General features: G+C 64.5%; 59 protein-coding genes and 6 tRNA genes (2 of these 65 running past the window's edge). 45 read left to right on the top strand and 20 right to left on the bottom strand.

Annotated features, from left to right (window positions below):
- Nucleotides 1-92, bottom strand: partial view of a hypothetical protein gene (locus tag ACZK5G_RS04560; protein WP_032961816.1) — the start only. 217 nt of this gene lie to the left of the window's left edge; 92 of the gene's 309 nt are visible here — the first part of the coding sequence; the start codon lies at nt 90-92; its stop codon lies beyond the left edge, outside the window.
- A 68-nt stretch (nt 93-160) separates the two neighbouring features.
- On the opposite strand from ACZK5G_RS04560, the gene ACZK5G_RS04555 reads away from it, so the two are divergent.
- The 23 genes from ACZK5G_RS04555 (at nt 161) to ACZK5G_RS04445 (ending at nt 23224) form a co-directional block, all read left to right on the top strand.
- Entirely contained in the window at nt 161-697 is a 537-nt protein-coding gene (locus ACZK5G_RS04555) for a deoxynucleotide monophosphate kinase family protein (RefSeq protein ID WP_004154581.1), read from the top strand.
- Between the two features lie 64 nt (nt 698-761).
- Entirely contained in the window at nt 762-941 is a 180-nt protein-coding gene (locus tag ACZK5G_RS04550; protein ID WP_005412407.1) for a hypothetical protein, read from the top strand.
- 20 nt (nt 942-961) lie between these two features.
- The gene (locus ACZK5G_RS04545; protein WP_005412406.1) at nt 962-1114 is read left to right on the top strand and encodes a hypothetical protein; all 153 of its coding nucleotides are present in this window, start codon (nt 962-964) and stop codon (nt 1112-1114) included.
- Nucleotides 1107-2663, top strand: coding sequence for a portal protein (locus ACZK5G_RS04540; RefSeq protein ID WP_005412405.1), 1557 nt, complete (start codon nt 1107-1109; stop codon nt 2661-2663). The genes ACZK5G_RS04545 and ACZK5G_RS04540 overlap by 8 nt, the downstream gene beginning before the upstream one ends.
- A gap of 16 nt (nt 2664-2679) precedes the next feature.
- On the top strand, nt 2680-2823 hold the full coding sequence (locus ACZK5G_RS04535; protein ID WP_004154577.1) for a hypothetical protein: 144 nt from the start codon (nt 2680-2682) through the stop codon (nt 2821-2823).
- A complete protein-coding gene (locus ACZK5G_RS04530) occupies nt 2823-3608 on the top strand; it encodes a capsid assembly protein (RefSeq protein WP_005412404.1) in 786 nt (261 codons plus the stop codon). Before ACZK5G_RS04535 ends, ACZK5G_RS04530 begins: the two co-directional genes overlap by 1 nt.
- 26 nt (nt 3609-3634) lie before the next feature.
- On the top strand, nt 3635-4588 hold the full coding sequence (locus tag ACZK5G_RS04525; protein ID WP_005412403.1) for a major capsid protein: 954 nt from the start codon (nt 3635-3637) through the stop codon (nt 4586-4588).
- Nucleotides 4589-4687: 99 nt separating this feature from the next.
- Entirely contained in the window at nt 4688-5278 is a 591-nt protein-coding gene (locus ACZK5G_RS04520; protein WP_005412402.1) for a hypothetical protein, read from the top strand.
- A complete protein-coding gene (locus tag ACZK5G_RS04515; protein WP_143565846.1) occupies nt 5266-7410 on the top strand; it encodes a phage nozzle protein in 2145 nt (714 codons plus the stop codon). Before ACZK5G_RS04520 ends, ACZK5G_RS04515 begins: the two co-directional genes overlap by 13 nt.
- Complete coding sequence (locus ACZK5G_RS04510) at nt 7407-7880, top strand: hypothetical protein (RefSeq protein WP_005412400.1); 474 nt, start codon at nt 7407-7409, stop codon at nt 7878-7880. The genes ACZK5G_RS04515 and ACZK5G_RS04510 overlap by 4 nt, the downstream gene beginning before the upstream one ends.
- 32 nt (nt 7881-7912) lie before the next feature.
- The gene (locus ACZK5G_RS04505; RefSeq protein WP_032961812.1) at nt 7913-8311 is read left to right on the top strand and encodes a virion core protein, T7 gp14 family; all 399 of its coding nucleotides are present in this window, start codon (nt 7913-7915) and stop codon (nt 8309-8311) included.
- 3 nt (nt 8312-8314) lie between these two features.
- Nucleotides 8315-10489, top strand: coding sequence for a hypothetical protein (locus ACZK5G_RS04500; RefSeq protein ID WP_032961810.1), 2175 nt, complete (start codon nt 8315-8317; stop codon nt 10487-10489).
- Nucleotides 10490-10558: 69 nt separating this feature from the next.
- On the top strand, nt 10559-13660 hold the full coding sequence (locus tag ACZK5G_RS04495; RefSeq protein WP_234500153.1) for a hypothetical protein: 3102 nt from the start codon (nt 10559-10561) through the stop codon (nt 13658-13660).
- Nucleotides 13661-13699: 39 nt separating this feature from the next.
- A complete protein-coding gene (locus ACZK5G_RS04490) occupies nt 13700-16237 on the top strand; it encodes a phage tail fiber domain-containing protein (protein WP_005412396.1) in 2538 nt (845 codons plus the stop codon).
- A 25-nt stretch (nt 16238-16262) separates the two neighbouring features.
- Nucleotides 16263-19067 (top strand): tail fiber domain-containing protein, encoded by a 2805-nt coding sequence (locus ACZK5G_RS04485; protein ID WP_049427184.1) that lies wholly within the window; start codon nt 16263-16265, stop codon nt 19065-19067.
- Nucleotides 19067-19552, top strand: coding sequence for a hypothetical protein (locus ACZK5G_RS04480; protein ID WP_126411773.1), 486 nt, complete (start codon nt 19067-19069; stop codon nt 19550-19552). The genes ACZK5G_RS04485 and ACZK5G_RS04480 overlap by 1 nt, the downstream gene beginning before the upstream one ends.
- A 26-nt stretch (nt 19553-19578) precedes the next feature.
- On the top strand, nt 19579-19848 hold the full coding sequence (locus ACZK5G_RS04475; RefSeq protein ID WP_005412393.1) for a phage holin family protein: 270 nt from the start codon (nt 19579-19581) through the stop codon (nt 19846-19848).
- Nucleotides 19849-19865: 17 nt separating this feature from the next.
- Nucleotides 19866-20090 carry a hypothetical protein gene (locus ACZK5G_RS04470; protein WP_005412392.1) on the top strand — a complete coding sequence of 75 codons (225 nt, stop codon included), beginning with the start codon at nt 19866-19868 and terminating at the stop codon, nt 20088-20090.
- 8 nt (nt 20091-20098) lie between these two features.
- On the top strand, nt 20099-21763 hold the full coding sequence (gene terL / locus ACZK5G_RS04465) for a phage terminase large subunit (protein WP_032961836.1): 1665 nt from the start codon (nt 20099-20101) through the stop codon (nt 21761-21763).
- 8 nt (nt 21764-21771) lie between these two features.
- Nucleotides 21772-21963: an LPXTG cell wall anchor domain-containing protein gene (locus tag ACZK5G_RS04460; RefSeq protein ID WP_005412390.1), complete on the top strand. Its 192-nt coding sequence runs from the start codon at nt 21772-21774 to the stop codon at nt 21961-21963.
- A complete protein-coding gene (locus tag ACZK5G_RS04455) occupies nt 21960-22457 on the top strand; it encodes a hypothetical protein (protein ID WP_065426719.1) in 498 nt (165 codons plus the stop codon). Before ACZK5G_RS04460 ends, ACZK5G_RS04455 begins: the two co-directional genes overlap by 4 nt.
- 9 nt (nt 22458-22466) lie before the next feature.
- Entirely contained in the window at nt 22467-22775 is a 309-nt protein-coding gene (locus ACZK5G_RS04450) for a hypothetical protein (RefSeq protein ID WP_005412388.1), read from the top strand.
- The gene (locus tag ACZK5G_RS04445) at nt 22772-23224 is read left to right on the top strand and encodes a hypothetical protein (RefSeq protein ID WP_005412387.1); all 453 of its coding nucleotides are present in this window, start codon (nt 22772-22774) and stop codon (nt 23222-23224) included. Before ACZK5G_RS04450 ends, ACZK5G_RS04445 begins: the two co-directional genes overlap by 4 nt.
- A 21-nt stretch (nt 23225-23245) precedes the next feature.
- Here the strand turns inward: ACZK5G_RS04445 and ACZK5G_RS04440 are convergent, their stop codons facing one another.
- From ACZK5G_RS04440 to ACZK5G_RS04430, 3 genes are all read right to left on the bottom strand, one after another.
- Nucleotides 23246-23584 carry a DNA-binding transcriptional response regulator gene (locus ACZK5G_RS04440; protein WP_157173538.1) on the bottom strand — a complete coding sequence of 113 codons (339 nt, stop codon included), beginning with the start codon at nt 23582-23584 and terminating at the stop codon, nt 23246-23248.
- Between the two features lie 151 nt (nt 23585-23735).
- Nucleotides 23736-24068, bottom strand: coding sequence for a hypothetical protein (locus tag ACZK5G_RS04435; RefSeq protein WP_043033726.1), 333 nt, complete (start codon nt 24066-24068; stop codon nt 23736-23738).
- A 215-nt stretch (nt 24069-24283) separates the two neighbouring features.
- Nucleotides 24284-24613, bottom strand: coding sequence for a hypothetical protein (locus tag ACZK5G_RS04430; RefSeq protein ID WP_032961796.1), 330 nt, complete (start codon nt 24611-24613; stop codon nt 24284-24286).
- A 1075-nt stretch (nt 24614-25688) separates the two neighbouring features.
- On the opposite strand from ACZK5G_RS04430, the gene ACZK5G_RS04425 reads away from it, so the two are divergent.
- The 10 genes from ACZK5G_RS04425 (at nt 25689) to ACZK5G_RS04380 (ending at nt 30844) form a co-directional block, all read left to right on the top strand.
- Entirely contained in the window at nt 25689-25850 is a 162-nt protein-coding gene (locus ACZK5G_RS04425; RefSeq protein WP_154267699.1) for a hypothetical protein, read from the top strand.
- Between the two features lie 68 nt (nt 25851-25918).
- The gene (locus ACZK5G_RS04420) at nt 25919-26089 is read left to right on the top strand and encodes a hypothetical protein (protein WP_004154558.1); all 171 of its coding nucleotides are present in this window, start codon (nt 25919-25921) and stop codon (nt 26087-26089) included.
- A gap of 64 nt (nt 26090-26153) precedes the next feature.
- On the top strand, nt 26154-26477 hold the full coding sequence (locus ACZK5G_RS04415) for a hypothetical protein (RefSeq protein ID WP_005412384.1): 324 nt from the start codon (nt 26154-26156) through the stop codon (nt 26475-26477).
- Nucleotides 26477-26917: a hypothetical protein gene (locus tag ACZK5G_RS04410; RefSeq protein ID WP_005412383.1), complete on the top strand. Its 441-nt coding sequence runs from the start codon at nt 26477-26479 to the stop codon at nt 26915-26917. The genes ACZK5G_RS04415 and ACZK5G_RS04410 overlap by 1 nt, the downstream gene beginning before the upstream one ends.
- On the top strand, nt 26914-27096 hold the full coding sequence (locus ACZK5G_RS04405) for a hypothetical protein (protein ID WP_032961794.1): 183 nt from the start codon (nt 26914-26916) through the stop codon (nt 27094-27096). The genes ACZK5G_RS04410 and ACZK5G_RS04405 overlap by 4 nt, the downstream gene beginning before the upstream one ends.
- Entirely contained in the window at nt 27093-27353 is a 261-nt protein-coding gene (locus ACZK5G_RS04400; RefSeq protein ID WP_032961791.1) for a hypothetical protein, read from the top strand. Before ACZK5G_RS04405 ends, ACZK5G_RS04400 begins: the two co-directional genes overlap by 4 nt.
- Before the next feature lie 63 nt (nt 27354-27416).
- Nucleotides 27417-28037, top strand: a complete 621-nt coding sequence (locus ACZK5G_RS04395; protein WP_032961789.1) for an antirestriction protein ArdA — start codon at nt 27417-27419, stop codon at nt 28035-28037.
- Between the two features lie 241 nt (nt 28038-28278).
- Nucleotides 28279-28419 (top strand): hypothetical protein, encoded by a 141-nt coding sequence (locus tag ACZK5G_RS04390; RefSeq protein ID WP_005412379.1) that lies wholly within the window; start codon nt 28279-28281, stop codon nt 28417-28419.
- Between the two features lie 739 nt (nt 28420-29158).
- Nucleotides 29159-29533 (top strand): helix-turn-helix domain-containing protein, encoded by a 375-nt coding sequence (locus ACZK5G_RS04385; protein ID WP_005412378.1) that lies wholly within the window; start codon nt 29159-29161, stop codon nt 29531-29533.
- A gap of 66 nt (nt 29534-29599) precedes the next feature.
- The gene (locus ACZK5G_RS04380; protein WP_049417433.1) at nt 29600-30844 is read left to right on the top strand and encodes a tyrosine-type recombinase/integrase; all 1245 of its coding nucleotides are present in this window, start codon (nt 29600-29602) and stop codon (nt 30842-30844) included.
- 59 nt (nt 30845-30903) lie between these two features.
- Here ACZK5G_RS04380 and ACZK5G_RS04375 read toward each other — a convergent pair.
- The 6 genes from ACZK5G_RS04375 to ACZK5G_RS04350 all read right to left on the bottom strand — a co-directional run bounded on the left by ACZK5G_RS04375 (nt 30904) and on the right by ACZK5G_RS04350 (nt 32640).
- A tRNA-Leu gene (locus ACZK5G_RS04375) sits at nt 30904-30990 on the bottom strand.
- A gap of 139 nt (nt 30991-31129) precedes the next feature.
- Nucleotides 31130-31495, bottom strand: a complete 366-nt coding sequence (locus ACZK5G_RS04370) for a hypothetical protein (RefSeq protein ID WP_423173640.1) — start codon at nt 31493-31495, stop codon at nt 31130-31132.
- Between the two features lie 246 nt (nt 31496-31741).
- Nucleotides 31742-31817 (bottom strand) — tRNA-Lys (locus ACZK5G_RS04365).
- Nucleotides 31818-32015: 198 nt separating this feature from the next.
- Nucleotides 32016-32091 (bottom strand) — tRNA-Lys (locus ACZK5G_RS04360).
- A gap of 79 nt (nt 32092-32170) precedes the next feature.
- Nucleotides 32171-32247: transfer RNA gene (locus ACZK5G_RS04355), tRNA-His, on the bottom strand.
- Between the two features lie 168 nt (nt 32248-32415).
- Complete coding sequence (locus tag ACZK5G_RS04350) at nt 32416-32640, bottom strand: hypothetical protein (RefSeq protein WP_049422622.1); 225 nt, start codon at nt 32638-32640, stop codon at nt 32416-32418.
- Nucleotides 32641-33075: 435 nt separating this feature from the next.
- Here ACZK5G_RS04350 and ACZK5G_RS04345 point away from each other — a divergent pair, with 435 nt between their 5' ends.
- From ACZK5G_RS04345 to ACZK5G_RS04325, 5 genes are all read left to right on the top strand, one after another.
- Nucleotides 33076-33996 carry a hypothetical protein gene (locus ACZK5G_RS04345; protein WP_478465437.1) on the top strand — a complete coding sequence of 307 codons (921 nt, stop codon included), beginning with the start codon at nt 33076-33078 and terminating at the stop codon, nt 33994-33996.
- A 75-nt stretch (nt 33997-34071) separates the two neighbouring features.
- Nucleotides 34072-34503, top strand: coding sequence for a hypothetical protein (locus ACZK5G_RS04340; RefSeq protein ID WP_478465435.1), 432 nt, complete (start codon nt 34072-34074; stop codon nt 34501-34503).
- 227 nt (nt 34504-34730) lie between these two features.
- On the top strand, nt 34731-35639 hold the full coding sequence (locus ACZK5G_RS04335) for an SEL1-like repeat protein (RefSeq protein ID WP_478465433.1): 909 nt from the start codon (nt 34731-34733) through the stop codon (nt 35637-35639).
- Nucleotides 35640-37096: 1457 nt separating this feature from the next.
- Nucleotides 37097-37324 carry a site-specific integrase gene (locus tag ACZK5G_RS04330; RefSeq protein WP_478465431.1) on the top strand — a complete coding sequence of 76 codons (228 nt, stop codon included), beginning with the start codon at nt 37097-37099 and terminating at the stop codon, nt 37322-37324.
- Nucleotides 37325-37662: 338 nt separating this feature from the next.
- Complete coding sequence (locus tag ACZK5G_RS04325) at nt 37663-38742, top strand: AAA family ATPase (protein ID WP_478465429.1); 1080 nt, start codon at nt 37663-37665, stop codon at nt 38740-38742.
- Nucleotides 38743-38777: 35 nt separating this feature from the next.
- On the opposite strand, the gene ACZK5G_RS04320 is transcribed toward ACZK5G_RS04325, so the two are convergent.
- The 3 genes from ACZK5G_RS04320 to ACZK5G_RS04310 all read right to left on the bottom strand — a co-directional run bounded on the left by ACZK5G_RS04320 (nt 38778) and on the right by ACZK5G_RS04310 (nt 40219).
- A complete protein-coding gene (locus ACZK5G_RS04320) occupies nt 38778-39728 on the bottom strand; it encodes a DUF4760 domain-containing protein (protein ID WP_478465427.1) in 951 nt (316 codons plus the stop codon).
- A gap of 298 nt (nt 39729-40026) precedes the next feature.
- Nucleotides 40027-40103 (bottom strand) — tRNA-Arg (locus ACZK5G_RS04315).
- Nucleotides 40104-40142: 39 nt separating this feature from the next.
- Nucleotides 40143-40219 (bottom strand) — tRNA-Pro (locus ACZK5G_RS04310).
- Between the two features lie 180 nt (nt 40220-40399).
- Here ACZK5G_RS04310 and ACZK5G_RS04305 point away from each other — a divergent pair.
- On the top strand, nt 40400-41158 hold the full coding sequence (locus ACZK5G_RS04305; protein ID WP_010483901.1) for a Bax inhibitor-1/YccA family protein: 759 nt from the start codon (nt 40400-40402) through the stop codon (nt 41156-41158).
- Nucleotides 41159-41218: 60 nt separating this feature from the next.
- On the opposite strand, the gene ACZK5G_RS04300 is transcribed toward ACZK5G_RS04305, so the two are convergent.
- From ACZK5G_RS04300 to grxC, 7 genes are all read right to left on the bottom strand, one after another.
- The gene (locus ACZK5G_RS04300; RefSeq protein WP_032129085.1) at nt 41219-41968 is read right to left on the bottom strand and encodes a sulfite exporter TauE/SafE family protein; all 750 of its coding nucleotides are present in this window, start codon (nt 41966-41968) and stop codon (nt 41219-41221) included.
- A 25-nt stretch (nt 41969-41993) separates the two neighbouring features.
- Nucleotides 41994-42902 carry a LysR family transcriptional regulator gene (locus tag ACZK5G_RS04295; RefSeq protein ID WP_478465425.1) on the bottom strand — a complete coding sequence of 303 codons (909 nt, stop codon included), beginning with the start codon at nt 42900-42902 and terminating at the stop codon, nt 41994-41996.
- Nucleotides 42903-42955: 53 nt separating this feature from the next.
- The gene (locus tag ACZK5G_RS04290; RefSeq protein ID WP_049400917.1) at nt 42956-43699 is read right to left on the bottom strand and encodes a cysteine hydrolase family protein; all 744 of its coding nucleotides are present in this window, start codon (nt 43697-43699) and stop codon (nt 42956-42958) included.
- A 161-nt stretch (nt 43700-43860) separates the two neighbouring features.
- Nucleotides 43861-44271, bottom strand: a complete 411-nt coding sequence (locus ACZK5G_RS04285; protein WP_121504053.1) for a hypothetical protein — start codon at nt 44269-44271, stop codon at nt 43861-43863.
- A 131-nt stretch (nt 44272-44402) separates the two neighbouring features.
- Nucleotides 44403-45407 (bottom strand): isocitrate dehydrogenase, encoded by a 1005-nt coding sequence (locus ACZK5G_RS04280; protein WP_014036138.1) that lies wholly within the window; start codon nt 45405-45407, stop codon nt 44403-44405.
- Nucleotides 45408-45835: 428 nt separating this feature from the next.
- Nucleotides 45836-46228 (bottom strand): carboxymuconolactone decarboxylase family protein, encoded by a 393-nt coding sequence (locus tag ACZK5G_RS04275; RefSeq protein WP_004146041.1) that lies wholly within the window; start codon nt 46226-46228, stop codon nt 45836-45838.
- Nucleotides 46225-46515, bottom strand: a complete 291-nt coding sequence (gene grxC, locus ACZK5G_RS04270) for a glutaredoxin 3 (protein WP_004154541.1) — start codon at nt 46513-46515, stop codon at nt 46225-46227. The genes ACZK5G_RS04275 and grxC overlap by 4 nt, the downstream gene beginning before the upstream one ends.
- A 142-nt stretch (nt 46516-46657) precedes the next feature.
- Between grxC and ACZK5G_RS04265 the strand changes: the two genes are divergently transcribed.
- The 6 genes from ACZK5G_RS04265 to ACZK5G_RS04240 all read left to right on the top strand — a co-directional run.
- Nucleotides 46658-48304: a M48 family metalloprotease gene (locus tag ACZK5G_RS04265; protein ID WP_032129079.1), complete on the top strand. Its 1647-nt coding sequence runs from the start codon at nt 46658-46660 to the stop codon at nt 48302-48304.
- A 116-nt stretch (nt 48305-48420) separates the two neighbouring features.
- On the top strand, nt 48421-49110 hold the full coding sequence (gene phoB / locus ACZK5G_RS04260) for a phosphate regulon transcriptional regulator PhoB (protein WP_005408258.1): 690 nt from the start codon (nt 48421-48423) through the stop codon (nt 49108-49110).
- A gap of 106 nt (nt 49111-49216) precedes the next feature.
- Nucleotides 49217-50548, top strand: a complete 1332-nt coding sequence (gene phoR / locus ACZK5G_RS04255; RefSeq protein ID WP_032129078.1) for a phosphate regulon sensor histidine kinase PhoR — start codon at nt 49217-49219, stop codon at nt 50546-50548.
- A 4-nt stretch (nt 50549-50552) separates the two neighbouring features.
- Nucleotides 50553-52640, top strand: a complete 2088-nt coding sequence (gene ppk1 / locus ACZK5G_RS04250) for a polyphosphate kinase 1 (RefSeq protein WP_049400920.1) — start codon at nt 50553-50555, stop codon at nt 52638-52640.
- 356 nt (nt 52641-52996) lie between these two features.
- Nucleotides 52997-54523 (top strand): exopolyphosphatase, encoded by a 1527-nt coding sequence (gene ppx, locus ACZK5G_RS04245; RefSeq protein ID WP_010483920.1) that lies wholly within the window; start codon nt 52997-52999, stop codon nt 54521-54523.
- A 306-nt stretch (nt 54524-54829) separates the two neighbouring features.
- On the top strand, nt 54830-56497 hold the 5' portion of the coding sequence (locus ACZK5G_RS04240) for a TonB-dependent receptor domain-containing protein (protein ID WP_285303135.1). It continues 1302 nt past the right edge of the window; the window shows 1668 of its 2970 coding nt (coding positions 1-1668); it begins with the start codon at nt 54830-54832; the stop codon falls past the right edge of the window.

Below are 56497 nucleotides of genomic sequence, written 5' to 3'. Positions count from 1 at the left end.
AGCGCATCCATCGCCTCCTGTAGGCCATAGAGCTTCTGTGCAAGCTCAGAGATTTCCGCTCCGTTTGTGTTACTCGGCGTAGAACTCGCCATACCTGTCTCCTTCCATAACGAACACGAATTGTACCCGGCTAAGGCCGGGTTTCTCTTTTGGAGTCCCCATGAAGATCATCGGAATCACCGGCCGCGCCCGCAGCGGCAAAGACACCCTGGCCGAGTTCCTGGTCAGCGACCACGGCTTCGTGAAGCTGTCCTTCGCGGCCCCGATCCGCGCCTTCGTGGCGGACATCACCGGCCTGCCGGTGTCCGCGATGGAGGACGGCCCGCTCAAGGAGGAGCCGCTCGACTGGCTCAACGGGCAGACCCCGCGCCGCCTGATGCAGACCGTGGGCACCGAGTGGGGCCGTGAAATGATCGACCGCGACCTGTGGGTCAAGGTGGTCGCGCAGAAGATCCGTCAGGCCCGCCGCGACGGCGCTGCTGGCGTCGTGGTGTCGGACGTTCGCTTCGACAACGAGGCGCAGTTCATCCGTGAGTGGGGCGGCCAGGTGGTCCAGGTGCTCCGCGACAGCGCGGCCCCGGTCTCGGCGCATGCCTCCGAGGCAGGCGTCCACGGCGACCTGATCGACACCGTGATCGACAACAACGGCCCGATCCACCGCCTGCGGATGGTCGCGGAATCGCTGGCCCGACTCTAAGGGTTTAGTGGTCATCATCGGGGGAAACGACAGTTTCCCCACCTATTCATAACCCAGGAGTTCTATGCAAATCCCTCTGCACTCCTACGACCTGATCGACCTCCTGGACGAACTGCACCCCGAAGTGATCTACGACCCCGCCAAGCCGAAGGAGGAGTTCCTGCTCCGGCAGGGCGAGCGCCGCCTGATCCTCCGGCTAAAGGCGCTGCGGAAGGTCGAGCAGATGGAGCACCGCGCCCGCTAATCATGTGCAGCAAGCCCAACATGCCGGACCAGCAGGAGAAAGACCCGATCCTGCTGACCCGCCAGGACACCCAGCCGACCGGCCACGCGGCCGATCAGCGGCGTAAGTCCAAGGTCCGACTGGACCTGAACAACGCAACGCAGTACCAAGGACTGACCATTCCGAATGGCTGACGCCAAGCAGACCTCGGCCGAGAAGCAGACGGCCGCGAAGCGCTACGGCGATCTCAAGTCCAACCGCAAAGAAGCCGAGACGCGCGCCAAGCGCTGCGCCAAGGTTACCCTGCCCCGCCTGTGGGTGGACGAGGGCGCGAAATCGCGTACCCCCGGTTCCGCCTACATCGACACCGGCCCGAAGTGCGTCAACGCCCTGGCCTCGAAGATCGTGCTGGCCTGGCTCCCGCCGAACGCCTCGGTGTTCAAGCTCGCGCCTGACCAGGCAGTCGCCGAGAACATCGCCGAGCAGGCTGGCGTGGAGACCTCCGAACTGGAGGCCGCGCTGGTGGACGTGGAGCGGGTCATCGTCAACGACCTGGAGACCAGCGGCGTCCGCCCGGTCCTCAGCGAGGCGGCCAAGCACGCCATCGTCCTCGGCAATTTCCTGCTCTACGACCCCGACGAGGGCAAGCCTAAGCTGTATCCGCTGACCTCCTACGTGACCGACCGCGACGGCCTGGGCAACGTGCTGGAGATCATCACGCTCGACAAGATCGCCCCGGCCATGCTGCCGGACTCGATCCGCGCGGCGGTGATGCAGAAGCTCGCCCAGGAACGCGACGAAAAGACCAAGAACGACGACGTGAACCTCTACACCTGGGTGCGTCGCTCGGAAGATGGCAAGGAGTGGGAAGTGGTCCAGGAGGTCGAGGGCGTCGAAGTCCCCGAGACCGTGGGCACCTACCCCATCGACGCCTGCCCGTGGATTCCCCTGTGCGCGCCGCCGTCCCTCGTGGACGACTACGGCGAGGGCTTGGTCTACGACTACGTGGGCGCGTTCGAGTCGCTGGAGGCGCTGCGCAAGGCGATCCGTAAGGGTGCCGCCGCGCTGGCGAAGATCATCATGTTCCTCAAGCCGACCTCGACGATCCGCGAGCGCCAGCTCACCGAGGCCGAGTCCGGCGCGGTGCTGCGTGGCGAGGCCAGCGACGTGACCACGCTCCAGCTCCAGAAAGCCTACGACCTGAACTTCGTGCGTCAGGAGGCCGAAGGGCTGGCGAACTCGCTGGAGCTGATCTTCGGCGTGAAGTCCGCCGTGCAGCGCCCCGGCGAGCGCGTGACCGCCTACGAAATCCGGGTGCTCACCCAGGAACTCGACGACGCCCTCAGCGGCTTCATGGCGATGTCGGGCGAGCAGCTCTTGCTGCCGCTGATCCGCCGCCGCCTGCACAAGCTCCAGAAGCAGGGTCGCCTGCCCGAGCTGCCGCAGGAACTCATCAAGCCGCGCATCACCGTTGGCATCGCCGCCCTCGGCCGCGGCCACGACCTGAACAAGCTGATCGAGTTCGGTCAGGCAGTGGATGCGCTTGTCGGCGCAGAGGAGAAGGCGCGCCGCCTCAACAGTGGCGAGGCGATCTCCCGACTGGCCGCCGCTTCCGACATTTCCACCAAGGGCCTGATCCGCTCCGACGACGAGCTTGCTGCCGAGCAGCAGGACGCCTCGGCGCAGGAGGCGATGGTCCGTGCCGCTCCGAATATCGCCTCAGCGATGACCCAAACCCCGTAACCCCGAGAAGGACGCAATGTCGAACGAAACCACCGAGAAGCCCGCCAAGCCGACCAAGGAAGCCCCGAAGGCTCCGAGCGTCGAGCGTAAGGGCAAGGCCGAGATCACCCGCAAGACGAACGGCCTGGTCATCGTCAACTACAAGCCCGAGGACAAGTAATGTCGCAGCCGGGCAAGTCCGAAGTGACCGTCAGCCTTGACGGCATCAACGGCCAGCCGACCCCAGGTCAGCAGCCGCCGCAGAACTCCCAGGACACCCAGCAGCCCGCACCGGGCGCGCAGGGTGGCACCGATGGCGAGCGCCTGTTCGGCGGCAAGTACAAGACCGTGGAGGAGCTGGAAGCCGCCTACGCACAACTGAGCACGCCAGCCGACGACAAGGGTGGCAAGGGCGGCCCCGCGACCATCGACGACGCCACCGCGGATGACGCGCGTGACGCCTTGGCGCGGGCTGGCCTGAACCTGGACGACTTCGCCACCGAGTTCAACTCGAACGGCTCGCTGTCCGAGGAGAGCTACAAGAAGCTCCAGGACGCGGGCTATCCGAAGGAGCTGGTGGACGTGTACGTCGATGGCCTGCGCGCTCGCGTGCAGACCTACGAGAACGCCGTCTACTCGCCCGCAGGTGGCAAGGCCGGTTACGACGGCCTGGTCCAGTGGGCTAAGACCAACCTGAGCGCCGAGCAGAAGCGGGCGTTCAACGAAGCGGTGCAGTCCGGCGACGCCGGCCGCGCAGCGCTGGCAGTCCAGGGCCTCGTCGCCCTCCGTGGCGGCAACGGCCGCCTTCTGAATGGCAAGACCGCATCGAACGCCGATGCAGGCCCCAAGCCGTTCCAGTCGCAGGCGCAGGTCGTCGAAGCGATGCGCGATGTGCGCTACCACCGTGATCCGGCTTACCGCGCGGAAGTCTCCGCCCGCCTGGCCGTGTCGCCGCTGTTCAAGTAATCCACTCAACCTCAAGCAAGGACTAAATGTCGGACGCAATCCCCTCCCGCCTGGGTCAAGCCCAGGCCAACGGCGACGCCTGGGCGCTGTTCAAGCAGAACTACACTGCTGAAACCATCACCAGCTTCGTCGAGAACTACAAGCTGGACGGCCGCGTGTCGGTGCGCAACATCGAGAGCGGCAAGTCCGCCTCGTTCCCGAACGTCGGCACCATCGGCTCCGAGTACCATGTGCCGGGCACCGAGATCAAGGGCCTGGTGGTCGAGCACAACGAGACCATCATCACCCTCGATCCGATGCTGATCTCGCACGCCTTCATCGCCAACATCGACGAGGCGATGAACCACTACGACGTGCGTTCCGAGTACACCCGTCAGCAGGGTGCGGAGCTGGCGCTCAAGCGCATGCAGAACGAGCTGCGCTGCGCGATCCTGGCCGCTCGTACCACCGAAGGCAAGGTCGAAGGCCAGCCGGGTGGTGCCATCATCAAGGCCGCCACGATGGCCTCCGATCCGACCGTGCTGGCCGATGCGTTCCGCAACGCCCGCATGCTGTTCGACGAGAAGCTGCTGCCGGACAACCCGCAGGAGTTCACTGGCGCACTGGCCCCGGCTCAGTGGTATCTGCTGACCGAGAACAAGGACTTGATCGACCGCGACATCAACGCGGAATCGAACGGCTCCTACGGCCAGGCGATCATTTCCTCGGTCGCCCGCATCCCGCTGGTGAAGATCAACGCGATGCCGCGTGTCGATGAGTCGGCCCTGGCCTCGATCCCGGCCAAGTACCGCGGCAACTTCGCGGACACCGTGGGCGTGATCTTCCACCGCTCGGCGGTCGGCACCCTCAAGCTGCTGGACCTGTCCCTGGAGGACGTGTACCAGGGCGAGAAGCAGGGCACCCTGATGCTGGCGAAGTACGCGCTGGGTCACGGCATCCTGGCTCCGCGCGGTGCCATCGAGCTGTCGAAGGCCCCGTAAGCAATACCGCGCCGTTGGGCAAATCCCGCGGCGCTTCAATCTCTCTCCATCTACGGGGGACATCCACATGGGTGTCCCCCGTTTTTTTGCCCCGAATCCATGAACCTCGAACTCACTCCGACCACGGAACTCGAAGCCGTCAATGTGCTGCTCGGTGCTATCGGCGAAGCGCCGATCAGCGACCTCGAAGCGCTCGGCAACCTGTACGCCTCGCAGGCGCGCGACACCCTCCGCGCGGTGAGCCGCGAGGTCCAAACCGCTGGCTGGTGGTTCAACACCAGCGAGTCGTTCACCTTCACGCTCAACGCGGAAGGCAAGGTGCTGCCGCCGCAGTCGATCCTCAAGCTCGTCCCCGCACGCGGAAGCGAGCCGCTGGTGATCCGAGGCACGCGCCTCATCAACCCGCTCACCCTCGCCGACACGTTCTCGTCGGCCCCCACCGCCGACTTCGTGACCTGGTTCCTCGCCTACGAGGAGCTGCCCGAGTCGGCCCGCCGCTACATCGCCGTGCGCGCTGCGCGTCTGTTCCAGACGAGCGTGCTGGGTAGCGACCAGCTCTACGTGTTCACCGAGAAGCACGAGGAGGAGGCATACCTCATCTTCGCGCAGGAGCACGCCGACTTCACCTACGCCCGCGGCCACAACTTCCTCAGTGGCTCGACGGACGTGTCTGATATTTGGGACCGCTGATGCCGCTAATCACGGGGGACTATCCCTCGTTCCTGGGAGGCGAGTCGCAGCAGGACGATACCGTCCGCTCGCCGAACCAGCTCACCAAGGCGATCAACGCCTGGCTGCATGCCGCAATGGGCGCTGGCAAGCGCCCGCCCGCCGAGTTCGTTGCTGGCCTTGGCGTCACCCTCGATCACGACTGTGCCTTCCACTCCATCGTCCGCGATGAGAACGAGCGCTACATCGTCGCCGTGGGTCACCGCAGCATCCGCGTGTTCGACCACGAGACCGGCAAGGAATACACCGTCAACGCCACGGGCGACGCGCTCAACTACCTGGACACCCAGGGACAGCGTGCGTGGTCGTGCTTCGCGCTGGCGACGTTCTCCGACACCACCTTCATCGTCAACCGGCTGGTAGACGTGAAGCAGAGCGATGAGCTGTCGCCCGGTTCGCTGTACGGATCGGCGCAAACGATGTCCGACCTGCCGAAGCCCGGCGACAAAGGCTCGGCCGTTGTGCCGACCGGCGCGATCTACAACATCATCGGCTCGTCCGAATCGCAATTCGACGACTACTACGTCCAGAAGCAGTCCTCCTCGGTCTACCTGGAGGTCGCCCGGCCGGGCATCAAGCACCGCTTCGATGCCAAGACGATGCCGCACATCCTCAAGCGCATCCCCGATCCAGTGCATGCGGACGGCTTTTGGTTCTCCTTCGGTGGACCGGAGTGGACCGCGCGCCTCGCGGGTGACGAGCAAAGCAACCCGTTCCCGTCCATCGACGGCCAGCGCATCCGCGAGGTGTTCAAGCACCGGGACCGCCTAGGCTTCCTGGCCGGGGAGAACGTGCTGATGTCCGAGGTCTCCGATCCGTTCAACCTCTGGCGCACTTCGGTGACCCAGGTGCTCGACGCCGACCCCATCGACGTGAGCGTCAGCGGGTCTAACGGCGTCACCACGCTCTACCACGCAGTCCCGTTCCAGTCGGCCCTGTTCCTTGCCGCTGCGGGCGGCCAGTTCCTCCTGACCGCCGAGCCGTACCTGGCCGCCAAGAACGTCAAGAGCGATCCGGTCAACAGCTACAGCAGCTCGCCGTACATCCGGCCGAAGCTGATGGGCGAGTCGCTGTACTTCACCGAGGACAGCGGCGCATACGCCAGCGTGCGCGAATACTTCATCGACGACCTGTCGGTGACCGGCGACGCCGCCGACGTGACGGCGCATGTGCCCAAGCTGATGCCGGGCCGCATGCGAGCGATGGCGAGCGCAAGTGGTGCCGACTGCGTGTTCTTCGCTCCTGACGAGCCGACCGACGCGCAGCTCTACGTCTACTTCGTCCGCTGGATCGGCGACGAGAAGCAGCAGTCCGCATGGACGCGCTGGTCAATCTCCGGCGTCGGTCGCATCGTCCACATGCACGCCATCAACGACGTGCTGTACGCCGTCGCGGAAGCCCCAGGCGGCGGCTGCGAGCTGCTCAAGTTCCGCATGGTGCTCAACCAGCACGACACGGATGCCACGGGCGACTACAACTTCCTGCTCGACCGCATGCTGGTGGTGCAGCCCACCTATCAGCAGTTCGGCAACGAGACCTGGATCGACCTGCCCTACATCGTGCCCGATGGCATGACGGTCACCGTCCTCAAGACGGACGACTGGCAAGACCCCGGCGCGTACCTGGACATCACCAAGGCGCGCTGGGACAACGCCCGCACCCGCCTTGCGCTCCCCGGTAACCACACCGAGGGCCGCGTGGTCGTCGGCATGGACTACGAGCACCGCCTCACCCTGACCAAGCCCATCGTTCGCGGTGGGCAGAACCAGGCCGTGCTGGTGGGCCGCACGCAGGTGCGTGACATCGAGGTCGCCTACAAGGATGGCGCGTACTTCGAGCTGGAGGTCGAGCAGCACGGCAATGGCCGCGTCGAGACCTACGTGGCGTCGCACTCCGGTGCGTACACCGCGCGCGTCCTCAACGACTCGGTGTTCCGCACCAGCGCCCCGACGTTCCACTCCGGCTCTCGCCGGTTCCCCGTGCTGGGCGACGCCAACAGCGTCCGCATGCACCTCGTCAACCGCCTGCCGTTCCAGTGCTGGTTCCAGTCAGCACAGTGGCGCGGCATGTTCGTCTCCCGCAGCCGAGTATGACCCTGACCTATCGAAGCCCCACCGCCAGCGACATCCTCCACGTCGCCGAGAACATGCGGCAGGAGGACATCCTGGAGGTGGCGGCTTCGCATGGTCACACCCCGCTCCAGGCGCTCGCATTTGCAGTGACCGCGAGCGACCGCAGTTTCGCCGCGATGCACGACGGTTCCCCCGTGTGCATCTTCGGCTTCAGCCAGCACGCCGAGGGTATCGCCTCGGTTTGGCTGCTGGGCACCGACGCCCTGGTGGCTCCCACGTTCTGCCGCACGTTCCTCCGAGAAGCTCGGCGGATCAGCGACGAGTGGTCGGCCACCTTCGGCACCATCTTCAACTTCGTCGATGTCCACGCCGTCACCACGCGGCGATGGCTCGGCTGGCTTGGCTTCCGCGAGAGCGGCGTCGAGTCCGCCTACGGCTTCGCCAAGACACCCTTCGTCCGAGTAACCAAGACCCCATGTGCAACCCCGTAGCAGTCCAGGTCGGTATCGCCGCAGTCAGCGCGATGGCGACCATGTACGGCCAGGATCAGAACAACAAGGCCATCGAGGAAGCCGCGGAGCGTCAGCAGGAGCAGATCAACGACCAGGCCGCCGAGCGCACCCAACAGCGCATGGAGGAGGCCCGCGCACTGCGATCCGCGATGCGCGCCTCCGCAGCAGAAGCGGCAGTGTCCGGCAACTCGGTCGAGCTGCTGGCGAACGACATCATGGCCCAGGCTGGCCGTGACGTGGCCCTCATCGAGAAGAACCGCAGGAACGGAGTCGTCGAAAGCGGCTCCGAAGCACGCGCTCGTATCCGCACCGGCAATGCCGAGGCGCTGGGCGGCGTGATGCAGTCAGGCGCGAATGCCTACAGCAACATCCAAACCTACAAGCGCTATTCCATTCCCGGAGACGAGTAACCCGTGGCTCGCACGAAACCCCAAGAGATCATCCGCCGCGCGCAGGTGCCGCAGCGTCTCGCCGAGCGCCCCGTTCTGGCGGTGCAGGCTGACCAAGCGTCCTCCGCTGGTGCCGGTGTCCTCTCTCGCACCGCCGCTGCGGTGCTGACGCGCGTCTCGGATTCCGTCAACTCGCAGATGATCTCAAACAGCCGCGAGCAGTACAGCGCCGCGGCGACCCAACGTATGCAGGAGGACGCCGAGGGTACGCCCCGGCAGGCCGAGGACTTCGTTGCCCAGCAGTCGGAGTCATGGCGTCGCGGCTACCTCAAGGCAGACGGCATCATCCGCGTCCGCGACTGGCAGATCGAAGCGGCCAAAGAGATCGCCAAGGCCGAACCCGGCACCGACATCGAGCCGCTCATCAAGGAGCGGATGGCTGCGCTGACGCAGAACCCCGAGTTCCAAGACCCGCAGGTCCGCAAGGCCCTGATGCCGGTCGCCATGCGCGCCGCGCAGCAGGTCCGCCAGCAGTGGCAGGCCGACTCGATGCGGGAAATGCTGGTCCGGCAGAAGGAGTCGCTGACCGCGATCATCCGCGACGGCATCAAGGGCGGCACGTTCCTCACTTCCGAGGGCATGAACGGCCTGTACGCGATGCTGGACCAGGAGGAGTACGCCTATCTCAACAAGCGCGACGTGGACGAACTCTACGTCGAGGCCGCCAAGGAGGAGCTGGCCGCAGGCAACCGCGATCCTCAGTCGATCCTGGCGTTCCTGGAGCAGGACCGCGGCGACGGCCAGCCCGGCTTGATGAACACCGAGCACGGCGACGAGCTGCGCGCGGCGGCTGCCGCTGGTGCCCGCGTGATCGCACACCGCGAGGACGAGGCACGCAAGCAGGCGATGGCCGAGGCAGAGTGGACGCTCCAGGGCCTCGCGGATCGCGGCCAGCTCACCCACAAGACCATCGACACCTGGGCCAGTAAATTCGGCCTGAGCGGTGGCGACCTCCAGTCCTTCAAGCGATACTGGAACAACCAGCAGGAGCAGACGCTTCGCCGCTGGGAGCAGGAAGCGAAGGAGCGCGCCCGAGAGGAGCGCATCCGCAAGCTGGTAGCCGGGGGCAATCCCTACGAGATCAGCGACGCCGACCTCAAGAAGCAGGCCGGTAAGGAGTGGGAGGAAACCCCGCAGGCCGCACGCGGCCAGGTGCTCCAGAAGTGGGCACGGCAGGGCATCGTCATCCCCCAGCTCGAACGCATCCTCAAGCGCGCTGACCCGGCGTTCCAGGAGAACTTCCAGAACGCCGCGACGCTGTACGAACAGCTCCGCAAGGTCTCGCCCAAGTACGCCGATACGGTCGCTGGCGGCGAGGCTGCCGCAATGCTGGACCAGTACCTCTACGACACCCGGCGCAGCGGTCAGTCTCACCAGGAGGCCGCTCGCGTCCTGACGCAACCGAAGCGGGAAGTCGAGGAGGCCCGCTCGGTCATCAACGACACCTGGAAGTCCGGCATCAAGGACTACCTGGAGATCGACGGCAAGCCGCGTGACCCGCGTGAGCTGCACCGCATCCGCCAGGAAGCCGAGCGCATCGCCTCGCGTGGCGGAGTGTCCGGCGAAGCTGCCATCCGTGCAGCGGTCGGTCAGATCGACGCCCAGCGCACGACCGTCAACGGCCGCCGCGTGCCAAACATCGGCATGCCGCAGGGTGCCGAGCCAGCGGTAGACGAGCTGATCCAGACGGTCGCGCGCAAGCTCGGCCGCGACCCGGATGAGCTGTCGGCCCTGCCCAATCCCCGCAATCCGGGGCAGTGGCAGATCGTCGGCCCCGACAACTGGCTGATCCCTGACCCGGACACCGGCCGCGCCATCGGTTTCGACCCGCGTGCCATCGCGGCACAGCACCAGCGCTGGAAGGGAGACCTTGCGGAATCCCAGGCGCGTCGTCGGGTCGAGCAGCGCACCACCTGGGCGGACCAGTCCCGGAACATCCGCGACCTGCGCTCGCAGTCGGCGACCACGGAAGTCCCTGCGGCCATCGCCAAGCGCGACGCCAGCGCCGCCGAGGCTCCCGCCTTCGAGCTGCCCAAGTTCGACCTCACCAAGCCGCTGGTTCCCAACGCGGGCACCAAGCAAACCACCACCACCCCGGCAGTCCCCGAGGACTTCCTGGAGTACCTGACGAGGAAGTAAGACCGCATGTTTGAATCCCTACCCGGCGCAGACGAGAACATCGTCAAGCCGGCAACCCAGCAGCCCATCGTGCAAGCCGTGCGCGAGCGCAAGGAGCAGCGAGAGGCCGCGGAGCGCCGGAAGGATCAGACGACCGTATGGGACGGATGGGGCGCTGCCCAGGCAAAGGGCGGCATCGGCTTCATCGACCGCTTCATCACCGAGCTGGGCTACGAGCCGCAGCAGGGCTATCGCATTCCCGCAGACGCGCGCAAGCGCTGGGAGTCGATGGGCCTGCGCCCGGAGCAGTGGGAGCTGTTCGGCCGGGCCACGTCCGACGAGCACCTCTCCTATCTGGAATCCGTGGCCTTTATGAATCAGATGGCGGACGACGACCTGGCGCAGTTCGGCCTGGGCGGACAGATCGCCCTCGGCTTCACCGACCCGGTGGCAACCGGCCTCGATCTCGCCACGGGCGGCCTGGGGTACGCAGCCAAGGCCGGACGCCTCGCCAACGCGGTGCGTTCCGGTCTACAGGCTGCGGGCACCTCCGCGCTGATGTCGGCCGCAACCTCCACCTACGACCCCGAGCAGACGCTCGCGGATGGCGTGCAGAGCGCCGCCCTGTCGTTCGCGTTCGGTGGTGCCCTCGGCGCTCGCCGGGGTGCCCTGTTCGACGGCGAGGTGAAGCCTGACGTGGTGAAGCGGCTGGCCGGTGACGACTCGCTGTCCGCCGCCCGCGTGGCAGGCACCGCCGCCAACGACCTCACGCCAGGCGTCCTCCCGCTGCGCAACGAGAGCGCATTCGAGCAGGAGTTCACCGACAAGGCGCTGGTCAACGCGCACATCACGCCCCACTTCGCCACCGTCCGCCGCGACCTTGCTGCCCGCATGGGTAGCGCCAAGTCGCCGCTGGTGCGCGAGGCGGGCCGCCTGCTGTTCCGCGATGGCGTCGGCTACACCGATCGCTCCGTCGCGGTCCAGGAGTCCACCAGCGAGTTCGCCAAGCGCCACCTGGCCGTCATGGAGACGGAATGGCGGAGCGGAGTGAACGCCGCATGGGACGCCTACAAGCAACGGACAGGCACCCATTGGTGGAACTTCTCCGAGCGCGCAAAGTTCAACGAGGAGGTCGGCCGTGCCGTGCGCGGTGCGCCTGACGTATCACCGGAAGCCGCCAAGGCGGCCGGCAGCGTCGCCAAGGCGATGCGCGATGCGCTCAAGCTGGCGCAGGACAGCAACCTCGACGGCTTCGCCAACGTGGCGCAGAACGGCAGCTACCTGCCGCGCTACTGGAGTGGCAAGGGCTTCAAGCGCCTGTTCGGCGAGATGCAGCTTCACCAGGACGACGTGATCGAGCAGCTCATCAAGCCCGCCATGCGTCGCGCCTGGGAGGCCACCACCGACGAAGGCGACGAGATCGACGACGAGCTGCTCGGGGCGGTTGCACGCTCCTACCTCAAGCGCGCCCAAGCGAACTTCGAGGGCGACGGGATGGACCTGCTGGTCCGCCCGCTGGACAGCGATTCGGTCGAGGAGATCGGCAACATGCTGACCGAGGCGGGCGTCTCGCCCGTGCGGTCGCAAGAGCTACTGTCCAAGCTGGAGCGCAAGACCTACGAGTCGGGCAAGCTCGACCGCGCGAAGAAGCGCATCGACCTCGACGAGACCTACTCCACCACCATCCGCAACGAGGCTGGCGAGGACGTGCAGGTCTCGATGGCCGACCTGTTCGACAACGACGTGGACTCGGTGATGACCCGCTACATGCGCGAGATCACCGGCTGGTCGGCGCTGTCGTCGAAGGCTGGCATCAAGAACCGCGCACAGCTCGACCGCTTCGTGTCGAAGCTCAAGAGCGACGCCCGCAAGTCCGGCGACGACGTGAAGGACATCGAGCGCCTGATCGACATCGGCCTCAAGTCCACCTTCGGCCGCAGCACCGAACTCGATCCCGCCAGCCGAGGCGCACGCTACGCGCGGTTCCTGCGCAACTGGAACTTCGCCCGCGTGATGAACCAGGTCGGCTTCTCGCTGTTCGCCGAGCTTGGCCCGACCATCGCGCATGCCGGTCTCCGCAACTTCTGGAATTCCGTGGGTGCCGCCCGCGACTTCCTGGTGCGCGGCGCTGACGGCAAGCTGTCCTCGCAGGAGGCGCGCGTCATGGAGCGGCTGTTCGCACCCGGCACCGACTGGCTGCGCAACCCGCCGTTCCTGCGCCTGGACGAGGATGCGCTAGTGCCGCAGACGTTCAACGTCAAGCACGGCGAGAAGATCGACAACGCGATGAACATGGCGACGCACGTCACCTCGGTCGCATCCGGCATGGCCCCGATCAACACGATGCTCCAACGCATCGCCGGTCGCGCCACGCTGCTGCGGCTGCTGGACATGGCGAACGCCAAGAAGCTGTCGGACGCCGAAGTGGCCCGCCTGCGCACCTGGGGCCTCGACGAGAAGGCCCAGGCCGACGTGTTCGGCTACCTCAAAGGCAAGCGGCAGATCGAGCAGATCGACCCGGACAAGCTGCCGTTCCAGACGCGCGAGCGCATGGCGGCCTTCCTGTTCCGCGTGACGCGACACCAGGTTCTCGAAGGTGACGCCTCGGACAGCATCGAGCTGATGCACTCCACCACCGGCCGCATCGTCACGCAGTTCCGCAGCTTCATGGTCAACAGCTACACCCGCCACTTCCTGAACTCCGTCCACCACTACGACGACTGGCGCACCTACGCGATGGTCGTGCTGTCCACTTCGGCAGCAGGCATGGGCTGGGCGGCTCGCACGTACATCAACACTGCGGGCAACCCCGAACAGCGGAAGAAGCAGCTGACGCAGGAGAACTTCTACAAGAACGCTGTCGCGCAATCGAGCTGGTCGAACGTGATCCCCGCGGTCACCGACGCCGTGTGGGCGGACGCCTTGGGTAACGACCCGGTGTTCGCCAACAACCGCTCGACCGGCCTGGAGAACGGCGTGATGGGCATCCCGTCCATCGACCTGTTCAACAAGGTCTACGGCAGCACGCGGATGATCGGTTCGGCCATCCGCGACGATGAGGAGATCACCGAGAAGCAGATGCGCGACTTCTGGAAGATTTGGTGGTTCAACAACATGACGGGCGTCCGCAACATCGCGGATCAAGCCCTACAGCAGTTCCCTGACCGCAAGGACGGGACTGATCGACCGTAACCAGGAGGCCCTTCGGGGCCTCCACCTTTTTGAGGACGCATGATCGAACTATCGCGCGGCCTTTCCTTCGTGCTCTACACCTACGAGGGAGGCCCTACGCGGTTCACCGTGCCGTTCCCGTACATCGCCCGCGAACACATCCGGGCGTTCGTCGGTGAACCGGACGCGGCCCGCGCTGTCTCCGTGTCGTGGGTGGACGCCAGCACCATCGAGATTCCGTCGCAGGATGGCGTGCTCGACGCACCCTACACTGTGACCATCCGGCGATTCACGCCGATTGACGCCCTCCTGGTCAACTACAAGGAAGGCGCAAACCTCCCGGCGCGCGACTTGTCCAAGTCGTTCCGCCAACTGCTGTACGCACACCAGGAACTCGCCGAGTTCGGTGGTGGCAGCGGCCTCCCCGGTGGCGGCCCCGGTAACCCCGGTGGCGACCCGGACCTCAACGCAATCATCGAGCAGCTCCTCCGCTCGCCAGCACTGCAAGACCTGCTGACCCGCATCGACCTTATCGACGTGAACGCCGAGGCGATCCTGGAGGAAATCATGCGCTCGCACGAGTTCTTCGACGTGCAGCGCGACTATGGCGACAAGATCAGCACGGCCACCCACGAGATCGGACTGCTGACCGAAGGCAACAAGGTCATCGCGCAGCAGATCATCGACCTGTTCGCGCGGGTGGACTACGGCGAGCAAAGTAGCCAGGCACGATTCCTGGAGGTCAATCGCGCCATCGCTGACGAGCGCTCCGCGCGCGTCGAGGCGATCACCGAGCTGCAAGGCCAGGTGGTCGAGAACGGCAAGACGATCTCCGCAGCGCTCAACCAGCGCATCGACGAGGTGGAGAGCACCACCGAAGCGGCGCGTGCGGCCACCGAGCAGCGCCTCGGCGCAGAGATCGAGGACAGCGCGGCGCAGGTCCGCACCGCGGTCATGGCCGAGGTTGACGCAACCAAGGCCCGCGTGTCCGACGTTGAGACGGCAGTAGTCCGCCACGGCGAGAACATCGCTGGCCTGGCCGAGACCACCGAAGCCCTGACGGACGCCGAGGGTGCCAACACGGCATTCCGACAGCAGATGGCGGCCAGCTACGGCGCGAACGTGCCGCAGGGGATTGCCAATGAGATCGACGGCCAGGTGTCGGCGGTTTCGGCCGCCTTCGAGCAGCGCATCGACACCGAAGCGTCCGCGCGCGAAGCCCTGGCTTCCCAGGTATCCACGCTGGAGACCAGCACCGCGCCGACGATCTTCTCGGACGCGCAGCCCTCCCCGCCCGCTGGCGGCTTCAAGGTTCCGACCTTTTGGGTCAAGACCGTGCAGACCGGCGCGTACCTGACGCAGATTTGGGATGGCACCGGCTGGCGCAAGGCCGACCTGGATGTCACCTCTCCGACCGGCGCGCTGGTGCAGCAGCTCAACACCACCAAGATCACCGCCGAGCAGGCACAGGCCATCGCGGCCACGCAGGTCCAGGCGTTCAAGGACGGCGACTTCGCCACCATCCGGCAGGAGTTCAACGTGGTCGCCGGGCAGCACTCCGGCATGTACGGTCAGTGGCAGGCCAACTACTCGGTCAAGATCAACGCGGGCACCATCAACGGCGTCCCCGTGGTCGCCGGTATCGCCCTCTCCGCCAACCCGCAGACCGGCAGCGACTTCATCGTCACCGCGGATCGCTTCGCCTTCGTCCACCCGCAGTACACCTCGGGCGGCACCTTGGCGAGCATCAAGTATCCGTTCGTGATCGGCACTGTCGGCGGCCAGTCCACCGTGGGCATCCAGGGTGCGCTGGTGGTGGACGGGACGATCACTGCGGACAAGATCAGGGTGAACTCCCTGGCCGCGCTCACGGCAAACGCAGGCACGATCAACGGCGGCACGTTCAAGACCCACACCCTCGACGGCAACGGCAACATCGTCAACGCTGCCGAGTTCCGCGTGGAAATCTCCAACCTCGGCGACTGGCCCCTGTGGGTCGGCTCCGGCGCGAAGAACGCCAACAACGCGGTGTTCTACGTGGACCGCAACGGCGGCGCGTTCTTCCGAGGCCGCGTCAATGCTCCCAACATCGTTGGGCAGTTCCAGTCGGCGACCGGCGTGTGGTGGACCGGGGCAACGAGCCTCTGCTACCAGGCGGGCAACAACTTCATCCCGCTCGGCGATTGGGTGGCGATCCACGAGTTCTGGCTCGGCGCTCCGGTGCTGGCTGGCGAGGGTCATACGCCCTCCGTGTCGGTGACCGTCACCGCGAACACGCGCGTCTACGGGCTGCACGTCATCTTGGAGGAGCTGCGCGACTCTGTGTGGGTCGTCATCGCCTCGCACGAGCCGCCGATGTACCGCGCGTTGATTCAGCAGATGGGCGGCGACGGCAACACCTTCACCGCGTCCAACTTCTACACCTACGAGCAGTCGGTGACGCTCTCGGCGTCCGGCGCATGGACAGGCGGTGCCCGCGCATTCCGCGTGCGGTGCCGCGCATCCAGCCCGCCTCCGCAGGTCCACGGCTACGACGCCCCGGCCTACCCGAACTACCTCATCACGTCGATTGGCGGCTTCGCCTTCGGCATCCGATAACCCTCAGAGAGAACCCAAGCACCGCATGAGCACTACCCCCGGCTACGTCTCCAACGCCGAGCTGGCCTCGCGCCTCTCGACGCTGGTAGACCGCTGGAACCGGCGCGAGAATCAGATGATCGCGCTGCTGACTCAGGAGGAAGGCACCGTCGTCGTGACGGACGGCCTGGGCAACAACCACACCCTCCTCTCGTTCCCGCAGCTCCAGAAGGACGTGGCCGGGCTGACCGACGAGCTGACCGGCTCGGTCGTGCAGGTGCGCGACCTGGTGTCCGTGGCAACCGGCATGGCGAACGCCGCGCAGGCGTCCGCAGATGACGCCTCTGGCTTCGCCGACGCTGCCGAAGCATCCGCCGTGCGCGCTGCGGAATCCGCCGCGAGCATCGACGACGACGTGCAGGCCACCGCCGACGCGGCGACCTTCGCTGCTGCCAAGGCGGCCGAGGCTTCCGACAGCGCGACCGAGGCGGCAAGCTCCGCAGTGGACGCCGCCGCTTCGGCGACGGCCTCGGCCACCTCGGCGCTGGCTTCGGCTGGCTCCGCAAGCCAGGCGGGCACGTCGGCCACCGCAGCGGGTCAGGCGCGTTCCGACGCGCAAGCAGCGGCGACTGCTGCCGCCACGTCACGGGATCAGGCGCAGACCATCCTGGGCTATGCGACCGACGCGGCCGACCGCGCGGAAGCTGACGCCACCGCTGCCGCAGCATCGGCTGCCGCAGCCGCCGACAGCGCGACCGCCGCAGCGACCTCGGTCACTCAGGCGACCACCCAGGCCAACCGGGCGGAAGCCCAGGCGTCCGCCGCGGCGACCAAGGCTGGCGAGGCTGCTGGCTCGGCGACCACCGCAGCCGGTCATGCCTCCGCTGCGTCCGGCTCGGCGTCTGCCGCCTCGATCTCGGCGCAGACCGCATCGTCGGCCAAGGCCGCTGCCGAGGCTGCCCGCGACAAGGCTGGCCTGTACGCGAACGCGCCGCAGGGCACCGAGGTCTCGCCGGGCGAGTTCTCGGCGAAGCATTGGGCCGCCCAGGCGCAGGCTGCCGTCACTGGCTCGCTGGTCTACATGGGATCGTGGGATGCCGGCACTGGTGCGTTCCCGGCCAACCCGGTGAAGGGTCACTTCTACAAGGTGGTCGGCGAAGGCACTGTGGGCGACATCCACTGGCGAGTCGGCGACCAGGCGCTCTACGGCGCTACCTGGGAGAAGATCGACAACACCGATCAGGTCACCAGCGTCGCCGGTAAGCAGGGCGACGTGACCCTCGTGGCTGGCGACATCGGCGGCCTGGGCGCGCTGGCGACCCGCGACGACGTGGACTTCAACACCCACGTCACCGGGAAGCCGACGACCTACCCGCCGAGCACCCACACGCACACCAAGGCGCAGGTCGGCCTCGACAAGGTGGACAATACCGCCGACCTCGACAAGCCGATCAGCACCGCGACGCAGACGGCGCTCGACGGCAAGGCGGCGGCGACGCACACGCACACCATCGCCAACGTGACCGGCCTCCAGTCCGCGCTCGACGGCAAAGCGGCGGCGTCCCACTCGCACACCATCGCAAACGTAACCGGGCTGCAAGCGGCGCTCGACGGGAAGTCGGCAATCGGCCACACGCATACCGCCGCCGAGATCGCCAACGTCGTCAACGTGACCGACGATCAGTCCATCGGTGGCGTCAAGACGTTCGCCTCCGGGCAGATTCGTGTGCAGGGATTTGGCGGCGAGGCCACGTCCGGCGTCATGTACCTGGGGTCGCTGGATCGCTATGTGTACGTGCCGCCAGCTGCGAACTCGCTGGAGTTCCGATTCGGCGATGGCACGGGTGGCGTCGCGTCCCTCAACGCTGGCGGCACCGTCTGGACCTCGGCGAACTTCAACCCGGCAGGAAAGGCCGACGCCGGTCACACGCACACCATCGCAAACGTCAGCGGCCTCCAGTCCGCACTGGACGGCAAGGCGAGCCTGGGTGGCGCAACCTTCACCGGGCAGGTCACTCTGGCCTATGGCGCGCCGCTGCGGTTGACCGGCATGGGTGCAGCGGGAACCGCGTACATCCACGGAACGAACGGCGCTGGCGATGACGTTTGCTCGATCACCCGCGTGAACACGAACAGCTGGTACAACCTGTACTGGAACGGTGCTGCGAACATTGCGGGCCGCCTGACGGTCGGCGATCAGATTTACCTCAACGCTGGCTGGTTCCGCTCCCAGCAGTCCGGCACCGGCTGGTACTCGGAAGCGCACGGCGGCGGCATCTGGATGCAGGACAGCACCTGGGTTCGCACCTACGGCGGCAAGGGATTCCTTATCGCTGGCCCAGGCGGTAGCGGTGGCGACCTCCGTTTGGAGAGCTACTCGCCAACCATCACCTGTTACGACTCCGACAACGGGACCACGCACTGGCTCCATTGCAACGACAACAACCACGGCTTCCTCGCCAGCAACGCCTTCTCGTGGTGCGCCTACCGCGACGGCAGCAACAATTGGGTCGCCACGGGCAACATCGTCGCCTATGCGTCCGATGCGCGTCTAAAGAAGAACATCGTGGACGCCTCGGCCTCCAAGGTGGCCGACTTCTTCGACCGCTTCCGTGTACGCGAGTTCGATTGGGATGCCAAGGCAATCGCCGAGCTGAATCCCACGTTCCACCCGAGCGCGGATCACGAGGTCGGCGGCATCGCGCAGGAGGCCGAGGAGGTCTACTCGTTGATGGTCGCCACGCACGCAAACGGCATCAAGACGATCCAGTGGGAGAAGGCTATTCCCTTCCTTATCGCTGAGGTGCAGGCGCTGCGTAAGCGCGTCGCGGACCTTGGGGGAGGTGCCTGATGGCCCTCCCCGGCTCCGGCCCTATCTCCTGGGAAATGATCCGCGCCGAGTTTGGCGGCGGCTACCCGATCTACGCGGACCAGTATTACCGAGGACGTGGATTGGTGCCCGACGTTCCGGCCAACTACGGCGTCCCCACGAGCGGCCCGATCTACGCCTCGCAGTTCTACAACGCGGTCAAGGCGACGCCGTTCCAAGCATCGCTGTCGCCGAGCTACCTGATGGGTAACTGGCCTCAGTCCACCAACGGCACGGTCAGCGAGTCGTTCAGCGTTTATTGCTCGGGCGGCACCGGCAACTACTCCGTGGTCTCCCGCTCCGTCACAGGCGGCGCGTCGATCTCCGGCAGCGGCCTCGGTGGCACTGTGACCGCCTCTGGGCGGAACACCTCCCGCATGGGGCAGTTCACAGTCGTCGTCACCGATGGCGTCACGCAGATCACCCTGACCGGCAACTACGAGTACAGCTTCGGTCGTCCGCTCTAACGCATCCACCACCTACAAGAGACCTAATGCACGATGAAGTGAAGCTGGTCGGCGCTCTCGCGGGCGTCGGCCTCATCGTGGGCATCGCAAAGATGCTCACGTCGAACGATCCGATCACCTGGAAGCAGGCGCTCGGCCGCGCAATCCTCTCTGGCGCTACCGGCCTTGCCGCTGGTGCCATCGTCATTTTCATCCCCGGCGTCTCCTTCGTCGCCCAGGTCGCGCTCGCGTGCATCCTGGCGTCGCTCGGCACGTCCGCGCTGGAGACCGTACTGAACCGCGTCGTCAACAAGTGACCGCCCCCAAGGATGCCTTGGAGCGACTGCACGCCGCAGTCGCTGACAAGCTCGCCGACACCATCGACTCGATGGAGTCGGACGCGAAGGGCCTGGCCTCGATCCTCAACGTGGCCCGGCAGTTTCTCAAGGACAACGGCATCGACGTTGCGGCCACGCCGCCCGGCTCACCGCTGGGCAAGCTGGCCGACAAGGTGTCCGAGTTCCCGTTCGATCCCGCTGAGGATGGGCGGCTGAACTGATGGAGGGCATGACGAGCCTCCACGTTCGTCACCCTTTCGAGGACTTCCGCAACTTCGCCTGGTACGTCTGGAAGGAGCTGGGGCTACCAAGCCCCACTCCGATCCAGTACGACATCTGCGAGTTCCTGAAAACCGGCCCGCGCCGTCGCGTCATCATGGCGTACCGCGGCGTCGGCAAGTCCTGGGTGACGGCCGCCTACGTCTGCTGGCTCCTCTGGAAAGACCCCCAGCACAAGATCATGGTGGTCTCGGCATCGAAGGAACGCGCCGATGCGTTCTCGGTGTTCGTCAAGCGCCTGATCGAAACCCTGCCTGAGCTGCAACACCTGCGCCCGCGTCCCGACCAGCGCAACTCGAACCTGGCGTTCGATGTCGGTCCCGCGCAGCCCGATCAGTCGCCCTCGGTGAAGTCGGTCGGCATCAACGGCCAGCTCACCGGCTCCCGCGCCGACACCATCATCGCGGACGACATCGAAGTCCCAAAGAACTCCATGACCGTCGTGCAGCGCGAGAAGCTCGCCGAGCTGGTCAAGGAGTTCGACGCGGTGCTCAAGCCTGGCGGCGAGATCATCTACCTCGGCACTCCGCAGACCGAGGAGTCGCTCTACAACAAGCTGCCCGAGCGCGGCTACGTCATCCGCATCTGGCCTGCGCGCTACCCGAAGGACACCAAGCACCGTCAGGTGTACGGCGACCGCCTCGCGCCGATGATCGCCGATGCGTTCGACGCGAACCCCAAGCTCGCCTGGAAGAACTGCGAGAGCGTCCGCTTCTCCGATGAGGACTTGATGGAGCGCGAGGCGTCCTACGGACGCTCCGGCTTCATGCTCCAGTTCATGCTCGATGCGTCGCTGTCCGACGCCGAGAAGTACCCGCTCAAGCTGTCCGACCTGATCGTGATGGACGTGGACCGCGAGGTCGCTCCGATCCGCGTGGTCTACAGCAGCGGCCCGGAGTACATCGTCAGCGACATCCCGTCCGTGGGCTTCACTGGCGACCGCCTGTACCGGCCCATGTACCTCGCCTCGGAAATGGAGGAGTTCACCGGCAAGGTACTCGCCATCGACCCCTCGGGCCGAGGTGGCGACGAAACCGGCTACGCGGTCGTCGGCATGCTTCGCGGCATGCTCTACGCGCGCCGCGCTGGTGCGACCAAGGGCGGCTACGACGACGACACGCTGGAGACCCTGGCGCACATCGCGCGCGCCGAGAAGGTCTCCGCAGTCCTCATTGAGGCGAACTTCGGTGACGGCATGTTCGCCAAGATGCTCTCCGGCGTCCTGGCGCGCGTGTACCCGTGCTCCATCGAGGAGGTGAAGCACTACGGCACCTCGAAGGAGAACCGAATCATCGACGTGCTGGAGCCGGTGCTGAACCAGCACCGCCTGGTGGTCGATGCCTCGATCATCCGCGCCGATCAGAAGTCCGAACAGAAGTACCAGCTGTGCTACCAGCTGACGCGCATCACGCGCGACCGCGGCGCACTGCGCCACGACGACCGCCTCGAAGCGCTGGCGATGGCCGTGAAGTATTGGGCCGACCAGCTCTCCCGAGACGTGTCCAAGGAGGAGCAGCGCTACCTGGAGGAGCTGCTCGACCGCGAGTACGCCTCCTTCATCCAGTCCGTGACCGGCCGCATGCCGTCACCCGACAACTACCTCGACATCCTGTAGGAGACCCAATGTCCAACACGCTCGCTGCGTGGCTGATGGCGCTCGCCGCCGCTGGCCTGCTGTACCTGTTCCTGCGCCGCAAGAACGACGACGACAACGACGGCCCGAGCGCACCCGCGCCGGTAACGCCGTGCGACTGCAACCACGCTCCCTGCTGCCACACCCAGGGCGGCCAGTCGAACCCCTACGCGCCGGTATGACCGACGCAAAGCTGCCGAGCCTCGTGGAGGTCAGGGACAACCTGATCCCCGCGGCGGCCCGGCTGCTCCCCGGCGTGGCCTTCACTCCCGAAGCGAAGGTCATGCTGCTCGCCATTGGTCTCCAGGAATCTCGCTTCGAGCACCGCAGGCAGATCAAAGGCCCCGCACGCGGCTTCTGGCAGTTCGAGGCGGGCGGCGGCACCGCAGGTGTACTCCGTCACCCGGCGACCTCCGCACGCGCCTCACAGCTCGTCTCCGCGCGTCTGGAGCGTCCCTCGACCGCTGCGGTCAACGAGGCGCTCGCCTCCGACGACGTGCTCGCCTGTGCGTTCGCTCGCCTGCTGCTGTTCACCGATCCGCGTCCGCTGCCCGCCCTGGGTAACCCCCAGGCCGCATGGGACTACTACGTCCGCAACTGGCGGCCGGGCAAGCCGCACCGTGACACCTGGGACGCGCTCTACGCGAAGGCCCTGGCAACCATCCGCAACACCTAACCGGAACCCATGAACTTCAAGACCATCTACAACCGCGCCAGCGAGCGCCTGGTGCGCGCCTACGAGCGCGCTAAGGGGTACGTAGCGCTACGCATTGCCCTCGCCTCGCAGTGGCTCCTGGAGCGCCTGCGCGAGACCTCCCGTCGCACCTACACCGGCTGGCTGTTCGTCGTCGTGTTCCTGGCGCTGCCCTACGTCGTCCTCGGCGGCCTGTGGGAGCACCTGCGGAATGCCGCGGAGCGCCTGTGGGATGACGTGAACGACATCGAGTGGGCTGCGTTCACCCCGAGCTACTGGCGGGAGCACATCAAGCAGTGACCACGCTGGCCTTTGACGGCCGGCTCGTTGCTATCGACTCGCAGGTCACCGCTGGTGATCTGCGGTACGAGGAGGAGAAGTTCTACCGCACCACCGACACCACCGGGCGCGACCTGGTGGTGTTCGGCGCGGGCACCACTTCCCACATCCAGCGAGCCGTGCGCGAGCTGTCGGAGGGATTCGACGAACTGACCAAGGGCGAGTACACGATCCTCGTGGTCGGCCTGCGGGACAACCCGGTGGCCTTCTACCACGACGGTCTCCCTCTCGACCTCCGGCGCGACTTCCTCGTCGCCGGTAGTGGTGGTGCGATTGCCCTGGCCGCCATGAAGGCAGGCCACAACGCGACCGAAGCAGTCCTCATGGCCTGCTCGACGGACCTCTACAGCGGTCCTCCGGTGCAGACCTACGACACGGTTACAAAGCGTTTCCTAAAACGCCGGACCTGAACTACTGGCGCATGGACGCGCCTAAACAGGAATGCCGATTTGGCGAGTCCTATCAAGGGCGCTCATGAGTTCTTTGATGCGGTACGGCTTCGGGAGAAAGGTCGCCCACTGGTGAGCGTCAGGGAGCTGCGGGTTCGGCACCCCGGACGCGAACATGTAGGGAATTCGGTGCGACAGCAGGTAATCGGCGACGGACATTGATGCTCCGTCCTGCGTCTGGATGTCTAAGATCGCCGCGTGAAATGCTTTCGCCTCTATGCGGTCGAATGCATCGGCAGCGGAGGCGACCACATCGACCTCGTAACCCTGCATCGCCAGGATTTCCTTCAACATCCCTGAGAGGTCAGGATCATCTTCCATGACCAACAACGAGCCGAGCCGACCCTGGCTGTATGCATCCGTAGCCATCGCGCGTTCTCCCACGCCTACGTTCCCCAAACGGTTCGTACCGTACACGACGGCCAGTTAAAAGACAGGAAACGACTCTACCTGAAAGTGAACAGTTCAGCTATCACGCCAATTCTTCATCCTTGAACCACCACATTACAGCCAAGACGACAAACCAAACGATCAGCGGGACGCCAATCGTGAATTCCACGAGTAGGCCTCTCATGTGCTCGTGCTGCGCGGCCTCAGTCAGTGCAGAATCCAGAATTGGCACCGCATCGGCCACCACGCTGTACGAGGTCGTGTCATCGTTTATGACCTCGCGGGTACGTTCGACCAGCTCCCGTGCTGCTCGAAGCTTCGCGTGCTGATATGCGGCGGGCACTCCAGCACAGACCAGCGAGAGGACAGTGACCAGCGCCGCCAAGCGAATGAGGAGGGTATTGAGCGATGCCATAGATGCTCGTTGTAATGTCTATGCCAACCGCTAAGTTTATTCGACCACGGAGCACTGGGAGGGCTTGACAAGGGTGCTATCATAGTAAGACCTAAGTATTACTCTAGCAGGACTATAGAGTTCTATTCATTGGTATTCACCATCAAGTAGAGCTACAGTTCTCCTATGCACTCCTGGGGTGTTCCTCTGTCCTCCTTGGGTGCCACTGCGGCGGACTAGACCTCCGTCCCATCCTTGATGACCCATAGCACCACGCCCGCACCAATCCAAGCGAGCGCCGGGATGCCCAAAGCGAGCTGGAGAAACAGGTTGCGGGAATTGCGGTTGCTGATGAGGTCATTCGTCGCGGCGTCAAACGTCCGCACCGCCTCATCAACCAACACCTGCGGCGAGGCGTCGTTCTCGATGATCTGCTCGTTCCAGGAACGCAACTCCTCAGCGCTCCTTACGCCGGTCTGAAAGTACGCGGCAGGGAGTCCTGCGAGCACTAAGGCCAGGACGGTGATCGCGGTAGCGGTTCTTATCGTGTATCGGCGGGCGTACATAACGTCTCCTCGAAGTGACAGAGGTGGTCGAAAGGTTTGCGGCAAATTTCCGAAGGAGTATCCAACTACTTGGAACGGCGCGATCACCCCCCGTAGGGGGTCGCCCCCTGTAGCGTAAGGCACGATGCGCCCCCTTCGCGTCACCTGCGGCGTCACCACCTCGGCTAACCTACTGATTCCAAAGGTGAACCACCGGATTAGGTATCCAGTGCCTAGGCAATCCCATGCGATACCTGGGCAACCTGCGGACATCCGCGCTCAAACGTTCGCGCCCCTGTCTGTCCCTATCTGTCTTTTTGCCCTGACCGCCACGCGCCCACCTCGGCACCACCTCGGCACACCTGCCGACCACCTCGGCACACCCTGCCCGGCCTATGCCCACCTGCCGCCCACCACGGCCAGCCAATGCGCCACCACGGCCCACGCAAGGCCCGCCACGGGCACCCCTACCGCCCCGCCTATAGAAGCTCCCCACGCGCGCGCTAGGCGCTCCCTGCGACCATCCAAAATCGTTGCCATCGGGGTATTGACAGCCATGCGGGGATTGATCTAATCTATACCCGTCGCCAGCAACACGGCGGCAGCGGAAAAGGCGGCGACAGACGTGCGACCGATGGATCGACAGCACCTAGAGCTTATCCCGCCAGCACTGAGGACTAGCCCCAAAGGCCCCTAAGCGCACCGCAGGTAACGTCCGGCTCAACCATCCCCCTACCGGGAGTGATTGACAAACCGGGAGCAAAAGGGCATAATGCCCACCATCGAACAACGGCCGCAGGGTGCGGTCGGGACAGTAGGAAAGGGGCAGGCAGGAGCGCCGCCCACGGCAGAACGCGGGGAGCTGGGAACACTAGCCGCGCCGGGAAGTGTAAGGGCCGATGAAGGCCGCCACGGATACCGGGTCACCGCCAGAAAGAGCGGGGCCATCTGTACGGGATTCCTAGGCGAGCTGGAGGCGCTCCCGGAAGCTGGCGACGGTCAGATTCCATGCCTTACGAGCATGAGTCTGACCGCCAAAGCGCCCCTACCGTTGTGATGGGGCGTTTTGGTGGTCCGATTCACTGGAGAGCAACCCATGACGATGATCCCGTTTGATATGACCGCCCGCGACTACTACGTGGCCGGTTGCATCCGCCGCGGCATCCGCGAGCACCGCGCCCGACTCAACGAGCGGGAGCGCCAGGCACACAAGAACCGCACCCAAGTTGCGCCTTGTCCATCCCCCGTTGTCATCTGATCCCCTTTCGTCAACCCGGTTTTCCACACCCCGCCGACGTGTGACGGCGGGTCTTTTTTGGAGCTACCATGAGCACCAATGGACCACTGGAGGACTTGCAAGTGCGCAAGCTCACCGCTGAGATTCGCAAGATCAACCGCGAGAGCGACAAGCTGATGATGGAGACCCGGTGGTATCCGCTGGTGGTCGCCACGGCCTTTGTGGCTGGCATCGTCACGCTGACCAAGCTGTTCCTCTAACAGCGCCCTACCCCAATCCCCCGAAGCCGCCGCAAGGCGGCTTTTTTGTTGCCCGGAGAAAGCCATGAACCTCGACAACTACGCCCCCGAGAGCGCGAAGCGCATAGCCGTGGCGCTGGTGGATGCCGCCCTCGCCGCTGGTTACTCGCTCGGCGTCTACGACGGCGAAGAAACCACGGTGCGGCACAGCCGCGACCGGCAAGAAGTGTTGGAGGCCCTCGCCTCTACCGACCACGATCACCTGCGGTTCTACCGCCCGGACGCAACAAAGGCGGGGTTTGTGCTCCTGATTTGGGAGAACGGGGACGACGCCGCGAGCGACTGGAGCGACAACGACGAGACCAACGCGCTGGTGATGCCGGTGCTGCGCGGGCTGGGGGTGCTGTGATGGAACTGCGCACCTACGGAACCCGCAACGTGTTCCTGGCACAGCCGGGGCGCTATCACGAACAACTGGCGGCGACCGCGATGACGCCGCAGCAAGCCGAGGAGTTCGCCACCGTGGTCAACCGCGCAATCAGGGATACCGACTTCGACCCCATCGACCTCGCGCAGCTGGCGAGCGGGTGGACGTGGCCCGAGCCGATGAGCACCGCGCCGCTGGGCATTGAGGACTCCGAATTTCTTGTCGAGGTGGCGCGCATGCTGCACCGCCTCTGGCAGGAGGTCGGCGAGCAGTGGAGCGGCGTTTGGGCCTACGACATCGCCGACCCGCTGGGCGGGTGGCTGTCGAGGAACGGCATCAACCACGAGACCGCCGATGGCGTGGCCCGCGCCGAGCAGCAGGCCCGCGCATGGATCGCCGAGGGCATGGGAGCCGCGCGATGAGCTACCGCGAGGAGGACATCTTGTTCGAGACCGAAAAGGCATGGGTGCTGCGCAAGGGGCCGAACCATTTTGAGGTCTACAAAATCGGCCTCACCCACTCGACACGCCACGGCATTTTTCACAACATCCCCGGCGCACTGGATCGCGCCATCGAACACGCAAAGGGCCTGTCGCAATGAGCAATGACAACGAGCTGGCTGTACCTGCCGGTGACAAGCTGGTCACCCTGGGCGACCGATCGGTCTCCTACGGTCCCCGCCAAGAGTTCGACGGGAGCGTCGAGCCTTGCGCACCGATGGCCGCGCAGTTTTGGGGCGTCTACCGCTGGGCCGGTAAGGACCGCTGGTGGTGGATTGCCGACGTGGCCGACGAGGACACCGCCCGCGCAGTGGCCGCCGCCTACCTGCTGAACGTCAAGCCCGATTGGGCGCACTGACCGATAACCACCCCTGATCCCGAGGCCCGCCTAGTGCGGGCCTTCGCATTTCTGGAGCACACCATGCAAATCTACGTTGCCTGCCTTGCCTCATATAACGCTGGCGTCCTGCACGGCGAGTGGATCGACTTGGAGGGACGCGACGCCGACGACGTGCGCGATGAGATTGCCCGCATCCTGCGCGAGTCGCCGCACCCGAACGTGACCGTTGATTGCCCGGATTGCGGCGGTACTGGAACCACATACGTCCCCCGAGTATTCGGCGGGGCGGAATGCACGGCGTGTGGCGGAAGCGGCAAGGTCGCCAGCGCCGAGGAGTGGGCCGTCCACGACTACGACGACGTGTTCGGGGATACCTGGGGCGAGCACCCCGACCTGGACAAGCTGTGCGCATTGCAAGAGCGGCTGGACGAGTTGCACAACGACACCGAACGCGCTGCCTACACGGCCTTCTGCGACCACGAGGGCCTCGACGATGTGACCGTGGAGCAGTTCCACGAAGCCTACGTGGGCCAGTTCGATAGCTGGGCCGACTTTGCCGAGAACTATGTGGACGAATCGGGGCTTCTCCACGGCGTGCCCGACGCCCTCTCCCGCTACTTCGACTACGAGAGCTATGGCCGCGACATTCGGCTCAACGGTGACGCGTTTGAGGTGAGCGGCTTCTACTTCTGGAGCCGCTAACGCCGCTTCCGCAAGACCCTGCGCCAATACAGGTATGTGCGATGCGCCGGCACCGAGCTAGTCCACACCCATACGACTAGGTGAAGGGCCGTAATGGCGACTTCTACGCGGGGGTCAATCATCGAACGGTCCTTGGGGTCGGGAGTGGCGATCACGCCCTTCAGCCCTAATCATAAGGCCAATCTCGATATTTGGCACTCATTGTTCCATTTGTAGCACTTGCATAACAGGAGACTTACATATGCGTAACGCAGATTTCACCGCAAACTCGACCCTGGTGATCGTCAACGTGGCCCTCCGCGTCCACCAGTTCGGCCCGTTCTTGGTATTCGAGCGGGAGGTTTTGGTCCTGCATGAACGGACCTACGAGGTGCCCGAATGATTCGGACCATCAATTTCGACCATAACGAGAAGCGCGGCGCTCTCCGCGCGATGCTCGGCCTACTCAACGAGCGCGTCCAGTTCTCGGTCGTCCCCGAGGACTGTGGCTGGCGGGTGTCGTATCCGGTCCCACCCGCGGCCCCAACGGAGACCCCGCGGCCATGACTTCACTGCACCAGTCGGGATCAATCTCTCCCGTGGTACTTGATTCCTACGGACGCGCCATCATTGTGGCCTGTAGTCTGCCCGACGGCAGCGTCATGCTGTCGGGCTGCGCATCCGCAGACGACCAGGGGGGCGTTCTCAGTCTATGAGTACGGTGAGACGGACAATAGCCAGCGCGGTAGTCCGCGTAGGGCAAGGACTGTTTTTTGCATCCGTGGTCGGGGCCATTGTGACCCTGGCGGCGATGCTGGCACTACCGTTCTTAAAACACTGAAACGTAAGACCTTTTTGTGGAGCGCAGCCGGGGGTGGCGGCGCATTACAACGCCGTGAGCAGGGGACAGGACGGCCCCTTCGCAGGGCAGAAGTACCTGGACCTGTTCGTGAAAGCCTTTGGATATGAGATCGGAATCGACCCCTCCCCCACGCCTTGGCAGCGTGGTTTCTGGATGGACAAAATTGGCAAGAATGCCATCAACATTGGCTTGGGCCTTGTAATCCTTACATTGCGGCTCCAAGATAGACCCTGATGGTTTCCCAAGGGGGAACCATCCCCTTACGGAAAATGAGCGCACCATGAATCTCTCGCAGAAAGAACTGACGGCCATTCTCACAACCGCACTGTCAGCCTTCCGGGAAGAGATCGACGAGGACATCACCGCCACCCGCATCCTCACCCTACTCGCCGTTGTGGACGAGCCGGGCATTCAGCAGGTGGACCTTGAGCGCGTCCTCGGCGGACTCTCTCCCTCCGCAGTGAGCCGCAATGTGCTCGACCTGTCGTCTATCAAGCGTAACCGCGAGCCGGGGCCTGACTTCCTAGAGCAGCGCCCTGATCCCGCCTACCGCAAGCGCAACCTGATCTTCCCGACGACCAAGGCGCTGCACTGGCTGGCTTCGCTCGCAGAACGTGTCAACCGCAAGGTGACGGCGCGCGTCGCAGCCGCCTAACCCCCAACACCCCGTTGTGCCCCGAGGCCCGCCTAGTGCGGGCCTTTTTCATTTCTGGAGATACACATGGCCCTTCGCCTCAAAGGGACCGCGCCCAAGCCGGGTGCGCCCGATAAGCGCTACTACATGCTCGACGTGCAGGAGGGATACCGGCGCGTGCGCTTGTCCACCGGCACCCGCGACCGCGTGGCAGCCGAGCGCAAGGAGCAGGCGGTCCTCGACGCCCTGCGCGACGACCCCGAGATTGCAGAGGACGCGCTGCGGGAGCTGATTCGGGGCAAGTCCCGGTCGGTGCAGATGGCCGTGGCGAAGGCCAAGGTCCGCCAGCGCACCCTCAAGGACGCGATGGACGACGCGCTGGACGACCGCAACTTTTGGGGCAAGCTCCGGTCCATCGACACCGTGCGTACCAACTGCAAGGTGGTCCAGAGCTACCTGGGCGAGGAAACGCCCATCAACGACATCACGCAGGCCGCGGTCAACGACATGGCGCAGCGCATGCTCGCCGACAAGGCGGCTCCCGCCACCGTGAACCGCAAGATGCAGTGCCTCCTTGCCCTACTGAAACGCGAGAGGAAGGCCGGCCGGTTCTTGGGAGAGCTGCCCGAGTACAGCTTGGCCGACGAGAGGGACAACGCACGCACGTTCGTCCTGAACGTTGAGGACGAGGAATTGATCCTGGCGCGGCTGCTGGAGTGGGACACGCTCCCGAACGGCCCTGCCGGAGGGCACCCACGGGTGCGCGACGGGGCGGACTACCGCGACCTGTTCGTGTGCCTCGCCGACCTGGGCTGCCGCATGAGCCAGGCCATCGGCATCCGGTGGTCCGAAGTAGTCGATCAGGGCGGAAGGCTCCACGTCCGCTTCTGGCGGCACGCTACGCTCAAGAAGGGGCGTCCCCGCACCCTACCCTGCACCGCCCGTGTCGCCGAGGTTCTACAGCGGCGCAAGGACGCCCTGGCGGCCACATCGGACGGCCCCTTCACGATGCTCAATCGCACGCGCGCCGACCGGCTGTGGCAATGGGCCATCAAGGGGACACATCTCGCTTCCGAGAAGGAGTGCGTACCGCATGCGCTCCGCCATACGTGCGCCACTCGGCTGCTGCTGGCGACCGGCAACATCAAGCTCGTGCAGGAGTGGCTCGGACACCGCGACATCCAGACCACCTCAGCGGTCTACGCGAAGGTACTGGCCGAGCAATCGCTCCAAGGCATGTCTGCACTGGAGCAGTTCCGCCTCCCAGCCGCCTCGAACGGAACAGGTGACGTTCCGAGACAGGGATCAATTGCCAAAGCGGGAATCCAATAGGACAACTGACCGTCGCCAGCTTATTTTTCAATCACTTAGGCAATCTGTGCTCGGCCAGATGGTGCGAAAGGCGGGACTCGAACCCGCACGAGGTCACCCTCACTGGAACCTAAATCCAGGGCGTCTACCAATTCCGCCACTTTCGCGTGGCCGGCTCAGGCGTCCATTGTCGCAGGCGGGGGCTGGAAGCGGAAGGCCTGCACAAAACTGAATCTGCCGCGATGCGCGCGGCCCCTGCATCGCTGCCGCCCCGGCGGGCGCACCACCCGCCAGGACGACTGCGGCTTACTGCTGCGGTACAGCGCGGGCCGGTGCCATGCCTGCATGTTCGGCCGGCGCCTCCCCCTTGCGGATCTCCACGCCCCCGTCATCGGTGCGCCGCAGAGCCACCGACTCCGGCATGGCCTTGCGCACATCCACCGAACCGTCCGCATTGCGCTGCACATCCACCGCGTCAGGCAGGACCTCCGCTTCCGCAGGCTGAGCCGGCTGCATCGGCATGGCGTCACCCACCGGGCGCGCCGGAGTGCTCTCCGTGCCCGCATCGCGTTCGACGGTCTTCGCGGGATCATTGGCAGGTGCGCAGGCAGCCAGCGCCATCAACGCGAAGGGAACCCACAGCGTGCGGTGCAATCGATTGATATCAGCCATCAACATCTTCCTTCGTGCATGCGCCATCGGCGCGGAAGATCCATTGGGTGCGATACAGGACGCGATGCGGTGAGAAGCAGCGCACAGCATTGAAAACACTGATGACGCGTATGCCCCTGATTTCAGCATCGCTTCAGTAGATCCACGCCATGCGCCGTTTCAGCAGATCCACACCATGCGTGGATGAAGCGCAACCCGGCGCGCAGACAAGAAAAAAGCCACTTGGCGAACCAAGTGGCTTTCGTCTGGTGGGCTGTCAAGGATTCGAACCTTGGACCTATTGATTAAGAGTCAACTGCTCTACCAACTGAGCTAACAGCCCGAAATCGGGGCGCGAATTATGACCCGATCCGCTCGGTGGGTGCAAGCACTTTTTTCAACATCGTTGAAACCAGCACTGCGGTCCCGCTGCATTGCAGATCCACGGCCAAGCGGAGCTCTGCAACCCGTGATCCATCGAAACGATGGGAGTCACACTTATAAGAAAAAAGCCACCTGGGATACCAGGTGGCTTCTGTCTTGGTGGGCCGTCAAGGATTCGAACCTTGGACCTATTGATTAAGAGTCAACTGCTCTACCAACTGAGCTAACGGCCCGTGAAACTCAGACGCACATTGTAGCGTGCTTTCTGTTTATTGCAATACCGTTTCGGCTGCGCCGATGCGGTTGAATCAGTGGGGTGGCTGAGGGGATTCGAACCCCCGACCACCGGAATCACAATCCGGTACTCTAACCAACTGAGCTACAGCCACCACTGAAACTTTCGCTCCACCGCCGATGAGGCTGACGCTGGACCTTGATGCTTTGCTAGCGGGTGGAACCAGAAGTCCGTCCCCCGAAGCGAGTCCGGCATTTTCCGGGAGTCGCGAAGGAATTGCAAGCACTTCTTCACATTGATGTGCAGGGGCCGGAACAGGAGATCAATGCTGCTCCGCCGAGGTCACGCGCGCGATGTCCGCATGCCCATCCAGGAATGACAGCGTGGCCTCCCCTTTCGGCGTGACCTGCAGCTGCAGGCGTGGCTGGCCCGCTCCGTCGAGCAACTGAAACATCACGTTGCGCGACTGCGTCCTGCCAAGAAGCACTCGACGGGTAATCGCTTGCACACCCTGCGCGTGCAAGCGCTCATCGTCGGCCCAGAACATCGGTCGCAACTGTCCATCGGCGACATCGTTTCGATCACATCGAACGACGTGTTGCGTTCGGCCGTCACCCCCATCAGCAGGCCAGCAAACGCCCGCAAGGCGACAGCACCGCGGCAGAAGGTAAGCCGCCGTTGGCGCCTGCGCCGCCGATGTACTTCGACCAGCACCTGCTTCACCTCACCCACGCCGTTCGAATCTGCATCCATCCCGAGCTAGAGAAGGCGCGTGCCGCACGCAGCGGATGTCAGGCGCTGGCGAACAGCCCGCCCGTCGTCGGGCACGCCCCGAGAGCATGAACGCTTAGTGAACAAATCGTGAATGAATCTCAAATAGGGATGGGGGAGATCCATTCATACAACGTTAGCTGCAGGACATGGAACGCAGGGCGCGCGTTTGCAACCATGCCGGTTCCTGCAATGAAGGTGAGATCAATAGATGAGCAAGCGGCTAATCGGATTCGTCGCGCTGGCAGCCGTGCTGGCAGTGGCAGCCGTTGCAATGTCCGGCTACCGGCAGCAGGCAACTGCGGGTGCCACGGCAGAGGAATCCGGGAAGAGTGGCAGCCTCGATGAACGGCCTGACCAGGGAAGGCAGCTTCCGGCGTCAGGTGCGGCGGCCGCGCAAAGGCTTGAGCGGGACAACAAGATCCCGCCGGGCTCGTACAAGGCCGTGGGCCCCAAGGCCTACGAAATCGTAAGAGGCAATGAGTTCCGGCCTCCCGGTGACGCGCTTGCCCACGTCAAGCAACTGATGCTGCGCTCCGAATCCGGAGATGCCACGGCAACCTACGAAATCTATCGAGCCATCGAGCAATGCCAGACCTTCATCTCGGATCGCGCTGACAAGCTGGCGGATTCGGCCACCACGGTCGGGGCCGGCAACTGGTTCCTGGAGCGGTCGGAACGAATCCTCAAAGAGTGTGAGTCGCTGGCTCTGGATCAGGACATCTATCACGCCGATTGGCTTTCGAAGGCCGCCGCCATGGGCTCGCAGGAAGCGATGCGCGCCTACTCGCGATCGCCGGAGAAAGTCATCGGTTCGCTTGATGACGCAATCCGTGATCCCGCGGCGCTCGAGGCGTGGAAGGACACCGCCACCGGATATCTGCGCGAACTGGAATCACAAGGGAACGTCAATGTCATCAGCGACATGGCGATGGCCTACACCTATGGCGGCATCGTTCCTGCGGATCCCGTTGCGGCCCTGGCGTACACCCGCGTCCTCAACCGGCTGGACCCACGTTTTGCCACCACCAATGACATTGCCAACCATGAGAAAAACCTGAGCAGCCAAGAGAAAGAGAAAGCCCGCATTTCATCGAACGAAATCTTCAAGAACTGTTGCATCCCACGATAAGGACCTATTGTGAAAGCTAGACTGATTGGGATTATCCCTTCGCTTGGTAGAAACTCCGTTCCCGCCATTGCAGGCGTGCTGCTGTTCATGGCGGCCGGGAGCCTTCAAGCGAAAAAGCTTCCTGGCGTCATCAACTGCACCGCCGGATGCACGCTGACAACCCCGTATCCCGATCCGGTGACCAACCAGCAGCTTTCCCAAGAGGTCCAGAAGCTCAATGACGGCCGGACCACGGTCTGGACTGCCCAGACGCGCGTCCAGACCGGCGATGTCCTGACCGTCTGCAACGGTATTTCCTGCGTCAACTACACGTGGCGAGGTGCAGGTTTCGACTCCGGCGAAGTGATTTCGACCGTCCTCCCGCCCAACTCCCGCGGTGGTGGCGGCGGCGGCGGTGGTGGCGGCGGCGGTGGTGGTGGCGGCGGCAGCGGCCCGATCAGCGGCGGCTGCCACGGCAACTGCGGCGGTGGCGGCAAGGTGCGGGTGGGCGAACTGGAACAGATGTGATCCATCCGGGGTGCACTCGACCAGAGTGCACCCATCGCGACATACAACATGAACAGGATCGAGCCTGACTCGACTTTGCGTCAGCGCAGCAAAGCAGGACTTGGCCTCTACAGCCCTTCTCCCTGCAAGGGAGCTGGATGTCTACCTATTGCGGAAGCTGACTGAATGTTGCGATGTTCGGGACAGCATGCTTGCCCATCGACCCACCGGCGCGTACGGAGAACCCGATGACACATCCCTCCCCAAAGTACAGCCTAATCTACCAGTGCGCACGCCTGTCAAAGTTCGCACTCATCGCCGGCATGGTCACCTCATGCTCCAATAAAAATGATGATGCTCAGCAAGTTGGCGATGCATCGGCGAATGAAGCACCCGCGGCATCGGCAGAGATTCGAAGTGTCACTCCAAGATCGACAGCAGTCGATGCCGACCTCCAATCTGCACAGCGCGTACCAGATGTTCCAGAGAAAGACCTGTATCCGTCGCTTCGCAATAGAGCAGAAGCTGGAGATCTGGAGGCAAAACGACAGCTGTTCCTGATACTCAACGAATGCCGCGTTGCAATGCAGCCAGAGAGGCCCATTGACTACTCCAATAGCCAAGTCTCTCCAGATATCCTCAAAGCCAGCGGGAAGACACGAGAGCAATTCCTGGCCGATCAGCAATTGAGCTCTCTTGCTTTCACTGAAGAAAAGCTCAAGCAGTGCGAGGGCATTCCAGGCGACGCACTAAAGGAAACGTCACGGTGGCTGAGGGAGGCAGCGGAAGGGGGGGACACCTACGCGAGGCTGGCCTACTACAACTACCAGGACATCATCGTTGGTGATCAGCAAGAACAAATCGTATCGGCCGAAAAAGTTAAGCAGTTCAATGAAGACTCATATCGCTACATAAAAAGTGTAGCTGACACCGGCAACCCGGATGGGCTTTTCACTCTGGGAACTGCGTATGAGCGCGGCATCATTACGCCGAAGGACCCAATCCTTGCCTATGCCTACAAGAAAGCTGCGGGGCAGCTGATCCCTATCGGTGGCAACGACCAGATATTGGACATGATGGCGCAGTCCATGACTCCGTCTGATCTAAGGAAGGCCAATCAACTGGCCGCTACGCTGGCACAGAGGAGCAGGAAATGAAGATCAGGCTTACGGCAGCAATCTTCTTGGTCCTTCTGCTAGGAGCAACAGTGTATGTGCACGCACAGGTGCAAGGAACCAGAAACATCGGAACTTATCCCTGTAATGACTGCGCACTTGGCTATCCCAGAATCGACGCACACACTTCAAATGAGCTTGGCCTCGCCATAGCAAGCTTCAACAGACTGGTTGCCATTCAGTCTCTATGGATAGTTCCCGGGGACGTCATAACAATGTGCAACGGAACTGCCTGTGTTGGCTATCAAGTTACCGTGGGCGGAGACGGATACATGGGAGTCAAATATGAGGCCCAGGCCAGTACTACGCCGCTGCCGTCTGGTGGAAATGGAAACGGCGTGGGCTCAGGCAGTGGCTATGGGAGCGGTCAAGGCGTCGGCAGGGGTGGCGGTGCCGACGTAGGCGGCGGCAGCTACGGCAGTGGCGGCCGGACTGGGACCGTAACTACTGGTCCCGCTGGCCCGCCAAAGCCAACTCGCCCTCCTACCCACGAGAATTGAAGTGGCGGAGATTGAGTAGATGGGCGGCCTTCTTGGGCCGCCTTTTCAATTACCAGCGCGCCAATTGTTTGCCAGACGACTTCTTTGGGGCGGCTTCGATCTGGGCGGAATAGCATATGGGCGAAGTCTGGCCGCAGCCGGCGTCCGACTTGGGAAACGCCCTCGGCTTGCCAGCGTCGAGCGCTGGGCGAGACAACGGAACATCCGCGTCCAGTACGACGGCCAAGGCAGCATCTTGACAACAAACTTCGCCCTGAACGAGGCACTGGGCCTCATCAAACCCGCTTTCGAGAACGAACGCTATCCCGCTTCGCTGGTCTGAAAGGACTCACAGCAGCACCATGGCACGCCCCAGCAAAGCCGCACCCTACCTGCCGAAGCACATCGACCACACCCGCGCCTTACGGACGTCAATCTTCATCGGTTGCGCGCAGAGTTTATACGCCTAGTCGCGCAGATCGGCTTCGAACTCGACCCTGACGATGACGATGACGAGGACGCCGTTTACGTGGGCTCGATCGGCTTCCTGCTTAGCCTACTTGACGCCTTGGGCGGCCACCGTGGGGCCAAACACGAATGACGCTCAATTCCGGAGCCAATTCCGGACGCCCGCAGAACAAGGCATAGAAAACTGCGTAACTAGTTGATTCCAATGGCGCGCCCGACAGGAATCGAACCTGTAACCGCCGGCTTAGAAGGCTGGCGTACTGTGCATTGCAGTCAACAGCTTAGATTGAGTTCAATTCAGGAGGCCTACGAACAGGCCCCTAGTCTCGCAATGGGCAGCTCCCGTGTATTCGGGAAGGCGAGCAGACCGAGGTCGCGATCAGGGTCCTGCAGGCTCGCCGTGCTGCCATCTGGGCCAAACGCGGCATCACCCAGCTCAATGCACCACTGCCGCCGAAGATGAGGCCGCTATTCGTCAGCGAGGATGGGGAAATGCTCACCGCCCACGGCTGGCACACCGCCTGGGGACGATTCATGCGCAACGCGGTCAGAGATGGAGTCATCACAGAGGGCGAGCGCTTTGCTCTACATGGACTGAAGCATCGCGGCGTGACGGATACGAAGGGGAATAAGAAGAAAGCCAGTGGTCACGTCACAGACACGATGCTGCACGTGTACGACCACTCGCTTCCGATCGTCGCTGAGCCGGCCCCTGATTGATCAGCTGAGGCCCATGCCCGGACTGACTGCTTGGCTGCCCTAGATTTCGTCTAACGCCAACGGGATGAGACGTCTCGCCAGCTCTTTGGGCAAAACCGCAGCAATCAGCCCTCAACTTGTAGCTTTTACCTGTTCACTTGTAACTTTTGACTAATTACTTGACGCAATCCCCTTCGAAGCAATAGGATTCGCCAAACTTCCTACAGCCGAGACGTGCCTTGAACGAGCAGCCAAGCCATGACGCACTTCGAGTCCGTGCCGGCCAAGTTTTCACACCGGGTTCTCCCGTAAACGGGAGGGACCTGTTCGCGGGTCGCTTAGACCAGTTGCAGAAGCTCATGGATGGGGTATCCCAACGCGGCTACCATGCCGTGCTTTTTGGTGAGCGAGGAGTGGGCAAAACGTCACTTGCGAACATGGTTGTGCAGGTGATGCAAATGAATGGCTACATCGTGAGCAAGGTCAACTGCGATGCGAGCGACTCATTCGACTCAATCTGGAGGAAGGCGCTCCGCGATATCACTTACACGAACAAGTCTGTATCGCCCGGCTTCCTACCGGTGACCCAGTCAACGATCACATCAGTAGCGAGCACGCTGCCGGAGGTTTTGACACCAGATGAAGTTCGGCGGACGCTGACCATGATGGGGGCTCACGCTCCGGTTTTGATTATCCTGGACGAATTTGACCGTTTGCTGCATGGATGCGCAGCTAGCGTGGGCATTTCCGACACGATTAAAGCCTTGTCAGACTTTGGCGTGAATGCTTCGATCGTCCTGATCGGTGTCGCGGATTCGGTGACCGAACTCGTTGCGGGACACGGATCTATCGAGCGGGCACTGGTGCAGATTCCAATGCCTCGCATGTCTGCGGAGGAAATCGCTCAGATTGTCGAGAATGGTCTCGACAGGCTTGGGATGACCATTGACCAGGGCGCCAAGAGCCACTTGGTCCACCTGGCGCAGGGCGTGCCCTACATCGCTCATCTATTGGCTCTGTACAGCACTCGAATGGCGCTGCAAGAAGGCAAACTTCACATTGCCCGGGCACATGTTGATGCAGGAATCAACCGATCGCTGGACCAGTGGAACCAGTCGATCAAGAATGCCTACTATCAAGCAGTAAAGAGCGCTCAACCTGGCAACATTTTCAAGGAAGTCCTTCTTGCATGCGCCCTAGCTGAGATTGATGAGCTTGGGTATTTTGCAGCCGCCGCCGTGCGGGGCCCACTGCGCGAAATTACCGGCAGGGAACTGGACATTCCAAACTTCTCCAGCCACCTCAAGCAATTCAGCGAGGAAATACGCGGAGGAATCTTGGAGCGCGTAGGCGAGAGTCGGCGCCTTCGATACCGTTTCGTGAGCCCATTGATGAAACCCTACATCATAATGCGGGCCTATGCCGAGGAACTAATCTAGATGAAATGCGGCCGCCTGCATGGCGGCCGCACTGCTCATGCATGCCAATGGCTGCGCATTACTTGATCGAGCTTGGTAAAAACGGTTGGCTGGCTCTGCCTACAGTGCGCTCTCAGATGCACAGTGTCGCCGTAGAGTCCGGAGACAATTGAGGCGACCGTTGCATACAAAAGGTCCTTGTCCAGCTCCCGCTGGCAAATCCCTGCGCACATGAACTCATAAAAGTTGAGTAGGTACATGGTTCCAACCAGAGACTGATGCTTCTTGTTAACCAGCTCAATCTCCGCCGTAAAGCGCGCCTCCACTTCAGTGACAAAGGGCGCTCTAGACTGCTTAACCTCTCTAACTCGCCTTTCCTCAATATCCGCCAAACGCTGGCGCAGGCCCTTCTTGGTTACAAGCGGGGCATCCTCTGCAGGGATAACAAACCCTGCATGATAGTAGCTCGCCCGCAACGCTACGTTCTCGCCGAACTCCTTGTTCAGCCTGGACTGCATAAGGATGTTGAAAGTATGCGCCCTTCGCGACGCTCGTGCGCTGGTCTGGTGCTGAACGACCCAGCCGATACCAACCATCATTGCTGCGACAAACGCAGCCATCAACCCTGTCACAGCCTCGGGTTTGTTGTACTCCAGCATCACTACAACGCTAATGCCGATGAACATCACGAGATGACTCACCCCGACACCCACGAGGACACCAAGTGGCACCTCGTTACGCTGTTTTGCAATGTTGAAGATGGGACCTATTGTAGCTGCGAGCAGCAATCCCCATGTGCCATACCAAAACGCCAGAAAGTATTTCTCATAGAAACTGTCTTGGTTGCCCGCCCCGAAAATTTTGCAGACAATTGAAATAACGAACAGTGCCACAAACGCGGCGAAGAAGATCCAGCTAACCGGATCAGCCGCCGCAGCCACGGGGCGAAGAACATTGCGATACGCTAGCGAAACAATATTGTTCCGCTTTATCAACTCATTAGACATCCGGTGTCTCCCCCTGAAATGCAAGAGGGCCCCTTCCGGGACCCTCCTGTTACGCTCTACCTACCTGAGTGACGGGAATCAGCCTTCACCAAAGCCGTCTTTCATAGCAGCACCCCTTCGTTGAACCTCAAGATGCTCCGCAAGGTTGCTATCCATGCTGAGCGTTTTTCTGACTTACGTTGTACATCATTGGCGGCGCGAATGTGTGAAACATTAGCCACAAGTCACAACGCCATCTGAATTTTCAGGTCAATTTTCAGGACCACGGCCAAAAACTACCGTAAGCCATTGATTTCAATGGCGCGCCCGACAGGAATCGAACCTGTAACCGCCGGCTTAGAAGGCCGGTGCTCTATCCAGTTGAGCTACGGGCGCCCGAACCGGAACGGTGTCCAATCCGACGTGATGTGGGATTGGTCGGGGTAGAGGGATTCGAACCCCCGACATCCTGCTCCCAAAGCAGGCGCGCTACCAGACTGCGCTATACCCCGGTCTTGCAATCCCCTCGGGCCATGCCCGGGGAGCTGGTCATTGTCGCCAAGCGCATTGGGAACTGTCAACGCAGGATGCGCAGATCCGGCGCCTGCCACAACGCCGAAAGCGGTCATCGGCTATGCTCACGCCCATCGGCCGGATGGCCGTCCTGACCTTCATTCGCACGGAGAACGCGTATGCGCAGCGGCAACCCGGCTCTTTCCGAGTCCACCTTCCTCGACCTCGCCAGTGGCTCGGTGGTGACCAGCCCCGACCAGGCCATGACCCTCAACGGTACCGTCAACAAGACCGGCTTCCTGCTGCTGTTGACCGTGCTGACCGCCGCCTTCGCCTGGAACCAGACCATCGGCGACTACGGCCAGGTCTTGCCCGGTGCCAGGCTGTATGCCATGGGCGGCGCCATCGGCGGCCTGGTGCTGGCGCTCATCACCGTGTTCAAGAAGGAGTGGTCGCCGGTCACCGCACCGATGTACGCGCTGGTGGAAGGCCTGTTCCTGGGCGCCATCTCGGCCGTGTTCAACGCCAAGTTCCCGGGCATCGTGTTCCAGGCGGTGCTGCTGACCTTTGGCACCCTGTTCGCGCTGCTGTTCGCGTACCGCAGCGGCCTGATCAAGGCCACCGAGAACTTCAAGATGGGCGTGGTCGCCGCCACTGGCGGCATCGCCCTGCTCTACCTCGCGTCGTTCGTGCTGGGCTTCTTCAACATCGACGTGCCGGTGATCCACGACTCCAGCTGGCTGGGCATTGCTTTCAGCCTGTTCGTGGTGGTCGTGGCCGCGCTGAATCTGGTGCTGGATTTCGACTTCATCGAAACCGGTGTCGCCCAGCGTGCACCGAAGTACATGGAGTGGTATGGCGCATTCGGCCTGATGGTGACCCTGGTCTGGCTGTATGTTGAATTCCTGCGCCTGCTGTCGAAGATCCAGCAGCGCTGAGCCGAAACATGCCGTAGACGACAAAGGGCGCCCTTCGCGGCGCCCTTTGTCGTTCTTCCCTCAGCGCGCCAGCAGTACCGGCAGCGACGACGCCAGCAACGCGATGCCTGACGCGGTCAGCAGGCCCAGCACGACCTGCCGGAAGCGCGCCTCGCTGATGCCGATGTAGACCCGCGCGCCCAGCAGGGTCGGCACCAGCATGGCCGGTGCCACGATGGCGAAGTACGGCAACATCTGCCGGCTCACCAGGCCGCTGCCGACATAGGTGGCCATGGTCACCGCCAGCATCGCCAGGTTGAAGTTCTGGATGACCGCGCGCTGTTCGTCCTTGCCGAAGCCTCGCAGGGTGCTCCACAACGTCGGCACCGGCCCGGCAAAGCCGCCGATGCCACTGAGCACGCCACCGGCCATGCCAGCAATCGCATCACCGATACGGCCGCCGACGCGGACCGGAGGCAACGAGCGCGCCATCAGCATCACCGGGCACCACAGCGCCAGGAAGCCACCCAGCAGCGCCTTGAACCAGTCCATGTCCAGCCGTGGCAGCACCGTCACGCCCAGCGGAATGCCGGCCAGCCCACCCAGCACGAACGGCAGCAGCAGGCGCAGGTTGAAACCGCGGCGCACGGTGAACACTGCGACCAGCTGCCCGACCAGCGCACCAAACACCGAAAGCGTCGCCGCCAGCCGCGGCTCCAGTCCCCACGCCCAGAACGACATCGCCACCATGCCGAAGGCGAAGCCGGACAGGCCCTGCACGAATCCGGCGACGATCGCGCCCAGCGCGACCAGCAGATACACCGACTCCATCACCACCTCGGTTGCTGCCGCGCGACTACCCCGCCGCGCCCATCTGTGCAGCGTAGTGCGCCGCAAGGTGCTCGACCAGCGCACGCACCTTCGGCGCCAGCGCCCGCGCGTGCGGATACAGCGCGAAGTAGCGCCGCTGTCCGGCGTGCCAGGCGGGCAGCACACGGATCAGGCGGCCGGCACGCAGGTCCTCCTGCACAGTCAGCGCAGTGAACAGGCTGATGCCCATGCCAGCCAACGCAGCGGCATACAACGCTGGCGTCGCATCCACCCGCAGGCGCTGCCCCGCCTCGATGCTCGCGGCGGCACCGCGTGGCCCCTGCAGCTGCCAGGGCGACATCGCCGCTGTGGGACTGAAACCCAGCAGCGTGTGCTGTGCGAGGTCCGAAGCCTGCCGGGGCAGACCGTGCCGCGCCAGATAGGCCGGTGCGGCGACCAGGATGCGTGGGCAGCTGGCCAGCTCGCGGGCGACCAGCTGGCTGTCCGGCAAGGAAGGCGCGATGCGCAGGGCCAGATCGAAGCCACCCCCGACCACATCAACCAGCTGGTCGTCGGCGGAAAGATCCAGCGTGACCTGTGGGTAGCGCTGCAGGAACGACGGCAACCAATGCGGCAGCTCCTGGCTGGCGACCACCTGCGGCACGCTGATCCGCACGGTGCCGCTGGGCTGTGCCTGCCCTGCGCGTGCGCGGTCATCCGCCTCCTGCAGGCGATCCAGCAGCGCTGCCGCCTCGCGGTAGTAATCGCGACCGGCTTCGGTCAGTGACAGCCGGCGGCTGTTGCGATCGAGCAGTCGAACCTGCAGATGTTCTTCCAGCTGCCGCAGTTGCCGTGACATCGCCGAATGGGTGGTACCCAGTCGTTCGGCGGCGGCGGTGAAACTGCCTGCATCGACGATGGCGCGCAGCGCACGCAGGGCGGCGAAATGGTCCATCGGCGGGCGGCTCCAGGTGGCGGGGCCCGCGGCGTGCGGGCCCCGTCAGCTTATCAAGCGCCGTCGCCGGCCTTGCGCACCGGCAGTGCCAGGATCGCGTCAGTCGCCATGACATCGCCGAAGGTGTCCTCAATCTGCGCCAGCGAGGCGTCATGCAGCGCGCGATGACCGATGCGCTGGCCTCCGGCAAGATCCAGATCACGGCTGGCAGTTGCATCGGACGACACGATGACGCGGTAGCCACGCGGTGCCGCTGCGGCATCGCGGGCGGCACCTGCCACGCAGGCATGGGTCTGCAGGCCGGTGACGATCAGGGTGTCGATGCCGGCATCCTTCAGCACCTGGTCGAGCACTGCGGCCGAGTCACCGGCGAACACGCTGACGTTGTCCTTCTGCACCACGGTCTCGCCCTTGCGCGGCTGCAGGTCGCGATGGAAGGCGGCATTGACGCTGCCCTGCGCGAACAGCGGCGCACCAGCCGGCAACACGTGCTGCACATGGATCACGCGGATGCCGTGGGCATCGGCGAACTCGACCACCCGCTTCGCCTGCCGCAGTGCGGCCACGCCATCGGGGATGACCATGCGGCCACCGGCGAAGCCCGGCGCAGCGCTGCCGTCGAAGTATTCGTTCTGGAAGTCGATCACCAGCACGGCGGTCTTCGCCGCATCCAGCGAAGCCACAACGGGTGCGCCAGCCATGTGGCGGATGGTGGGATGGGCCGGTTCGGCAGCGGTGACGGGGGTAACGGTGGCCATGCCGATCAGGCTGGCCAGACCAAAGGCGGTGAGGTTCATGTTCAAGCTCCTGTGCGGTGGAAAGTGGGCACATGATGCGGAGCGGACGGCGCACGAACCAGCCATGTAAAAGCACATGATCTGTGCAAATTTCGCACAGAATGTCCTTGTAGCGTCGAGCCATGCTCGACTACGCAGGAGCAGTCGAGCATGGCTCGACGCTACTGGGCCAGCTTGACCCCATTGAGTCGCACGATCATCGCGTGGTCACGACCCAGCACCACTTCGGCGGTATTGCTGCCCGCGCGCACGGCACGTGCAAGGCCCGCCGGATACTTCACTGGGACGCCGGCCAGGGTCTGCACATGCTGGGCCGGAGAGATCCTGCTCCTGATCACGAACTCGGCACAGCTGCCTTCGAGCAGATACACAGGCGACCCTGTCGGAAATTCGATCAACCGCAGGATGCGCGCCTCGCTCTCCTGCATGCTGCGGAGGGGCGCCCCCTGCGTCCGCAGGCGGCGCAGCGCGCGCTGGGCGCGGGACCACGGCCAGTAGAAGATGGCGTAGATGGCCACGCCGACAGCATAGACGGCAACGGCCGCCACGACCCACACGGCCGCCTCAGGCATCTGAAAAAATCCTGTCGGTGAAAAACCGCAGTTGAAAACGCAGACGGGCCGTACAAGGACGGCCCGTCTTCAACGCATGCAGGCCCGGACTGGACATCGCCGAGACGATCTCCAGCCGGAACAACCGCCGCTTACAGGCGGCTGGCGATGGCCTGGGCAAAGCTCATGGTGGTGCCGGTGCCGCCCAGGTCGCCGGTCAGCGAATCCTTGGCTTCCATGGTCGCCACGATGGCCTTGCGCAGGCGCTCGGCATTTTCCGGCTGGCCGACATGGTCCAGCATCTGCGCCGCTGCCAGCAGCAACGCGCACGGATTGGCCTTGCCCTGGCCAGCGATGTCCGGCGCAGTGCCGTGCACGGCTTCGAAGATCGCCGCGTCCTTGCCGATGTTGGCACCCGGGGCCAGGCCCAGGCCGCCGACGAGGCCGGCGCACAGGTCGGAGATGATGTCGCCGAACAGGTTGGTGGTGACGATCACATCGAACTGTTCCGGACGCATCACCAGCTGCATGCAGCAGTTGTCGACGATCATTTCCTGGAACTCGATCTCCGGGTACTGCGCGGCGACTTCACGGGCGACATTCAGGAACAGGCCCGAGGTCGACTTGATGATGTTGGCCTTGTGCACGGCGGTGACCTTCTTGCGGCCGGTGCTCTTGGCCAGCTCGAAGGCGTAGCGCACGATGCGCTCGGAGCCCTTGCGGGTGATGCGGGTGCCGGAGAAGGCGGTCTCGCCGTCGGCCGACACTTCCTGGCCTTCGGCCAGGTAGGCACCTTCGGTGTTCTCACGCACGGTGATCAGGTCGACGTTGTCGAAACGCGACTTGGTGTTCGGGAAGGTGTGGGCCGGACGCACGTTGGCGTACAGGTCGAAGTGACGGCGCAGGCTGACGTTGATCGAGGTGAAGCCACCACCGACCGGGGTGGTCAGCGGGCTCTTCAGCGCGACCTTGTTGCGCGCGATCGATTCCAGGGTCACCGCCGGCATCAGGTCGCCGTGCTTTTCCAGGGCCACCAGGCCGGCGTCGGCGTCTTCGTACTCCAGGCCAGTCTTGAGCTGGTCGAGCACGAACAGGGTGGCGTCCATGATTTCCGGGCCAATGCCGTCGCCGCGGATGACCGTAATTTTCTGCGTCATTGATCGATGTTCCGAACAGGGGGAAAAACGCCGTCCGGACGTGCCCGGAAACGCCGGCGCAAAGGAAGTTTCACCGGCAATTATGCCTGAGCCGGGGCCGAGGTCCCAAATAGACCATGGTCCCAGTGCCCGGCTCAGGCAGAATTGCCCGCGCATCCCACCTTATCCCCGCGCCTGTCGGCGCGCCCCCTTGGGCAAACCGCTCTGCGGTTTGCCCGCGCATTCCACCTTATCCCCCCGCCTGCCGGCGCGCCCCCTTGAACAACAAGGGGGCTCCTGGGCTGTTGGATCACGGGGAAGGCGCCCCGCACGTCCGGTAGTGCCGGCCGCTGGCCGGCAACCTCGGCCATGTGGGGTTCACGGAATGCCGGCCAGCGGCCGGCACTACCGGGAGGGCCACAGGGCCCGGTTCCCGGCGCCCGCCAGGTTCAGTGCGCGTGCGCTTCCGGGGCGGCGGCGCCGCCTTCGAGCTGGTCGAGGAAGTCTACCGCGCGGCGCAGGTGCGGGATCACGATGGAACCGCCGACCACCAGGCCGACCGAGAAGGTCTCGAAGAACTCTTCACGGGTCACCCCGGCGTCCTTGCACTGGGCGACGTGGTAGCTGATGCAGTCGTCGCAGCGCAGCACCATCGAGGCCACCAGGCCCAGCAGTTCCTTGGTCTTCACATCCAGCGCGCCAGCCTGGTAGGTCTGCGTGTCCAGCGCGAAGAAGCGGCGCACCACCTGGTTCGGCTCGCCCAGGATCCGCTCGTTCATGCGCTTGCGGAAGTCGGTGAACTCGGCGATGCGGTCCTTGCTGCCGTCGTCGGCCGCGCTCATGCCTGGCCCTGCCCGGCCAGCAGCGGCTCGAGCTTGCCTTCACGGTGCAGGGCCATCATGTCGTCGTAGCCGCCCACGTGGACGTCACCGACGAAGATCTGCGGCACGCTGGTGCGGCGGGTCAGCGCCATCATCTTCTCGCGCTCGGCCGGGTCCAGGTCGATGCGGACCTCGGTCCACTGCTGGCCCTTGCTCTTCAGGAAGTTCTTGGCGGCCACGCAGTACGGGCAGACGGCGGTGGAATAGATGGTGATGGCGGGGGCACCGCCGGCGGTCTGGGCTGTCACGGGAAACTCCACGATGGATCGACGGTCTACATATGGTACCGGTGCGCTGGAATTTCCACGCCACGGCCGCAACACTGTGGATTAACGAATGGTTGCCCCCCACCCTGCCACGCTTGGCGCGCCCTGCCCGAGGACCTCCTGCTTGCGAGCCCTGCTGCTGACTACCGCCGTCACCCTGGCCTTGGCCATGCCGCTGGCCCAGGCCCAGGAGAAGCTGCCCGACATCGGCTCCTCGGCCGGCGAGCTGCTGACCCCGGCCCGCCAGGCCGAGTACGGCGCGATGATGCTGCGCGAGCTGCGCAACTACGGCTACCTGCTGGATGACCCGCTGGTCAACGACTGGCTGCAGACCATGGGTACCCGGCTCGGCTCCAACAGCGACCAGCCTCGCCAGCCGTACACCTTCTTCGTGATGAAGGACCGCCAGATCAACGCCTTCGCCACGCTGGGCGGCTACATCGGGGTCAATGCCGGCCTGGTGCTGACCGCCGAGCGCGAGGACGAGGTGGCTGCGGTGCTGTCGCACGAAATCGCCCACGTCACCCAGCAGCACGTGCTGCGCGGGGTCGAGCGTGCCCAGCGCGACCAGATCCCGATCCTGCTCGGCATGCTGGCGGCGGTGGTGGCCGCACAGGCCAGCAACAGCACGTCGTCCGGCAACGCGACGATGGCCGCGATCAGCTCGGGCATGGGCCTGATGCAGCAGCGCCAGATCAACTACACCCGCTCCAACGAATCCGAGGCCGATCGCCTCGGCATCCGCACGCTGTCGCGCAGCGGTTACGACGTGGACGCCATGGCCGGCTTCTTCGAGCGGATGGCATCGGCGATGCGCGGCAACGAGGGTGGCTACAGCGTGCCCGAGTTCCTGCGCACCCATCCGGTCAACATCACCCGCATCAGCGAGGCGAAGGCCCGCGCCGACCAGATGAAGAAGGACACGGTGCTGCTGACCACCAGCACCCCCAGCGGCGAGCGCAGGGAGCGCGTGGACCCGGCCGATCCCAGCCTGGCCGAACCTCTGTTGCGCGGAACCAACCCGCTGCTGCCCAGCAGCGTGCTGCGCATCCCGATGGGCCAGCTCAGCCGCGGCGCCAGTGGCGACTTCGACTGGGCCCGCGAGCGCCTGCGCGTGCTCAGCGCGGATTCCACCCCCGAGCTGGAACGCGAGTATGCCGATCTGGCCAAGCGTCAGAAGGACGGCCTCAACGATGCCCAGCGCTATGGCCAGGCGCTGGCGGTGATGCGCAGCGGTCGCGCCGGCGCCACCCAGGCCCGGCAGACCTTGGCAGGCCTGCTGCAGACCCGCCCGGACAACCTGTGGCTGGCTCTGGGGCTGGGCGAGGCCGAATCGCGTGCAGGCCAGACCGCCCAGGCCAACAGCCGCTTCGAGCAGCTGCTGCGCCAGCACCCCAACAGCCGTCCGGTGGCGCTGACCTATGCCGAGATCCTGAACGAACAGGGCAGCCGCGAGGCGGGCCAGCGCGCGCAGGCCATGCTGCGGCCCCTGCTGTCGCAAAGCGGTAACGATCCGGTCTTCCAGCAGCGGTACGCCCGCGCCAGCGAGTTGGCCGGCGACAGCGTGCGTGCCAGCGAGGCCTACGCCGAGGCAGCCTTCCTCAGCGGCCGGCCGGAACAGTCGCTGATGCAGCTGCAGGCGCTCAAGCGCAATCCGGCGCTGGACTACGTAGGCCGGGCACGGGTGGATGCGCGCATCGAGGCGATCACCCCCACCGTGCTGGAGCTGCGCCGGCAGGGCGTGCAGGACCCGGACCTGGACCGCCGCTGAGCGCTGCATGACCGGCCGATGGCAATCCCGAACGGTTCCGGCCAGGTAGTCACAAACATGTCATCAAACCGTAGTCTACTGGCACCACTCCAGTAACCGAGCCCTACGGTGTCCTCGTGCAGAAACGCATCCTGATCGTCGATGACGAGCCCGCGATCCGTGAAATGGTCGCCTTCGCCCTGCGCAAGGGCGATTACGAACCGGTCCACGCCGGCGACGCCCGTGAGGCCCAGACCGCCATCGCCGACCGCGTCCCCGACCTGATCCTGCTGGACTGGATGCTGCCCGGCACCAGCGGCCTGGACCTGGCCCGGCGCTGGCGCAAGGAAACCCTGACCCGCGAAGTGCCGATCATCATGCTGACCGCCCGCGGCGAAGAGAACGACCGCGTGGGTGGCCTTGAAGCCGGCGTCGACGACTATGTGGTCAAGCCGTTCTCGGCGCGCGAACTGCTGGCCCGCATCCGTGCGGTCATGCGCCGCGCCCGCGAGGACGACGAGGACGGCAGCGTGGCCGTCGGCCCGATCCGCATCGACGGCGCCGCCCATCGCGTGTTCGCCAACGACCAGCCGGTGCCGATCGGCCCGACCGAGTACCGCCTGCTGCACTTCTTCATGACCCACCCCGAGCGCGTCTACACCCGCGCCCAGCTGCTGGACCATGTGTGGGGCGGCAGCGTGTACGTGGAGGAGCGCACCATCGACGTGCACATCCGCCGCCTGCGCAAAACGCTGGAACCGTTCAACGCCGAAAACATGGTGCAGACCGTGCGCGGCGCCGGCTACCGCTTCTCCACTGCTACCTGAGTCTCGTCGTGCCGGCGCCACGCACCTGCGGGTGCCGGCGCCGGCAACTCTGCTATAACCCTCGGTTCACCCCAGTGAACCGCCGCACCTCAACGACGAGATCGCAATGCCCCGCCACATCCGCTCTGCCTGGTTGAAGACCCTGGCCACCGTTGCCGCGGTACTGCTGTTCGCCGGACTGGTGGGGTGGTTCACGGGCCATCTGTGGTTGTGCATCGCGTTGGGCGCGCTGGCCACGCTGGCATGGCATTACTGGCGCCTGCGCAGCGTGCTGCGGCGCCTGACCGCGCGCCAGCGCTGGGACACCGCAGAGGAAGGCACCGGCGTCTGGAACGAGCTGGACCGCCTGCTGTACCGCAACCAGGTGGAAATGCGCGTGCGCAAGCGCCGCCTGCTGGACATGCTGCGCAGCTATCGCGCTGCGGCCGCCGCACTTCCCGATGCGGTGGTGGTGCTGGACCGCAACAGCCAGCGCGTGCAGTGGTTCAACGAAGCGGCCACCGCCCTGCTCGGCCTGCATCACCCCGGCGACCTCGGCGAAGCCCTGGTCGAACGCCTGCAGCCGATGCCGCTGGCGCACTGGCTGGCCGGCGGCCGCAATGCCGAGCCGATCCTCGACGTGCCTTCGCCGGTCGATCCGGCGATCCGCCTGAACCTGCGCCTGATTCCCTATTCGTCGGATTACTGGCTGCTGATCGCCCGCGACGTCAGCAAGCTGCTGCGCCTGGAACAGGTGCGCCGCGATTTCGTGGCCAACGTTTCACACGAACTGCGCACGCCGCTCACCGTGGTGCACGGCTACCTGGACATGATGGACCCGGAGGATTTCCCGGGAACCGGACCGATGCTGGAAGAAATGCGCAAGCAGAGCCAGCGCATGGCCCAGCTGGTGGAAGACCTGCTGACCCTGTCGCGCCTCGAATCGCAGGAACACAGCGAGGAAGAGACCGTGGCCATGCAGCCGATGCTGGCGACGCTGCGCCGCGAAGCCGAAGCGCACAGCCAGGGCCGCCACCAGATCAGCATCGACGACCTGGCCGGCGTTGACCTGCAGGGCTCGACCAAGGAACTGCACAGCGCCTTCTCCAACCTGGTCACCAATGCGGTGCGCTATACGCCGGCCGGTGGCCGCATCGCCGTGGAGTTCCGCCGCGAAGGCGACGGTGCCGTGCTGGCGGTGCGCGATTCCGGCTATGGCATCCCGGCCTCCCACCTGCCGCGCCTGACCGAACGTTTTTACCGTGTCTCCAGCAGCCGCTCCCGCGAAAGCGGCGGTACCGGCCTGGGCCTGTCCATCGTCAAGCACATCCTCGGCCTGCACCACGCACGGCTGGAGATTGAAAGCGAGGTCGGCAAGGGCTCGGTGTTCTCCTGCCATTTCGATGCCGACCACGTGCGCCCGCGCGAGTCCGCCCCCCTGACCTCCATCGAAGAATGACGCCATGAGCAGCCTCGGATCCCTCCCCCTCCCCGTGAGCCCGGACAACGATCCGTTGCGCGACCCGGCGCTGTACATCAACCGCGAGCTGTCGCAGCTGGATTTCAACTTCCGCGTGCTGGCGCAGGCGATGGACCCGCAGGTGCCGCTGCTGGAGCGCCTGCGCTTCATGTGCATCTCCTGCACCAACCTCGACGAGTTCTTCGAGATCCGCGCCGCTGCCGTACGCCACGCACAGGAATTCGGCCTGCCGCCGGCACCGGACGGGATGAGCCCGCAGGCCATCCTCAACGCCATCCATGACCGCGCCGCGGAACTGGTGGACCAGCAGTACCGCTGCTGGAACGAGACGCTGCGCCCGGCGCTGATGGAGGCCGGCATCGGCGTGCTCGGCCGCCATTCCTGGACCGATCGCCAGAAGCGCTGGCTGCGTGCGTACTTCCGCAACGAGATCATGCCGGTGCTGTCGCCGCTGGGCCTGGACCCGGTGCACCCGTTCCCGAAGATCCTCAACAAGTCGCTGAACATCGTGGTGGTGCTGAAGGGCACCGACGCGTTCGGCCGCGCCGGCCACCTGGCCATCGTGCGTGCGCCGCGCTCGCTGCCGCGCATCATCCAGCTGCCGGAGAAGCTCGGCGGTCCGCAGAACTTCGTGTTCCTGTCGTCGGTGCTGTCGACCTTCGTCGATGAACTGTTCCCGGGCATGGAAGTCCAGGGTGCCTACCAGTTCCGCGTTACCCGCAACTCCGAGCTGGTGGTGGACGAGGAGGAAGTGGAGAACCTGGCGCTGGCACTGCGCGACGAACTGGTCGACCGCGGCTACCGGCCGGCAGTGCGCCTGGAAATCGCGCAGGACATGCCGCGCGACATCGTGCGCACCCTGCTGCAGAACTTCGGCCTGACCGAGAACGCGGTGTATCGCATCGACGGCCCGGTCAACCTCAACCGCATCATCCAGCTGTACGACCTGATCGCACAGCCAGACCTGAAGTACCCGCCGATGACCCCGCGCACGCTGCGCGACAGCGACGGCATCTTCGAGACAGTGGCGCGCCACGACCTGCTGCTGCATCACCCGTTCGATGCCTTCACCGCCGTGCTGGACCTGATCCGGCAGGCGGCGGTCGATCCCAACGTGCTGGCGATCAAGCAGACCCTGTACCGCACCGGCAAGGATTCGCTGATTGTCGATGCACTGATCCAGGCCGCACGCAACGGCAAGGACGTGACCGTGGTGGTCGAACTGCGCGCCCGCTTCGACGAGGAAGCCAACCTCGGCCTGGCTGATCGCCTGCAGGAGGCTGGCGTGCAGGTGGTGTATGGCGTGGTCGGCTACAAGACCCACGCCAAGATGCTGCTGATCGTGCGCCGCGAGGGCCGCAAGCTGCGCCGCTATGTGCACCTCGGTACCGGCAACTACCACAGCGGTACCGCCCGTGCGTACACCGACATCAGCCTGATCACCGCCGATGCGGACATCGGCAACGATGTGCACCTGCTGTTCCAGCAGCTGTCCGGGCTGGCCTCGAAGATGAAGCTCAAGCGCCTGCTGCAGTCGCCCTTCACCCTGCACACCGGCATCCTCGGCCGCATCGAGCGCGAAACGCGCATCGCCGCCGCCGGCCGCCCGGCGCGGATCATCGCCAAGATGAACGCCCTGAACGAACCGCAGGTGGTGCGCGCGCTGTACGCCGCCTCGCAGGCCGGCGTGCAGATCGACCTGATCATCCGCGGCGCCTGCACCCTGCGCCCGGGTGTGCCGGGCATCTCGGACAACATCCGCGTGCGCTCGATCGTCGGCCGCTTCCTGGAGCACAGCCGCGTCTACTGGTTCGGCAACGACGGCGCACCGGAGATGTACTGCGCCAGCGCCGACTGGCTGGAACGCAACCTGCTGCGCCGGGTCGAGACCTGCTTTCCGATCCTCGACCCGGAGCTGGCCAAGCGGGTCTACCGCGAGGTCCTGCAGAACTACCTGGACGACAACCTCAATGCCTGGGAACTGGATGCCGACGGCATCTACCACAAGCGTGCGCCCGCCCACGACGAGGCACCGCATTCTGCGCAGATGGCACTGATGCAGGGTCTGTAACCCGGTGTGTCGACCAAGGTCGACACCTACCAAAAGCGATCCCGATCATCCATGGAGCCAGCGTGTCGACCAAGGTCGACACCCACCAACAGCAGAAATCTGTCGAAGGCGGGGTGGGTCCGGTTGCGGGGGCGTGAGCGCCATGGATGGCGCGACCGAGCTTACATGGACGTACTTGCAGCGTCCCCCGCAGCCGGACTCACCCTGCCTGCCCACAGGAAGCCAGCCTTTGCTTCGGCTGTTGCCGTTGCCGTTGATTCGGCAGGTGCAGGGCGCAGCCCTGCCGCACTCCCCTCTTCCAAAATGTGAAGGCCGCGCGGTGACGAGCACACCGCCCCTTCGGCTAACATTCGTCCATGCCGCACACCACCACGACTCCGCCCGCATTGCAGGATGGCGACCTGCTGGCCGCCATCGACCTTGGCTCCAATAGTTTCCACATGGTCATCGCGCGCTACACGCTCGGCCAGCTGCGGGTAATCGACCGCCTGCGCGAGACGGTGCGCATGGCCGACGGCCTGGATGGCAAAGGGGGACTCTCCTCCGCTGCCCGGCAGCGCGCGCTGGAATGCCTGGCCCGCTTCGGCCAGCGCATCCGCAATGTACCGCCGCACCGGGTGCGCGCACTGGCCACCAACACCGTGCGCCAGCTGCGTTCACCGCAGTCGTTCCTGGTTCCCGCCGAAACCGCGCTCGGGCACGCCATCGAAGTGGTCAGCGGCCGCGAAGAAGCGCGCCTGATCTACCTGGGCGTGGCCCATGCACAACCGCCCAAGCCCGGCCAGCGCCGGCTGGTCATCGACATCGGCGGCGGCTCCACCGAGTTCATCATCGGCATGGGCATGCAGACCCTGGAGCGCGAAAGCCTGCAGGCCGGCTGCATTGCCAGCACCCGGCGTTTCTTCCCCGGCGGCAAGCTGAGCAAGAAGCGCTGGAAGGACGCGCTGGCCGAGATCGGTCGCGAGTTCCAGCCCTTCGCCAGCAAGTACCGCGCGCTGGGCTGGCAGGAAGCGCTGGGTTCTTCGGGCACGCACAAGGCGATCAGCGAGATCTGCGCGACGATGAAGCTGAGCAAGGGCGCGATTACCGCCGAGGCCCTGCCGCAACTGCGCGACGAACTGCTGAAGGCCAAGAAGATCGACGACATCCAGTTGCCGGGACTGTCCAGCGACCGCCGCCCGATCATTGCCGGCGGCATCCTGGTGCTGGAGGCCGCCTTCCAGGCGCTGGGCCTGCAGAAGCTGCTGGTCAGCAAGGCCGCGATGCGCGAAGGCATCCTCTACGACATCGTCGGCCGCGCTGGCGAGAACGATCTGCGCGATGAATCGGTGTCCGCGCTCAGCCAGCGCTACGGCATCGATACCGTGCAGGCCGACCGTGTGCAGGACACCGCGCTGTCACTGCTGGAACAGGTGCAGGAACGCTGGCGGCTCGATGCCGACGACGCGCGCATGCTCGGCTGGGCCGCGCGCCTGCACGAGCTGGGCCTGATGATCGCGCACAGCGGCTACCACGTGCATGGCAGCTACGTGCTGGAACACTCGGATATCGCCGGTTTCTCGCGGCAGGAACAGCAGATGCTGGCCGCGCTGGTGCGCAGCCATCGCCGCAGCGTGACCAAGACCGCCTTCGACGCCCTGCCCGAGCGCCTGCTGCTGACCGCTCGCCGGCTGGCCGCCCTGCTGCGCCTGGCGGTGCTGCTCAATCGTGCCCATGAGGACGATCCACTGCCGGCGTTGGAACTGACCGCCGACGACAACCGCCTGTCGTTGATCGTGCCGCAGGCCTTCATTGATGCCCGGCCACTGCTGCGCGCCGATCTGATCGGCGAGACCGACGGCATCGCCGGGCTGGGCATCCAGTTCCGGCCCTTCGTAGCCTGAGGCTCACGCTTTCCCGCGAGGGAGAGAAGGTCACACACCGTTACGGTTCGCGCATGCGCCCCCGGTTGACCTGCTGCGACGCAGCAGATCAAGTCGGGGGAGCGCATTCAGCGTTACAGCTAAGCGACTGCTTTTGTTGAGCTTTCGTGAAATCTGACGATGAAGCCTGGTACAAATCGACACGACCTCTTTACAGAGCATTAACCAACGAGACTACTATCGGGTCATCGGTCCGCTTGTGGGCGGCCGATTTCTTCGACGCCCCTTTTGGCGTCCCTGCACGACCTGAGAGAGAGAGAGCTCGTCATGACTTCACGTACCACCCCCCTGGGGCAGGCCATCCGCTACGCCCTGGCAACCACTGCGACGCTGGCCGCCCTGCCTGCGTTCGCCCAGAGTGGCAGCACCGCCGCGCCGACCACCCTGGATCGCATCGAGATCACTGGCTCGCGCATCCGCCAGGTGGACGTGGAGACCGCTCAGCCGGTCCTGGCACTGAGCCGGTTGGACATCGAGCGCCAGGGCTTCAGCTCGGTGGCCGACATCCTGCAGAACGTGACCGCCATGGGCAGCCCGGCGATCAGCCGTGCAAACGCACTGAGCTCGGGCGAAAACACCGGCGGCACCTACATCGACATGCGCAACCTGGGCGCGCAGCGCACCCTGGTGCTGGTCAACGGCAAGCGCCTGGGCATCAGCACCTCGGGCCTGCAGGACGTGTCCTCGCTGCCGGTGTCGGCGGTGGAGCGCATCGAAGTGCTGAAGGATGGCGCGTCGGCCATCTACGGTTCCGATGCGATGGCCGGCGTGGTCAACATCATCACCCGTTCCAACGTCAACGGTGTGACCGCCAACGTCTACCACGGCCAGTACAGCGAAGGTGACGGCGCGCGCGATCGCTTCGACGTGGTGGGTGGCTGGAGCAATGACCGCGTGTCGCTGACCCTGGCACTGGAGCACTCCGAAGAAAAGAGCGTCTGGGCCAAGGACCGCTGGTTCAGCAAGTACGGCGTGAGCGACCGCCACCCGAACGATGCCTCCAACTGGACCACGCTGAGCCAGTGGGGCCAGGTCACCGGCCTGAAGGGCGGCCCGGGCTGCACCAACACCAAGGACGGCTGCGGCTATTCGCTCAACCGTGGCGCTGACCCGACCAACCCGGCCAACTACCACCTGACCGATGCGACCCCGTTCACCGGCGACGTCAGCAACGCCAACGAACAGATGCACGTCATGTATCCGCTCAAGCGTGATTCGGTGTACTTCGACGGTCGCTTCAAGATCACCGACCAGGTCAACCTGCGCACCGAATTCGGCTACAACAAGCGTTCGGCCGAGCGCCAGATTGCAGGCTACCCCCTGCAGTCCAGCTCGGTGTCCATCTCGGGCGACCCGACCGCCACCGGCCTGATGTCCAAGGACAGCTACTTCAATCCGTTCGGCAACCAGCACGGCTATGCCAAGCCAACCGACGTGGCCTGGAACCGCCGCACCTGGGAAATCCCGCGTGTGAGCACCAGCGAACTGAAGACCTACCGTGCGGTAGTGTCGCTGGATGGCAGCTTCGAGATCGGCCAGCGCTACTTCGACTGGGACGTGGGCTACCAGTACAACCGCAACGAGCTGACCGCTACCGCCACCGGCAACCTGCACAAGAAGCGCGTGCGCGATGCTGTGGGTCCGTCGTTCCTGGATCCGGCCACCGGCAAGGTGATGTGTGGCCGTCCGGGCGCGGTGATCAGCGGCTGCACGCCGTGGAACCCGCTGGTGCCCTACGGCAAGAATGATCCGAACGGGCTGACCGGCAATGAAGAACTGATGGCCTGGCTGTTCCCGGCGGAACGCACCACCGGCCGCACCACCACCAAGAACGCGTTCGCCAACCTGTCCGGCAGCATCATGACCCTGCCGGCCGGCGACCTGGGCTTCGCTTTCGGCGTGGAAAGCCGCAAGGAAGATGGCCGCTACACCCCC

This window comes from Stenotrophomonas sp. 62841_Sma (assembly GCF_056482945.1).
This window is presented reverse-complemented; position numbering and strand designations above follow the sequence as displayed.

Coding starts and splice junctions, on each gene's coding strand:
- ACZK5G_RS04300 (WP_032129085.1), bottom strand. CDS start 41,968: ATGGAGTCGGTGTATCTGCTGGTCGCGCTGGGCGCGATCGTCGCCGGA.
- ACZK5G_RS04490 (WP_005412396.1), top strand. CDS start 13,700: ATGATCGAACTATCGCGCGGCCTTTCCTTCGTGCTCTACACCTACGAG.
- ACZK5G_RS04480 (WP_126411773.1), top strand. CDS start 19,067: ATGGCCCTCCCCGGCTCCGGCCCTATCTCCTGGGAAATGATCCGCGCC.
- ACZK5G_RS04415 (WP_005412384.1), top strand. CDS start 26,154: ATGAACCTCGACAACTACGCCCCCGAGAGCGCGAAGCGCATAGCCGTG.
- ACZK5G_RS04285 (WP_121504053.1), bottom strand. CDS start 44,271: ATGCCTGAGGCGGCCGTGTGGGTCGTGGCGGCCGTTGCCGTCTATGCT.
- ACZK5G_RS04535 (WP_004154577.1), top strand. CDS start 2,680: ATGTCGAACGAAACCACCGAGAAGCCCGCCAAGCCGACCAAGGAAGCC.
- ACZK5G_RS04390 (WP_005412379.1), top strand. CDS start 28,279: ATGCGTAACGCAGATTTCACCGCAAACTCGACCCTGGTGATCGTCAAC.
- ACZK5G_RS04430 (WP_032961796.1), bottom strand. CDS start 24,613: ATGTACGCCCGCCGATACACGATAAGAACCGCTACCGCGATCACCGTC.
- ACZK5G_RS04525 (WP_005412403.1), top strand. CDS start 3,635: ATGTCGGACGCAATCCCCTCCCGCCTGGGTCAAGCCCAGGCCAACGGC.
- ACZK5G_RS04405 (WP_032961794.1), top strand. CDS start 26,914: ATGAGCTACCGCGAGGAGGACATCTTGTTCGAGACCGAAAAGGCATGG.
- ACZK5G_RS04550 (WP_005412407.1), top strand. CDS start 762: ATGCAAATCCCTCTGCACTCCTACGACCTGATCGACCTCCTGGACGAA.
- ACZK5G_RS04335 (WP_478465433.1), top strand. CDS start 34,731: ATGACACATCCCTCCCCAAAGTACAGCCTAATCTACCAGTGCGCACGC.
- ACZK5G_RS04380 (WP_049417433.1), top strand. CDS start 29,600: ATGGCCCTTCGCCTCAAAGGGACCGCGCCCAAGCCGGGTGCGCCCGAT.
- ACZK5G_RS04395 (WP_032961789.1), top strand. CDS start 27,417: ATGCAAATCTACGTTGCCTGCCTTGCCTCATATAACGCTGGCGTCCTG.
- phoR (WP_032129078.1), top strand. CDS start 49,217: ATGCCCCGCCACATCCGCTCTGCCTGGTTGAAGACCCTGGCCACCGTT.
- ACZK5G_RS04295 (WP_478465425.1), bottom strand. CDS start 42,902: ATGGACCATTTCGCCGCCCTGCGTGCGCTGCGCGCCATCGTCGATGCA.
- ACZK5G_RS04455 (WP_065426719.1), top strand. CDS start 21,960: ATGACCGACGCAAAGCTGCCGAGCCTCGTGGAGGTCAGGGACAACCTG.
- ACZK5G_RS04280 (WP_014036138.1), bottom strand. CDS start 45,407: ATGACGCAGAAAATTACGGTCATCCGCGGCGACGGCATTGGCCCGGAA.
- ACZK5G_RS04505 (WP_032961812.1), top strand. CDS start 7,913: ATGGCGACCATGTACGGCCAGGATCAGAACAACAAGGCCATCGAGGAA.
- ACZK5G_RS04305 (WP_010483901.1), top strand. CDS start 40,400: ATGCGCAGCGGCAACCCGGCTCTTTCCGAGTCCACCTTCCTCGACCTC.
- ACZK5G_RS04440 (WP_157173538.1), bottom strand. CDS start 23,584: ATGGAAGATGATCCTGACCTCTCAGGGATGTTGAAGGAAATCCTGGCG.
- ACZK5G_RS04450 (WP_005412388.1), top strand. CDS start 22,467: ATGAACTTCAAGACCATCTACAACCGCGCCAGCGAGCGCCTGGTGCGC.
- terL (WP_032961836.1), top strand. CDS start 20,099: ATGACGAGCCTCCACGTTCGTCACCCTTTCGAGGACTTCCGCAACTTC.
- ACZK5G_RS04520 (WP_005412402.1), top strand. CDS start 4,688: ATGAACCTCGAACTCACTCCGACCACGGAACTCGAAGCCGTCAATGTG.
- ACZK5G_RS04350 (WP_049422622.1), bottom strand. CDS start 32,640: ATGTTCTGGGCCGACGATGAGCGCTTGCACGCGCAGGGTGTGCAAGCG.
- ACZK5G_RS04400 (WP_032961791.1), top strand. CDS start 27,093: ATGAGCAATGACAACGAGCTGGCTGTACCTGCCGGTGACAAGCTGGTC.
- ACZK5G_RS04460 (WP_005412390.1), top strand. CDS start 21,772: ATGTCCAACACGCTCGCTGCGTGGCTGATGGCGCTCGCCGCCGCTGGC.
- ACZK5G_RS04290 (WP_049400917.1), bottom strand. CDS start 43,699: ATGAACCTCACCGCCTTTGGTCTGGCCAGCCTGATCGGCATGGCCACC.
- ACZK5G_RS04530 (WP_005412404.1), top strand. CDS start 2,823: ATGTCGCAGCCGGGCAAGTCCGAAGTGACCGTCAGCCTTGACGGCATC.
- ACZK5G_RS04425 (WP_154267699.1), top strand. CDS start 25,689: ATGACGATGATCCCGTTTGATATGACCGCCCGCGACTACTACGTGGCC.
- ppk1 (WP_049400920.1), top strand. CDS start 50,553: ATGAGCAGCCTCGGATCCCTCCCCCTCCCCGTGAGCCCGGACAACGAT.
- ACZK5G_RS04385 (WP_005412378.1), top strand. CDS start 29,159: ATGAATCTCTCGCAGAAAGAACTGACGGCCATTCTCACAACCGCACTG.
- ACZK5G_RS04485 (WP_049427184.1), top strand. CDS start 16,263: ATGAGCACTACCCCCGGCTACGTCTCCAACGCCGAGCTGGCCTCGCGC.
- ACZK5G_RS04320 (WP_478465427.1), bottom strand. CDS start 39,728: ATGTCTAATGAGTTGATAAAGCGGAACAATATTGTTTCGCTAGCGTAT.
- ACZK5G_RS04510 (WP_005412400.1), top strand. CDS start 7,407: ATGACCCTGACCTATCGAAGCCCCACCGCCAGCGACATCCTCCACGTC.
- ACZK5G_RS04275 (WP_004146041.1), bottom strand. CDS start 46,228: ATGAGCGCGGCCGACGACGGCAGCAAGGACCGCATCGCCGAGTTCACC.
- ACZK5G_RS04555 (WP_004154581.1), top strand. CDS start 161: ATGAAGATCATCGGAATCACCGGCCGCGCCCGCAGCGGCAAAGACACC.
- ACZK5G_RS04370 (WP_423173640.1), bottom strand. CDS start 31,495: ATGGCTGATATCAATCGATTGCACCGCACGCTGTGGGTTCCCTTCGCG.
- ACZK5G_RS04435 (WP_043033726.1), bottom strand. CDS start 24,068: ATGGCATCGCTCAATACCCTCCTCATTCGCTTGGCGGCGCTGGTCACT.
- ACZK5G_RS04410 (WP_005412383.1), top strand. CDS start 26,477: ATGGAACTGCGCACCTACGGAACCCGCAACGTGTTCCTGGCACAGCCG.
- ACZK5G_RS04325 (WP_478465429.1), top strand. CDS start 37,663: ATGGATGGGGTATCCCAACGCGGCTACCATGCCGTGCTTTTTGGTGAG.
- ACZK5G_RS04540 (WP_005412405.1), top strand. CDS start 1,107: ATGGCTGACGCCAAGCAGACCTCGGCCGAGAAGCAGACGGCCGCGAAG.
- ACZK5G_RS04330 (WP_478465431.1), top strand. CDS start 37,097: ATGCTCACCGCCCACGGCTGGCACACCGCCTGGGGACGATTCATGCGC.
- ACZK5G_RS04545 (WP_005412406.1), top strand. CDS start 962: ATGCCGGACCAGCAGGAGAAAGACCCGATCCTGCTGACCCGCCAGGAC.
- ACZK5G_RS04420 (WP_004154558.1), top strand. CDS start 25,919: ATGAGCACCAATGGACCACTGGAGGACTTGCAAGTGCGCAAGCTCACC.
- ppx (WP_010483920.1), top strand. CDS start 52,997: ATGCCGCACACCACCACGACTCCGCCCGCATTGCAGGATGGCGACCTG.
- ACZK5G_RS04475 (WP_005412393.1), top strand. CDS start 19,579: ATGCACGATGAAGTGAAGCTGGTCGGCGCTCTCGCGGGCGTCGGCCTC.
- ACZK5G_RS04345 (WP_478465437.1), top strand. CDS start 33,076: ATGAGCAAGCGGCTAATCGGATTCGTCGCGCTGGCAGCCGTGCTGGCA.